This is a genomic window from Propionispira arboris (assembly GCF_900109225.1).
Lineage (GTDB): Bacteria > Bacillota > Negativicutes > Selenomonadales > Selenomonadaceae > Propionispira > Propionispira arboris.
The window spans coordinates 1-57,671 of sequence record NZ_FNZK01000014.1 but is presented as its reverse complement, the minus strand read 5'-3'; the positions used below and the strand labels follow the sequence as shown (position 1 = coordinate 57,671).

Genomic DNA, 57,671 nt, shown 5'->3' with positions numbered 1-57,671 from the left:
CGACAAAACAATAAAAATTTTTCTCGAAGCAATTGCGAACCCGCAACAAACTGCAGAGCAGCACAAGCTCGCTGCTGCGCTGATCGACCAGGCGGAAGCTCTTGGTTTATCAGGCAATTTACTCCGTTCTTACTTCATTCATCTGCTCGCTCAGGGACAAAACACAGCAGCTCAGATGACAGAAAAATCGAACGGGAAAATTGGTGAAAGCCTTCACCAGGCATTTTTTCATGACATGGAACTTTTTTATGAAATATTTCATATTTTACCAAGCACTCTATTCCATACAAACATGCTTGATAATTATATTCCAACAAAAAAAACGGATTTACCCGCTTTCAACAGCTTAAATGCAGAAATTAACCAAACAGATAACCCTACAGCACTGACAAATGCTTTTTTAAATTATTATCAAGCCTATGGTTACGGGGATATTGCAAACTATCGTGCTTTTCATTGGGACAAGGAAAAAAAGCTTATTGGCATACGGCATTTTGAAGCAATAAAGTTAACGGATCTTGTTGGATATCAACATCAGAAAGATTTATTGATTCAAAATACAGAAGCTTTTGCTGCGGGCAAACCGGCAAACAATGTATTGCTCGTCGGCGCTCGCGGCACAGGGAAATCATCCTCTGTCAAAGCTCTAGCCAATACATATTATGAAAAAGGTCTCCGGCTTATTCAAATCAGCAAAAGCCAGCTAATTGAACTGCCAAAAATCATGGAAGAGCTTCGTCAGCTTGCCAGTAAAAAATTCATTCTTTTTTTAGATGATTTATCTTTTGAACCATTTGAAATTGAATATAAATATCTAAAATCAGCTATTGAAGGTGGTGTTGAATCCAGACCTGACAACGTTCTTATTTATGCAACGTCCAACCGACGCCATATCATCAAAGAAAATTGGCAGGACCGCGATGATACCCAAGATGAATTATATCGAGCTGACAGCGTGAACGAAACAATTTCACTTTCCGATCGTTTTGGTCTTACGATACATTTTCTTTCACCAAATCAAGATGAATATCTGGCAATTATTGATCATCTTCTGCAAAAAGAAAAAATAGTTTTAGATAAAGAAGATTTAAGAATTCAAGCCTTACGCTGGGAGATGACACATTCTGGCCGCAGCGGCCGAGTTGCCCAGCAATTTGTAACGAGTTATTTAGGAAATCTTTAATCTCATTCTCTTGAAATAAAAAAAGAATCAGAAAGCACTAAAATGCTCTTCTGATTCTTTTTTATTGTTTTGTATAAAATAGTTTCATTTTCCCCGGCAGCGTGGTAATTGTTAACGGTAATCTAGGTCCAAGCTCGCCATCTAAATCACTATCTAATTGTACAGCACAATCAATTGTGATATTTTTCGCTTGCAGATAGATTACATTTTTGCGAGTTGTTATGTTTTTCCCTGCCATAAGTTCTGCTGTTAATGACATAAGATCTTGAATTTTACATTTTTTAACAAGCAATAGATCGAGCAGCCCGTCATTGACTTTTGCATTCACAGCAACATTTTTCAAGCTGCCAACTGTTCCACTGTTCAAAATTAAAAATAAAAATACTTTTTCGGAAAAAACATGCTCATCGGCATGAATTGTCATGGGAAAAGCTCTAAAGTGAGGAAGTTCGCCCAGACCACGCAAATAATATGCCATTTTCCCTAAGGCATTTTTAAGCCGGCGGTCTACTTCATGTGCAACACAAGTTAGCATTCCGGCACTCGCTACATTAATGAAATAACCAGTGCCTATCTTCCCGATATCAATCGGAATTGTCTCCCCACTGGCAATGGTATCAATGTAGGCATCTAAATCAACATCAATTCCCAAAAAAGAAGCAAAGTCATTTGATGTGCCACTGGCAATAATGCCAATTGGCAAATCAATTCCTTCATGAATCATAATATTGATAATTTCATGCAAAGTTCCATCACCGCCAGCAATAATCACACCATCGACTTCAATATTACGGATAAAATGACCAAATGGCTGCAAATTTTCTTTCTGCGTTCGATACGGAATTACGATACAATCACGCTGCAGGAATTTTGCAATCATATCATCTAGTTTATACTTAAATGTTGCATCACCGGAAATTGGATTATAAACTAAAATCAGTTTTTTCATCTCGCTACCTACCTTTACAACTATGCTTTAAAAACACCAATACGGCGCAAGAGTTTTATACCGCAATTTCCAATGACTGGTATTCGCTCCATATCCGTCTCATTGATACCACCCATCAGAAACAAAACGACTAAATATACAATGCAGCCAATAAAAACTGCACTAAATGTTGCCAGCGCATTCGCTGCTGTATAAACCAAAATATAATGATATGAAAAATAAACCGCTCCTGCCATAACACCAGCTGAAGCAATGGTCTTCAACACTTGTTTAAGTTCCATTTTATAGCCAATATACTTATACAGAAAATATAAATTAAGGATTGCCGCCAGACCAATGTCAGCAACCGTTGCCCATGCTGCTCCCATAATACCAAGTGATGGCTGTGCCGTAAGAACCCAATTTAAGATTACTTTTACAACAGCCGCTAAAACCATATTGATCATTGGTATCGAAGTATGCCCCAGCCCCTGCAAAACACCAGTTGTAACTTGGTGTATCCCTAGCAGAACAATGCTAAATGAAGATACCCAAACAGCTGGCCCGGCCCCTGGTGCATTATAAATAATTGAGGAAATCGGCACATCGAGCATAAGGACAATGATAAAAGCTGGAAAACAAATAAAATTAGAGATACGTAAAGCTGCGGCAGTTTGATTAAACGACCGCACCGTATCCTTCAAAGCTTTTGCTTCGGCAATGGCCGGAACAATACTGACCGCTAAGGATGCCGTAAGAATTGTCGCCAAATTAACGAGCGGTACTGCCATTCCTGTTAAATAGCCAAAAAGTTCTGTAGCTTCATTTACATTATATCCTGCAATTTCCAGTCTTGCCGGAACAATCAGCAAATCAAGATTTGATACAATTGGCAGCATAACACTGGCTGCCGAAACTGGCAGAGCCAATGCAAAAATTCTTTTTATAATTGTAAAACTAGATATTCTTTTAACATCCACATTTACAGGTTCTAAATGCTGTCCATAATCACGAATAATATCACGTTCCAGTTTCCAGTGATAATATACCAAAACAATAACACCGGTTATTGCACCAGCACAAGCACCTAAGCTCGCACCAGCTGCAGCATATTCAAGCCCCCAAGGCAAAAATAAATTGGCAAATAAAATCATGGTGACAACACGAAAAATTTGTTCAACAATCTGCGATACTGCGGTCGGCGTCATGCGCTGCCAGCCTTGCAGATACCCCCGTGAACTTGCTAAAAGTGTAACAAAAAAAATCGCCGGAGCCAAAGCTACTACGGAGTAGTACGCCCGAGAATCACGAATAAAATGCCAATCGATAAGCCATTGCGCTCCGAAATAGGTCAGTACACTAAAAAATAAACCTGTAAAAAGCATGAGACCCATCGATACGCGAAAAATTCGTCGAGCTCCTAATATATCTTTGAGTGCTACCCGCTCTGCTGTTATAATCGAAATTGCGACTGGTACACCGGCTGTCGAGACACTAAGTGCTAATAAATAAATGGGAAAAGCCATCTGATACAAACCAATGCCTTCGCCGCCAAGTACACGGGACACAAAAATCCAGTTTAAAGACCCGATTACTTTAACAACAATCCCGGCTATCGTGAGAATAAAAGTTCCTTTAAGGAAAGACTCACCTTTATTTTCTTTTTTCTCTTTTACCTTTTTCTGACTAATAATTGTATAACACCTACCTTAAAGAAAACTTTCACTTTCCTTTTTACCCTTAAAGTATATATAATATAGCTATAGGAATAAATCAAACGCCTGAACATTCTATTGCTTTGACAACTAAAAAATTATATCATTTCTCTGACAAGTATTCCAGTACTAATTTATCAAGAAGGTGACCTCCGTGAAAAACAATCTTTTAGGATTCAACGTCAACATTGGTCTAACTAAACCAGAAAACATCATCAACCGCGACGCAGACTGCCCGTTTTGTGATCGTGAAAGCCTCACCGATGTCATTGATTGTTCTGGTGAAATGCTGCTCATCCAAAATAAGTACAAAGTTTTACAAGACTCTGATCAAACTGTATTGATTGAAAGCAGTACCTGCGAAACCGATATTCCTGAATATACCAAAGAACACATGCACGATTTGATCCATTTTGGTGTAAAACATTGGTTTAACATGATTGATTCGCATAAATACAAGTCTGTATTATTTTTCAAAAATCACGGTCCCTTATCGGGTGGCACAATCCGCCATCCGCATATGCAGATTGTGGGATTAAAATCCATGGATGATCAGCTGATGTTTGATCCACGTGAATTCTCTGGTATTACCATTGATAAACACGCTGGTGTTGAATTTAACATTTCAACCTATCCGCGCATTGGTTTTTCCGAATTCAATGTCGTGCCGGATACCAATGACAAATTGGATCAAATTGCTGATTACATACAAATTGCCGTAGATTACCTCATGAACCATTTCACAAAACGCTGTAAAAGTTACAATTTATTCTTTTATCTTGTTGATGGACTTATTCGTGTGAAAATCATGCCGCGTTTTGCTACATCCCCATTATTCATCGGCTATAACATCCATTTTCGTCCTAATAATTTAGAGATCATTGTCAACGAGCTGCAAATGATTTACTTTAAAAAATAGCAGAGGGTTTTTAAACCCTCTGTTTTTATTTATGCTTCTTTTTTGTCAGGTGGTACATGGAACAGGTCTACATCTGGATTGTTATCAACAATCCACCCTAAAGCCCATTCATTATTGACCAATAATACCGGACGCTGCTTCATATCATAAACAAACATACCACGATCCGTGCCACGCAAAGATTCCGGTGTAACTTCGCTGCCATCTTTGTTAACCAGCCAGCGAGCGACTTCATAATGCTGCATCTGCATGAGAATATCCACACCATATTCATTTTTTAAACGATATTCTAAAACCTCAAATTGCAAATTACCAACCGTACCAACAATATACGATTCCATGCCTGCACCAGCTTGTTGAAAGAGCTGCACGGCACCTTCCTGCGTAAGCTGCGTAATCCCTTTGACAAACTGTTTGCGTTTCATTGTATCTTTCGCTTGGACACGGGCAAATTTTTCCGGTGGAAAAACTGGAAAATCAGCAAAATCAAATTTATGTCCAGCATCACATAAGGTATCCCCGATACCAAATACACCTGGATCAAAAAGTCCTACAATATCACCCGGATAGGCCACGTCAATAATCTGACGTTCCTGCGCTAAAAACTGCTGCGGCTGGGAAAGTTTTATCATCTTATTTGTTTTATGATGATAAACCGACATACCACGTTCAAATTTACCGGAACAAATACGAATAAAAGCCAAACGATCCCGATGAGCCGGATTCATATTTGCCTGAATCTTAAAAACAAATGCCGAGAAATTTTCATTGTCCGGTAAAATCAAACCAGCCGATGAATTTCTTGGTGCTGGTGGCGGTGCCAGTTTTAAATATTCTTCCAGAAAGTTTTGTACCCCAAAATTCGTCATAGCACTACCAAAAAACATTGGTGTAAGCTCACCGTGCGCAATTTTATCAAGATCAAAAGCTTCGCCGGCTGTATCCAAAAGTTCAATATCTTCTGCCAAAGCCTGCTGCGCCGTTACACCTAAAAGTTCTGCTATTTGCGGATCTGTAATGTCTCCGGTAACAGAAGTACGCTCTTTTTGTCCATGCGTTGCATCTTCATCAAAAAGTTCGATTTGTCTTTTCTGCCGATCATATACACCTTTATATTTGCCGTCAATCCCAATCGGCCAATTCATCGGATAAGAACGAATCCCCAATACCGATTCAATTTCTTCCATCAATTCCAGCGGTTCCTTACCATAACGATCCAATTTATTAACAAATGTAAAAATAGGAATATTACGTTGTTTACAAACCTTAAAAAGTTTTTTCGTCTGGGCTTCGACCCCTTTTGCTACGTCAATAATCATGACAGCACTGTCGACTGCCATCAAAGTCCGATACGTATCTTCACTAAAGTCCTGATGCCCCGGTGTATCTAAAATATTAATACGGCAGCCATCATAATCAAACTGCAATACACTCGATGTAACAGAGATACCACGCTGTTTTTCAATTTCCATCCAATCCGATACAGCATGACGCTGCGTTTTACGAGATTTTATGGATCCGGCAAGATGGATTGCACCCCCGTATAATAGGAGTTTTTCTGTTAAGGTTGTTTTACCAGCATCCGGATGCGAAATAATCGCAAACGTGCGGCGTTTTTGGATTTCATTGTTGAATTCTTCTACTGACATTACATCCTCCAAACTAAAAGTACGCATGCTGAGCAACTCAGCCATGATTCTATCTTTAACTTACTTAGTCACACATTTCGCAGAAAACTGCACTTTTTCTATTGTATCATATTTACTGCAAAAATGCCTAAATTATCTTAGTAAAATACATAAAAAAATCAGGAAAGCCATGCGGCATCCCTGATTTTTTTTATGAAAGCGATTGAAGAAAATTCTTTAGTATCTGGCGACCATCTGGTGTCAATATGGATTCCGGATGAAATTGCACTCCTTCAATTGGATACATTTTATGTTTTATACCCATAATCATCCCATCGGCAAGTTCCGACGTAATTTCCAGACATTCCGGTAACGTATCCCGCTCAACAATTAGCGAATGATAACGACCAATTTGCATATTTTGGGGTAAATCTTTATACATGTCAAAACCGCTATGAATCAAAGTTGAGACCTTGCCATGAATTGGCTGTGGTGCCCGCGTAACCGCCGCCCCAAATACTTCCCCAATTGCTTGATGACCCAAGCATATACCAAAAATCGGTTTTTTCCCAGCAAAATACTGAATTGCCGCTTTGCTAATGCCCGCTTCATCGGGAGTCCCCGGTCCTGGTGAAATAACAATTGCTTCATAGTTCTTTGACTCGATTTCTGCGATACTGATTTTATCATTTCGAACAACATCAACATCCGCGCCGAGCTCGGCGAGCATCTGGTAAACGTTATACGTAAAAGAATCATAATTGTCAATCAATAAAATCATCATCTTCAACCTCCTCAATGGTTTGAAACATAGCCTTGGCCTTTTGCAAAATTTCCTTATATTCTTTTTCGGCAATGGAGTCAGCAACGATACCAGCCCCGGCCTGAACAATAGCTTCATCGCCCTCAATACGGATGGTGCGAATCGTAATGCACATATCCATATTGCCATTAAAATCAATATAGCCGACAGTTCCGCCATAGGCATTTCTTTCGACTGTTTCAAGTTCATTAATAATTTCCATCGCTCTGATTTTTGGTGCCCCGCTTAATGTCCCCGCCGGGAAACATGCCCCCAGTACATCCATTGAATGACTACCCTGTTTCACCTGACCACACACTTCAGAGACCATATGCATGACATGGGAAAATTTTTCAACTTCCATAAGTTTTGTAACTTTCACCGTTCCCGGCTTACTAATCCTGCCTATATCATTTCGCGCTAAGTCCACCAGCATTGCATGTTCGGCACACTCTTTGGTATCACACCGAAGTTCTGCAGCCAGTGCCGCATCTGTTTGTGCATCGATACCACGCGGACGAGCACCAGCAATCGGATACGTAAAAACTTGATCGCCACTTATTTTTACCAGCATTTCCGGTGAAGACCCTACCAGTTTTATCTCACCAAAATTCAGATAAAACATATAAGGGGATGGATTGATCTGACGAAGCCGACGATAAAAATGAAAGGCTGGTTTTGTTATATTACAACGAAACTGTTCCGATAACACGATCTGAAAAATATCACCGGCGGCAATATGTTCTTTAGCAATCCGGATCTTCTCTAAAAACACTTGATCTACCTTGCCAAAATCTTGTAAAAAATCAATTTTTTTATGATCTTTTACAGTATTTTTTTTGACGGAATGATCGTTGACCGCTGCTTTTAATGTATTTTTTACGGATTCCATCTTACAAATTCCTTCATTATATATAAATGCCGCATCATCATTTTCATTAACTTCTGCTAAATAAACCAGTTTAGCTGTATTTTTAAGGTGATCCATAATAACCAGAACACGGCAAATCATAAACTGCCCCAAAAGTTTAGCCTCATCAATATTAAGACCACGAACTCGATCAAACGTTCCAACGGATTCATAATTCAAATAGCCGATTGCTCCACCATTTAAAAGCGGCAATAAAATATTATCAGCCGCTGTATTAAATTTTTCTAAATAAGTCTTCATTGCTTGAACCGGATTTCCGGTCACAATAATTTCTTTTTTATTTTCTAACACCCGCGTATGATTCTTATACGTCTTCACCTGCGCAAATGGCTCAGCACCAATAAAAGAAAATCGACCAAATTTCTGTGCCGCGGCTACACTCTCAAGAATAAAGCCCTGATCATCTCCAACAAGCTTATAATAAATTGATACTGGCGTATCAAGATCCGTTGATATCTCAGCGGTGATGGCAATCACATTTGCAGTTTTCGTGGACTCAATAAATTCTTCCAAACTTGGTGATATATGCATTTAGACGCCCCCTTTATCAAGTGCTTGACGAATACTTTGGATCAGCTCACCTGCACCTGCCACATTTTTCTCTAAAATCAGTTTTACAACAGCACTGCCGACAATAACATGATCTGCATATTCACTCGCTTCCAGAGCTGCGGCTGGTGTGCCGATACCAAAGCCAACTGCAAGTGGAACTATAGTTTCCTTCTTTACTAGCTGCACGACATCATTGATTGGCTTATAATCAATTTTTCGAACTCCCGTAACGCCATTAACGGAGACGCAATAGATAAATCCATTCGCACTGGTGCAAATCTCTTGAATCCGGGTCTGAATTGTATTTGGTGTTACAAATTCAATCAAATGAAATGCATTGTCTTTACAGATTTGTGCTATATCCGCTGACTCCTCATGTGGCATATCGGGAATGATCATACCATCGAGTCCTGCAGCTTTAAATTCCTGAATAAATTTTTCAACACCAAAATTAAGCATCGTATTGATATAGCCCATACCGATCAACGGAATCTGCGTAAAACTACGAATTGTTTTTACCATATCCAATACTTTTTTTGTCGTTGCACCATTCTGAATGGCTATTGTTGCTGCTTTTTGAATAACTGGCCCATCTGCGATTGGATCTGAAAAAGCGATCCCCAGTTCAATTACATCAGCTCCTGCTTGCTCTGCTGCTTTGACTGCTGCGATCGTTGTGGCAAAATCAGGTGCTCCGGCCGTAATATAGATAAACAACCCTTTTTTCCCTTTTGCTTTCAAGGTTTGTAATGTATCATCTAAACGTGTCATTTAAATTTCCTCCCCTAATACATTTGCTACCATCTGAACATCTTTATCGCCACGACCTGATAAACAGATAACTACCGTTTGATCCGCTGTCGTTATTGGCATCAAAGTTTCCAGATAAGCCAACGCATGTGAACTTTCAATTGCCGGAATAATACCTTCTGTTTTAGCTAGCAGTTTAAAAGCATTCAGTGCCTGTACATCACTTACCGATACATATTGAACGATACCTGCATCTTTAAAATAGGAATGTTCCGGTCCAACTCCAGGATAATCCAAACCCGCTGAAATCGAATATGCTTCAATAACCTGCCCATCATCATCTTGTAGCAAATAACTGTAAGCCCCATGGAGGACACCCGGTCGTCCCAACGTCAACGATTTGGCATGCTCACCATCGACATCACTTCGGCCAGCCGCTTCCACACCGATTTTTACAGTAGCTTTTTCATCTTTAAAATCATAAAAAGTCCCCATAGCATTGCTGCCGCCGCCAACACAAGCCAACAAATAATCTACTTTTCCATCAACCGTTTCTTTGATCTGTTCTTTAATTTCTTTACCAATCACGGATTGAAAATCACGTACCACCGTTGGATAAGGATGTGGACCAACAACAGAACCAATGATGTAATGCGTATCCGTAATATTGGCTGCCCAATATCGAATTGCTTCACTGGTTGCATCTTTGAGCGTACCGGTTCCGCTTGTGACTGGAATTACTTTACTCCCTAAAAGGCGCATCCGAAACACGTTAAGCTTTTGCCGTTCCATATCCAGTTCACCCATAAATACATGACATTCGAGTCCAAACAAAGCAGCTACCGTAGCACAAGCTACACCATGCTGCCCAGCTCCTGTTTCAGCAACAATACGTTTTTTCCCCATACGCATAGCCAGTAAAGCCTGTCCTAATGCATTGTTTATCTTATGAGCCCCTGTATGCAGTAAATCCTCCCGTTTTAAATAAATTTTTGCCTTACCATAATGTTTTGTCAAACGATCCGCATAATAGAGCATCGTTGGACGACCGGCATAGTCTTTAAGATAACGATGAAACTCGGCTTGAAACTCGGGATCTGTTTTATATTTATCATAGGCTGCCTGCAATTCCATAAGAACTGGCATCACGGTCTCCGGTACATACTGTCCGCCATAAGCGCCAAAACGGCCAACTTTTTCTACTGTCATAATATATTCCCCCTATTATTTATCATGCTGTTTCTCTTTTTTCCTTTGAAGTCAAAACATCTCGGCAAGCTAATTCTTGAGTTTTCTCTGCAATACTTTCCGCTCTAACCAGGCTCTCGCCAACGAGAACGCCTCTTATACCAACCGCTTTTAACCGATTCATGTCCTCTGCTCCATGAATACCGCTTTCACTAATTAAAACCCTTGCTGGATCACAATACTGCATTAAATCAATTGTATTTTGAATATCCGTTGTAAAATTCTTCAAGTTTCGATTATTAATACCAATAAGTTCAGCCGGCGTAGCTTGGGCAGCTTTGATATCTGCTTCATCATGTACTTCAACTAATGCATCGAGCCCCAGACTCCAGGCCGTATAAACATATTCCTTAAGCTGCGCTGGCGTCAAAATTCTGGCAATCAGCAACACGCCATCCGCACCAAGTTGACGAGCCTGATAAATCTGATACTCATCAATGATGAAGTCTTTCCGCAATACAGGCAGAGTAACGACTGCTTTTACTTTGGCAATATCTTCATTCTTTCCTAAAAAATGAGGATCTGTATGCACCGAAAGGACCGTCGCACCATTTTCAGCATAAATTTTAGCCAAATCCACGACCGAATAATCGCTGCACAGCCTGCCTTTTGCCGGTGATTGCAATTTACATTCAGCAATTAAGCTCCAGTCCTTTTGACGCATCGCCCGTGATAAAAGAAAATGACCTGGTGTAATCTGCTGTTTCAGTTCATGCAGTGATACATTCTGTTTCTCTGCCTCGACAATTTCTTTTTTCTTGGCAACAATTTCATCTAATATATCAGCCATCAAACCATCCTCCGTTCCACTTTTTTTGCCTCTTTCACAAAGGCTTCAATTTTTAAAATTGATTTTATACCGTTTTCCTCAACACCACCCGATACATCCAAACCATAGGGGTTTAATTTATCTACCGCTTCTTGTATATTTTCACAAGTCAGTCCACCCGCTAATAAAAAAGGTTTTTCGATTTTATTTAATAAGCTTCTGGCCTTTTCCCAGTCAAATTTTTTTCCAGTACCGCCAGACAGCCCTTTTTCCCAGCTATCAATTAAAATGAGTTCAACTGGATAGACATTCACCAGATCCGCTGAAAATGTATCTGAAAATGGAAATGCTTTAATGACTGGTCGATTGATAAATCTACAATAATCCGGTGACTCACTGCCATGGAGCTGAACATAGTCCAAATCGCAGCGCGCAGCGATTGCATTGACCACTGCAATTTCTTCATTGACAAATACACCAACTTTCTTTATGGACTGAACTCGCTGGCTTATCTTTGCCGCAGCTGCCGGATCAATAGAACGGCGGCTGGGGGCAAAAACGAACCCCATCATTTCCGCTCCACATTTCTCTACAGTAAGCGCCATAGCCAAATTCTGTATGCCGCATATCTTAACGATCATCCGATTGCACGAACTCCTTCATTACTTATTTCAATCAATTCAGTAAGCTTTGCCAAAGCAGCCCCCGAATCAATCGTTGTTTTTGCCAGTTCTAACCCAGCTGCAAGTGAAACAGCCTGATTGGCTATATAAAGACCTGCGGCAGCATTGATTAAAACGATATCACGTTTTGCTCCCTGCTCGCCTTGTAATATAGATAATAAAATAGCAGCATTTTCCTTTGGCAAACCGCCCTGATATTCATAAATCGTGCCGCTGCTAAAACCATACACCTGCGGATCGATATAATACGTCGTCACCTTGCCATTTTTTAATTCACTAACTTTCGTTTTTTCGTGTGTCGATATTTCATCCATACCTTCACCACTATGAATTACCATCGCCTGTTTCACACCAACATGCTTTAACACTTCAGCAATCTTTTCAGTTAAGGCGGCATCATAAACACCCACAAGCTGATAATCTAAATGAGCCGGATTTATAATAGGTCCCAATAAATTAAATACAGTCCGAAACCCCAGTTCTTTACGAGCTTTCGCAACATATGCCATGGCCTTATTCAGTGCCGGCGCAAATAAAAAACCAATGCCGATCTGCTCTATTTCATCACTGACTTTTTGAGCTGGCTGATCGATGCTTACCCCCAAAGCTGCAAGTACATCCGCACTACCGCAAGAACTTGATACACTTCGATTACCATGTTTGGCTACAGTAACACCTGCCCCGGCAAGAACAAATGCTACGGCAGTAGATACATTAAAGGTATTTTTTGTATCGCCGCCAGTCCCGCAATTACAAATTACTGGTTTTGTATGCTGCACTTGATCTGCATGTACAATAAGCGTTTTGGCAAAACCAGCGATCTCATCAATCGCCTCGCCCTTCATCTTTAGTGCTGTCAAAAAAGATCCAATCTGCGCATCACCAGCCTCGCCACTCATGATAACTTCCATCGCTGCTGCAGCTTGTTCTTTAGACAAATCTTTCCCCGCAATCACCTGATTCAAATACGGTTTCAACATAAAAGACCACTCCACCTTCTATTTAAATTTACAATATTTATCAGTAAAAAAATAAACCATTCCGCACCCTCACATACGTATTCATATGTAAGGGGCGAAATGGTTTTCGCTGTACCACCCTGATTCAAAATACTGTTTTATTGCCAGGAAATAAAAAAATCCACTCCACCCCTCTAAGGGACGAAATGGTTTCGTCTGCCACCCTACGTAAAAACAGCATTCTCTCTGTTCAAGTACGAGACCAAAAGTCCGATACCCTAGCCCAATAACGGTGGCAACCGTTCCAGCCTACTCACTACCACTAGTTTTCGGTGGACACTCACAGGACCATTCAATATACGCTTCAGATCGACCATTACACCTCCGGTTTCCCGGCCGCCGACTCGCTGGACAAAAGTATGTATATTTACTATTTCCTGTTCAATGTTTTACACTCAATTTGAAATTAATACTATAATAACGTACATTCTCTAATCTGTCAACACTATTTTTCAGAAAAAATTGTAAAGCTGTAAAGAAGGCACATGGCTGATTTTTCAATTCAGCCATGTGCCTTCTTTTACTTAACGGCAATCATCCGATTAATTGCACTAAATAAAGCCTTTACCGATGCCGTAATAATATCGGTATCCATACCAGCACCCCATATCACTTTTCCATCGTCTCCTGTTATGCTGATATAAGCCATGGCTCTTGATGTTGAACCGATCTCAAGAGCATGTTCACTATAGGTCAAATGCGAATATTGTATGCCAAGATAGCCCTGTACGGCGTTGCTTACTGCATCAAGACGTCCATTACCGACCGCTTCACAAACTACCTCTTTACGATCTACTTCAAGATGAACGGCTCCTTTTCGTGAACCATCCGGTTCTTTTTTTAAAATAAAGTCAATCAGTTTTATCTTAGTCTCAACATTTACATATTCATCACGGAAAATACTGTACAAATCATCTGGCAGCAATTCTTGGTGTTTATGATCCGATACACTTTTCACACGATAACTGAAGTTCTCCCGCATTTTCTTTGGCATATCAAGACCATATTTTTGTTCCATCAGATAGCCAACGCCCCCTTTGCCGGATTGGCTGTTGATACGGATCACATCACCATCATATTCACGACCAACATCATTGGGATCAATCAAAAGATAAGGTACTGTCCAATGCTTGCTATCTTCTGTTTTACGCCAATTCATCCCTTTCGCGATCGCATCCTGATGCGATCCCGAAAACGCAGCAAATACAAGTTCACCTGAATAAGGCTGGCGGGCATAAACCTGCATTCTAGTCACCCGTTCATATAGTTCAATCAGCTCTGGCATATTGGAAAAATCAAGTTTCGGATCTACGCCCAGCGCAAACATATTCATCGCAATGGTGATGATGTCCGCATTGCCGGTTCGTTCACCGTTGCCAAATAAAGTCCCTTCAATCCGATCTGCCCCCGCCAATAATCCCATTTCTGAATCCGCTACACCACAGCCGCGATCATTATGCGGATGCAGCGAAATCACCACGCTGTCTCTGCACTTCATATTCTGTGACATATACGCGATTTGTGCCGCATATACATGCGGCATCGACATTGCAACAGTAACCGGCAGATTCATAATCACTTTTTTATCCGGTGTTGGCTGCCATACATCAATCACCGCATTGCAGACTTCTAAGGCAAATTCAATTTCAGTTCCCGTAAAGCTCTCTGGTGAATATTCAAACTGATAATCAGCCCCTGCTTTTTCAGTAAGCGTTTTTAAAAGTTTAGCACCTTCCACAGCAATTTGTTTGATTTCAGTTTTTGATTTTTTAAATACCTGTTCACGCTGCGCGACAGATGTCGAATTATAAACATGAACAATCGCTTTTTTTACACCAGCTAAAGCCTCAAAGGTTTTGTTGATAATATGTTCTCTGGCCTGCGTTAACACCTGAATCGTTACATCCTCTGGAATCAAATCCTCTTCCACCAATTTACGCAAAAAATCATATTCCGTTTCTGAGGCAGCTGGAAAACCAACTTCAATTTCTTTAAAACCGATTTTAACCAACATTTTAAAGAATTCAACTTTTTCATCCAGACTCATTGGAATGATTAACGCCTGATTGCCATCTCGCAAATCAACACTGCACCAAATTGGTGCTTTTTCTACATACTCTTTTTGTGCCCAACTCATATCTACCTTCGGTGGCATAAAATAACCTTTTTGGTATTTGCTATAATTTTTCATATTAAAATTCCCTTCCCATCGTGTTTTAGACAACAAAAAAGCCCCTCATCTCTATTAAGAGACGAAAGACTATGCTTACGTGTTACCACTCTAATTCATACTCAAATCAAGTATGCACTCTAACAGATACGGACTCTTACAAGCCTTATATCCTCCTATTGTAACGGACAGGCCCCGTCTCAACTTACTTTTTTCATTTCAGCGAGCTACTTCAAGGTGAGTTCGAATTCATTTCCGCCCTGTTTTACACCAAACAACAGGTCTCTGCAGCTTTCCATGAATTTTACTATTCCTCTGCAACGTATGTGTCATATATCTTCTACAGAATAACACACCGTAACAATATTGACAAGTATTTTTTGTTTTTAATCAATACTGTAAACACATTAATTAAAAATAAGCAGATTCATATACAAAAATATATAAATCTGCTTATTTTTATATAAGTTGCATTAAATATTTTAAACAGCCTGGACACAACTTATTATAGAAACTTATTTACTTTTTGCTTCGCGCGCCGCTCTAGCTGCTTTTGCATCTAACATCTGCTGCTTTTTTTTCGCCTTATGTTCTTCATAACGGCGTTTACCTTCTTCAAATGCATTTTTGGTTTCTTCCGTATCTAAGACCAAAGGCGGCACTGATCTGGGTTTTGCATTGCGATCAAGCGCAACCATTGTAAAATATGCCGATAAAGCACGTTGTGGTTTACCTTCATGTTCAAGATCTTCTACCTCTACATTAACAGCTACTTCCATCGAACTATGTCCAACAAAAACAATCTGCGCCGTACATACAACAAGATCGCCAATCAAAATTGGCAAATGAAATTCAAGTTCGTCGACCCGTGCCGTCACTACATTCGATCTTGAATATCTTCTTGCCGCAGCATAAGCCGACGAATCCATCATTTTCATGATTTCTCCACCATGAACATTGCCCGCCACATTTGCCTGGCTTGGCATCATAACTTCACTAATAATAATTTTATTGTTTAAACTTTGACTCGTCATTGTTTGTCCTCCTAATTTCAAATCGTATCATCAATTCATTTTATCATATGAATAACCTATACATGCTGTTATTTATTGTATTGTACCATGTTTTTTTTCAGCTTAACAATATCTTTTTACATAGCTTAATATCAAATATATTAATGACACCTATCTAGTTTGAAAAGAATTTAACCTATTTTCTTAAAATATTTAAGTAACTTAGTTTTTATTTATTTTGTAAATATTGTAAAATTGACTAACTTTAATTGATTTTGACCGATTTTAATACAGTAAATAATTTCTTAAATGCAAAGAAATCGCACATACTTATTCTTTTTTAAATTTTATAAAGTCAATCATCCTAAGCACAAAACAGAGTAAACCTCTTACATTAATGATTGTTTGATTATTTCATCAATTTTCTTATTTTTAATGAATTTTTATTCATTGGTATTTTTTCTGATAATTTCAACAAAAATCACTAAACAGCCTTTCTTTCTTTAAAAGTGTATTATTTTCGATAAATATGTATTATATTACTATAACTAAGCCTATAATCCGTCTCTACTGTATTATTAAAAGACATCAGTGTATTTTTTTATTTTTATTTTTTATGACGTTTTCTTTAACTTCACTACTGTAAGCGAAAGGATATTGAATATTATGTGTATATTTATCGTATACTCAATACACTGTCTTGGCACAGCACTTGCATTTTATTGTATGTATAAGTTTTGTTTTTTTATTTCATCGGCAAGGCAATTCGTCATTATCAATCAAACTCGTTCAAAATTATGCCGATAAAAATTTTTGACAAGCTTCAACGTTAATCTAAAGGAGTCGATTTAATATGGAAATCAGTTTTGCAAGAATCGATGATCGCCTGATCCACGGTCAAGTCGCCACAGTTTGGACAAAAGTATCCGGCTGCAACAGGATCATGTGTTGCAGTGACGAAGTCGCCAAGGATACTATGCGCAAACAACTCTTATTACAAGTAGCACCGCCAGGTGTCAAAGCCTATGTCGTTCCTGTCGACAAAGCTGTCGAAGCCTATAATAACCCTAAATATGACAGTTTTAAAACGCTTTTTCTCTTCACGAATCCAACAGATGCATTAAGGGCTTTAGAAGGCGGTATCCCTTTCAAATCGATTAATTTAGGCGGCATGTGTTTTAAAGAAGGTACCACTCTAATCTCCAGTGCCGTTGCCGTTGGTCCAGAAGATGTAAAAGCTCTGGTAAAATTACATGAGCTTGGCATTGAACTCGATCTGCGCAAACTTGCCAACGAATCAAAAGGCGATGTAATGGCCGCCCTAAAAGGAAAAGGTCTTATTTAATTACATTTTAAATTTTTAATATAAAGGAGATCATAATCTATGACAACTATACAATTGATTTTATTAGTCATCGTTGCAGGAATTTCCGGCATGGGAAGTGTTTTAGATGAAGCTCAATTCCATCGTCCACTCATATCTTGCACATTAGTCGGATTAGTTTTAGGTGATATAACAACTGGTATTATTTTAGGTGGTACTCTGGAAATGTTAGCTCTTGGCTGGATGAATGTCGGTGCCGCAATGGCTCCTGATGCAGCATTAGCTAGTGTCATATCAGCAATTCTTGTCATTATTGGTCATCAATCAATTGGTGCCGGTATTGCTGTTGCCATCCCACTCGCAGCAGCAGGTCAGGTATTAACCATTTTTGTTCGAACCATTACGGTGTTTTTCCAACATCTTGCTGATAAATACGCAGCTGAAGGCAGTACCCGCGGTATCGAAATGTGCCATTTTCTTGGACTATTACTGCAAGGTATCCGCGTTGCTGTACCGGCTGCACTCGTTGGTATGGTAGCAGGAACGGATACAGTCAATGCACTTTTGGCATCGATTCCTGAAGTAATCACGCGTGGATTGCAAGTATCTGGTGGTTTTATCGTTGTAGTCGGATATGCAATGGTTATCAATATGATGAATGCTAAATCGTTGATGCCATTTTTCTTTTTAGGTTTCTTATTAGCCGTTTTTACAAATATCAATTTAATCGGCTTTGGCGCTGTTGGTTTAATATGTGCTTATTTCCATGTAAAATCACTGGCACGTGAACTAAATGCCAGTGCCGCTGGTGGATCAGGAAATTCGATCGACAATATCGACGACTCAGATTTAATGTAATTATTTAAGGAGGATCTATCATGGCTGAAAAAAAATTAACTAAAAGTGATTTAGTTTCTATATTTATTCGTTCTAACTTTCTCTTAGGGTCTTTCAACTTTGAAAGAATGCAGGCCATCGGATTTTGTGTTTCGATGATTCCTGCCTTAAAAAAACTATATCAAGGCGAAGAATTAAAATCTGCCTTAAAACGTCATCTTGAATTTTTCAATACCCAGCCATTTCTCGCCACCCCCATTATGGGAATTATCGCTGCGATGGAAGAGCAAAAAGCAAATGGTGCCGACATTAGCGAAGGCGCTATTAGCGGGGTTAAAATCGGTTTAATCGGACCGCTTGCTGGTGTTGGTGATCCTATTTTTTGGGGTACACTTCGTCCCGTACTCGCAGCGCTCGGAGCTGGTATTGCACTTACAGGGAGTCTGCTCGGGCCACTCGTTTTCTTTATCGCTTTTAACGTAATCCGTTTAGCCACAAATTGGTATGGCGTTATGTATGGTTATTCCAAAGGCACACAGCTCGTTACAGATATGGGTGGTAATAAACTTAGATATTTAACGGAAGGTTCTTCTGTTTTGGGTCTACTTGTTATGGGTGCGCTTGTTGCTAAATGGACCACCGTAAATATGCCATTCGTTCTATCTACCTATACTGCCAGCGATGGTAAACAAGTTATAACTACTATTCAAACAGTACTTGATAGTTTGATGCCTAGTATCGTTCCTCTTTTGATGACATTCATCTGCATGTATCTCCTCAAAAGAGGAATGAATCCACTTGTCATTATCTTAGGTTTGTTTGTAATTGGTATTGCTGGCTACGCAGTAGGCTTATTTGCTTAACTCCTCTCTATAAAAAAGATAGAAGCCCTCGGCACAAAAGCTGAGGGCTTCTATCTTTTTATAAAGTATTTTCTTAAATTGTGGTAAAGGTCAACGTCCCATCACAAACAGCAATTTGGACAGTATCGCCTTCTTTGATTTCACCTTTTATGATTTCTTTACTTAAAGCCGTTTCAACCGTCTGTGACAATAATCTGCGTAATGGTCTGGCACCATAGTTCGCATCAAAGCCGCGTTCTACTAAAAATGCCAATACATCATCATTCCACTTGATATTAATGCTTACTTGACGTTCCAACCGTTTATCAAGACTTCCCAGTAAAATTGCAGCAATGGATTTTACCTGATTTCTTGCCAAGCCTTTAAAAACAATGATATCATCCACACGATTTAAAAATTCGGGACGGAAGTAATCTTTTACGATATCACGAACCGCTTTTTCTGCTTCGGCAAAGTTTTCCTGATTCAAAATTTCGTGAGAACCAAGATTTGATGTCATTATGATTACAGTATTTTTGAAATTGACAACTCGTCCCTTGCCATCCGTCAAACGACCATCATCCAAAATTTGCAGCAAGACATTAAAGACATCCTGATGGGCTTTTTCGACTTCATCGAGTAAAATAACGCTATATGGACGTCGTCTCACCGCTTCTGTAAGTTGTCCGCCTTCATCATAGCCAACATAGCCCGGAGGCGCACCAATCAATCTGGCAACCGAATGTTTTTCCATATATTCACTCATATCAAGACGAATGATATTACGTTCATCATCAAACAAAGCTTCCGCCAGAGTTTTAGCAAGTTCTGTCTTACCAACCCCCGTCGGTCCTAAAAAAATAAAGGAACCAATCGGCCGATTCGGATCTTTGATACCAGCTCTGGCACGAATAATGGCTTCGCTGACCACACGCACAGCTTCATCCTGTCCAATAACACGTTCATGTAAAATATCTTCTAGATGAATTAATTTTTCGCGTTCACCAGTTAGCATCTTCGTTACAGGAATCCCGGTCCAACGACTTACTACCTTAGCAATATCTTCCTCGCCGACTTCTTCCTTCAAGAGGCGTGACCCATTGTCTTTTTCTGCCAAAACTGTTTCTTCTTCTTGAAGCTGTTTTTGCAATTTTGGCAATGTCCCATATTTCAATTCCGATAATTTATTAAGATCATAGGATCGTTCGGCCGTTTCCATTTCTTTATTGATACTTTCAATTTCTTTTTTTACCCCGCGCACGCGTAAAATCGCCTGTTTTTCCGTTTCCCACTGTGCCTTTAACGTATCTGCCTGAATCTGTAAACTATTTTTTTCTGAAACAATCTTTTCCAGCTTTTCTTTCGAAGCCGTATCCGTTTCTTTCTTTAAAGCCTGTTCTTCAATTTCCAATTGCATGATTTTCCGGCTTACTTCATCAAGCGGGCCTGGCATGGATTCAATTTCTGTTCTAAGTTTTGCAGCCGCCTCATCCACTAAATCAATAGCCTTATCTGGTAAAAAACGATCAGAAATATAACGGTCAGACAAAACAGCGGCTGAAACAAGTGCATTATCACGAATTCTTACCCCGTGATGCACTTCATACCGTTCTTTTAACCCACGTAAAATAGAAATCGTATCTTCCACCGTTGGCTGTTTCACCATAACCGGTTGAAAACGACGTTCTAAAGCAGCATCTTTTTCAATATATTTTCGATATTCATTAAGTGTTGTCGCACCAATACACCTTAGATCACCACGAGCCAGCATCGGTTTCAATATATTGCCTGCATCCATTGCGCCCTCTGCCGCTCCAGCACCTACAACGGTATGAAGTTCATCAATAAAGAGCAGAATCTGCCCTTCTGATTTTGCAATTTCATTAAGTACGGCTTTTAAACGTTCTTCAAATTCACCTCTGAATTTTGATCCTGCAACCATCGACCCTAAATCCAAAGAATATAATTTTTTATTTTTAAGAGACTCCGGTACATCGCCAGCAATAATCCTTCGTGCCAGCCCCTCAACAATTGCAGTTTTACCAACACCTGGTTCACCAATTAACACTGGATTGTTTTTAGTCCGCCGTGACAATATTTCAATGGTCCGCCGAATTTCTTCATCACGACCGATGACGGGATCTAATTTCCCCTGACGTGCCGCTTCCGTAAGATCACGTCCATATTTTTCTAAGGATTTATAGCCTTCTTCAGGATTATCACTGGTAACATTTTGTTTTCGATTTGTTTTAATAATCGCCTTGATTTTACTCCGGCTCAAACCAAATTCACGACAAATATCGACAACCTGACTATCACCATCATCAACAATCGCCAATAAGATATGTTCCGTACTAACGTAATCATCTTTCATTTCTTCGGCAAGTTTTTCAGCTTTTCCCAAAACCCGAACCATAGCTGTATTCATGCTAAGCCGATCTTGTCCTTTGACACTTGGAATTTTCTTTAAAGCTTGCTCCAAGCGAGTTTTCATCATAACCAAATCCGTATTGCATTCCTGAAAAATCGTATTCAATAACCCTTCCGGCTCTTTCGCAAGCGCTAATAAAAAATGTGCTGTCGTTATTTCTTGATGATAATGCAGAGCTGCGGCTTGCTGAGCTGTTTGCATTGCCGCCATAACCTTTTGTGTATATTTTTCTTCCCCCATCATAATTCCCCCCTGCGATCTATTTCTTTTTGCTCTCATAAAATTACCTGGATGTCTAGTATCCTCTTTGATTCTCATTATACAGCAAAAGGTCAAAAAGTCAAACTTTTTTTGACCTTTTGACTAATGATGATAAAAGAATGAAAGCGCTTAACATTTCACGTTACTATACGATATAATTAAGTAAGCTTTATTTCCTGATTTTGTAACATCACCTAAAATTAAATTTATGAGGAGTGAACTTTTTGCAAATGAAAAATGTACGAACAAAATTTCTTATTATTTTGTTACCATTATTTATTCTGAGTTTCATCATTTTATCATCTATTAGTTATTATCTAGCGCATACTGCTCTTTTAAATGATGCTGATAAAATCGCCCGCAGCCTCGGTGATCAAATTGCTGCCGATATCAAAAACGAGATGTCTGAACCAATAATTCGCCTGGATGATCTCGCCAAAAATCAGTACCTCATTCACGGGGATGATGCCACTCGTCAAGTTCTATTAACAACACCAAAAGCCACCACAAGTAATGTGGCTCAATATTTTTATACAGATATTAATGGTCAGGCCATTCGTGATGATGGCAAACATTTGAATCGTGGTGACCGTGATTATATCAAAATACCAAAACAAACACAAAAACCTTATATTGCGGCACCATTTTTAGGCGAATCGACAGGAAAGCTCATGACGATGATGACTCGCCCTGTTTTTGAAAATGGAACTCTGGTTGGTTTCGTCATGGCCTCGCTAAATCTTGACAGTCTTTCCAAACTGGTGGAAAAGGTTTCCTTTTTTGATACTGGTTATGCTTATTTAGCGGATAGTTCCGGCATTGTCATCGGCTACAGCCAACGGCCAGAATATGTTGGCAAACTGGATCTAACAAAAAAAGATATTGAAGGCGGTGGTCAACTGGATGATCGCCTGTGTGCCGGTTTCAAAAAAGCTATGGAGACAAATCAGCAAACATCCATTGATTACCAAAATACAAATGGTATTGAAAATATAGCTGTCATTACTCCTATCGAACTAGATGGTCGTACTTGGGCCGTTATTTCAGCAGCACCGCGTTCTGAAGTAGAGGGCGCTGCTGATCACCTCTTCAAAATTATGACCATTGTCTCTTTGCTAGCTATTGTGTTGGCTGTCTTTGTCATATTTTATTTTGCCAAATGCATCGCTGCACCAATTGAGGCCATTCGCGATGAATGTAATATTTTAAATTCCGGTGATCTCAGGCAAAATGATTTAACGATCAACAGCCATGATGAAATCGGCCAGCTCGCACAAGGGTTTAATACAATGCGCCAAACACTACGAGCACTACTGAAAAAAGTACAATCACAAACAGAACAAGTCGCAGCTTCGAGTCAAGAATTAACCGCCAGTGCCCACCAATCTTCAGAAGCTGCAAATCAAGTTGCTATCTCTATCACTGACATCGCAGCCGGCGTGGAAACACAGTCGTCCTCTTCAAAAAAAATTCGAGGTATATCAGAAAACATTTCAACAAATACCGATGCCTTAACGCAAAAAACGCAAAAAATAGCAGATAATGCTAAAACAACAACTTTGCAGGCTGAAACGGGACGAAATTCAATTGCAAAAGTCGTTGAGCAAATGCAGCAAATTACCCTTGGCACAAAAACAATTGAAACCGCCATCGAGGATCTTGCCAAAGGTTCAGATGAAATTGGCAACATCGTTGAACTCATTTCCAATATAGCCGGTCAAACCAACTTACTCGCTCTCAATGCAGCGATTGAGGCAGCTCGAGCTGGTGATGCCGGACATGGATTTGCGGTTGTCGCTGAAGAAGTACGAAAATTAGCAGAAGAATCGGAACGGTCTTCTAAACAAATTGCTGAACTTGTTAAGAAAAACCAATTTGGCATGAGTCAAGCAGTTGAAGCCAGTCGTGATGGCTCAAAAAATGTGCAGCTTGGTATTGATACTGTAAAATCTGCGGATGAAGTCTTTAAAAGTATTGTTATTGCCATTGAAACGCTGTCACATGAAATTATTGATGTTTCAAAGGCTATTGAAACCATGGCTGCAGGCAATGCAACCATGCTCTCATCCATTCAAGATATCGATCAAATCAGCACGAAAAATTCAGATGATGCACAATCTGTTTCCGCTGCAACAGAAGAACAATCTGCCTCGATGCAGGAAATTGCTTCCGCCAGCCAAAACCTCGCCACCCTCGCTAGTGATTTACAATCCGAAGTATCGAAATTCAAAGTATAATTTTCAATTACGAAACACAGAAGTCCCCGGTTCTTTGAACCAGGGACTTCTGTGTTTCGTAAATATATTCTACACTATTTCATTGTCATCTACTTTCTGCAAAAAAGCTTCGATTCGGTCCAGCCCGATTTTAATATTTTCTAATTTAATAGCGTAAGAAAGTCGAATATACCCCGTCACACCAAATCCAGTACAAGGAACCACTGCAACATTTACTTTTTCAAGCATTGCTTTTGCAAATACATCTGCATTAAGAATCGTAATACCATCTATACTCTTGCCTATAAGTTGTGAAATATTCACCATAAGGTAAAAAGCTCCATTTGGAACAATACAAGATAAATACTGGATTGATTGGATTCTCTCAACAATATAGTTTCGTCTGCTGACAAACTGTGTAATCATTTCATGAATTAGCGATTGATCGCCACTAATAGCAGCTTCCGCGGCTTTTTGAGCAATTGAATTGGGATTTGCTGTTTCATGACTTTGAATATTCGACATAATTTTTGCTACCGCAGTATTTGATGCAGTATAACCGATACGCCAACCTGTCATAGCATATGTTTTTGATACCCCATTCACTAAAATGGTATTATTTTTAATTTTTTCATTAAGTGAAGCAATGCTAACATGTGTATAATCTTCATAGAGGAATTTTTCATAGATTTCATCGGATATAATAAATAAATCATGTTCAATCGCCAATGTCGCAATTTTTTCCAAATCAGCTCTTTCATAAACCTGACCGCTGGGATTATTTGGGCTGTTGATCAATATGGCTTTTGTTTTGTCTGTAATCTGTGCTTGAATCTGTTTTACATGCATTTTAAAATTATTTTTTGCATCCATATTGACAATTACAGGAATAGCTCCGGCTAATTTTATAATTTCCGGATAACTGACCCAATAAGGCGAAAATAAAATGATTTCATCACCAGGGTTACAGATCGCTTGGAATGCATTAAGCAACGAATGTTTTGCACCATTACTTACCACTATATTGGCTGGTACATACTCCAAATCGTTATCTTTCTTGAGTTTGTTACAAATCACCTGTTTTAATTCCAAAGTGCCTGAGGCCGGAGTATATTTGGTAAATCCACTTTGAATGGCTTCAATAGCTGCTTTTTTTATATAATCTGGTGTATCAAAATCGGGTTCCCCTGCACCAAAACTTACTACATCAATACCTTGCTTTTTCATTTTTTTCGCCAATGTATCAATTTCTAAAGTCGGTGATGGCTTAATTCCTAATCCTTTTTTTGATAAAATCATAATTCAATCAATCCTCACAAATTTTTATTATTAAAATAGTACATAGTATAACTATACAATATTTTGATTATTTTTCCTATTAGTTCACCGTTATAGAAAATATAGTATTTCAGAATGAAACAAATGTTGTTTTGTATCGGATATAAAAAAATATATATCAGCAAATTGTTGGCACTTTTCTCTTTATCTGATACACAAAATAAAATAGACCCTATAGGCGACACGTTTCAGTGTCTGTCCTATAAGATCTATTTCCCGTTTGTCTAGTTCTGTTGTTTTTATTTTTTCAATTCAACGATAAAAGCAGCCCCTTCACCAATTTTACTTTCAATATAAAGTTCTCCATCATGCAGATTTACAATATCACGGGCAATGGCTAACCCTAGTCCATTCCCGCCTGAATCCCTTGACCGGGCTCGATCGACACGATAAAATCGATCGAAAACTTTATGTTGATCCGTCAAAGAAATACCAATCCCTGTATCTCGAACCATAATACGAATTTTATTTTTTTCAAATTCCCCATCAACTTTTACGGTAACAACACCATTACCGGGAGTATATTTCAGTGCGTTATCAATCAAGATAATCAAAAGCTGCTTAATTCGCTGTATATCGGCACGAATGATAACAGATTCCTGTTTTACAAAAAACAAGTTAATATGTTTTTCGTCTGCGAGTGGCTGCATTTTACGAACGATTTCATGTATGGCTTCTATCAAATCAAATTTTTCAGTCACCAGCTTAAAGGTTTGATTTTCACTACGAGCAACCAAAAGCAAATCACTTACTAATTTTGTCATCTTTTTAACTTCATCACGCATATCTACAATCACCTGTTGTAAAAAAGGAGAAGCAATTGATGCATCATTTCCTAGAACATCTACGGATGCCATCACCACACTAAGTGGTGTCCTTAATTCATGTGAGGCATCTGCCGCAAACTGCCGTTGCCGTTCATAGGCCTCCTTTAAAGGTATAATAGCTTTCCCCGCCATAATGTGTCCGGCAAAATTTGCCACAATAAATGCTAAAAGCGAGAGCAATCCCAAAATCAAAGTTGCTTTACGTAATCCATTGTATACAGATGCAACATCTTTTCCTACATAAACCATGCCTCTGTTTTCACCATCAATAACAATCGGTTTGGCCGCCATCAACACTTTATATTCATATTTAAAATTATGCGTATTAGTAAATTCCATGATCTGATTATCAGGAACATTCCACTTTTGAATCGCTTCCAAAATAAGCGGTTCAAGAACCGGTACTGCACGGGAATAATTGATCAGTTTCCCATGATTATCAAAAGCATAAAAATAGAGATTCCCATTACTGGCTTTGTAGTCTTCACTATCATCTTCTAAAGAGCCATGACGCTGCAACAAAATAATTTCTTCATTTAAAACATCTTCCGTCGTATCTAAAACCTCACGTTCCTGTTCGGAAGTAATAGACCATTCCATACTCTCATGCATTCCAAACACTAAGAGAAGTAGAAAGAAAAACATCATAAGTGAATAAAACATAGTCAATCTTCGTCTGGTTTGACCAAACATATTCAAAGACATATCCCCCTAAACTTCCAGTTTATACCCCACACCACGAATCGTATGAATCATCGTTTTATCTTCACCCAGATCCAGTTTTTTACGTAAAAGCTTAACATATGAATCAATATTATTGGAGCTGACCTCGGATTCCAATCCCCAAATCCGATCCAAAATAACATCTCGCGGCACAACCAGTCCCAGATTTTGAGCCAACAAATCAAAAATCTGAAATTCTCGCGGTGATAGTTGGATTTCTTGTTCATTTTTACTAAGCACCTTAGCTGTTCTATTCAACGTAAATTGACCAATTCGCAAAATTTCCTGCTGAATTTTCTGATTGGTACGACGCCCAAGAGCTCGCAGTCTCGCCAGTAATTCCTCAAATTCAAACGGTTTCACCAAATAATCATCTGCACCCGCATCCAGACCAGCTACCCGATCTTCTACCGCATCTCGCGCTGTTAAAATTAAAATTGCTTTTTCGTAACCAGCCACACGCAGACGCCGACAAACACTGATACCACTTTCAGTCGGCATCATCCAGTCTAAAATTAAAATGTCATATTCATCATAAACTGCATATTCATAAGCCATATCACCGCTGACAACCCACTCTACAGTAATTTTATTTTGTTCCAGCATATATTTGATCAAATTACCTAATCTTTTATCATCCTCTGCCAATAAAACACGCATCTACACCAAACTCCTTCGCTTGATAAACTTCTACTTCATAAATTATACCGCATATTTCACTTTAGATACTATACTTTTTCAATTTAGCTGTAACATGCCGCGAAGGTAAACAAAAGTATATGCATAGTATATATACGGATCTTGAAAATCCGCTGAAAAATTGATTCATTAACTTTTTTCCGGTAAATTTCCAATAGCATATTTACCTTAAGCCAAAATTTTGCTATAGTTAGCATAAAATCCATTATATCGTGAGGTTATATAAGATGATGAATTGCAGTGGTTTTCCGCCCTCTGTCAATCATGATTCAACAATTTTAATTCTCGGCTCTATGCCTGGGGTTCGATCACTTGCTATGCAACAATATTATGCCCATAAGCAAAATCGTTTTTGGCCGCTTCTATCAGTGATCCTTGCACAAGAGCCGCAGGTTAGCTACAAAGATTCTTTAGCCATGCTGCTAAGGAATCATATTGCCCTTTGGGATTCACTGGATCTTTGCCAACGTGATGGCAGCCTTGATACAGCGATAAAAGAAGAAATACCCAATGATTTTCCCACTTTTTTCAAAGAATATCCACAAATTCACAAGGTGTGTTTTAATGGTGCAGCAGCCTGCCGACTCTTTAAAAAACACTACAAAACCTTATTGGATGATTTGCATATCAAAACCATGACGTTACCATCTACCAGCCCCGCAAATGCACGCTGGACTTTAGAAAAGCTCCTGCCTGTCTGGCAGCAAGCACTGCTTAAATAAAAAAACGAGCCCCCATTAAAAATGAGGGCTCGTTTTTCAATTAAGCAGATTGTTCAGCAAAAAACAGTTTTATATCTTCTTCTACTGTACCAATACCAGCAATGCCAAAATTTTTAACCAAAACATCCACAACAGTCGGCGATAAGAATGCCGGAAGTGTTGGCCCAAGATGAATATTTTTTACCCCTAAGGATAAGAGTGCCAATAGTACAATAACTGCCTTTTGTTCATACCAAGCAATATTATAAATGATTGGCAAATCATTTATATCATCAAGACCAAAAACTTCTTTCAATTTCAGCGCAATCAATGCCAAAGAATATGAATCATTACATTGTCCAGCATCTAACACACGGGGTATTCCGCCAATATCACCTAACTCCAATTTATTATATCTGTATTTTGCACACCCGGCCGTCAGGATAACTGTATCCTGTGGCAAAGCTTTAGCAAATTCAGCGTAATAATCTCTTGATTTCATCCGACCATCGCAACCAGCCATTACTACAAATTTTTTGATTGCACCGGACTTTACAGCTGCAACTACTTTATCAGCCAAAGCAATGACTTGATTGTACGCAAATCCACCAACAATCGAACCAGTTTCGATTTGTTTTGGTGCTGCGCAGCCTTTCGCCTGCTTTATGATCGCCGAAAAATCTTTTGCCTCACCAATCCCACCAGCAATATGTGTGCAGCCAGGAAATCCAGCGGCTCCTGTTGTATAAATACGATCTTTATAACTGTCTTTAGGTGGAACAATGCAGTTCGTTGTCATGAGAATCGGTCCGTTAAAACTTTCAAATTCTTCTTTTTGTTTCCACCATGCATTACCATAATTCCCGACAAAATGTTTATACTTTTTAAAAGCTGGATAATAATGTGCCGGCAGCATTTCAGAATGTGTATAAACATCCACACCTTGATTTTCGGTCTGTTGCAATAACATTTCAAGATCTTTTAAATCATGCCCTGATATTAAAATGCCTGGCTTATCACCAACACCAATATCAACTTTCGTAATTTCCGGATCGCCATAAGTAGTCGTATTTGCTTCATTTAACACTGCCATACCCGCAACGCCAAATTTACCCGTTTCCATCGTCAAGGCAATGAGTTCATCTACCGATAAACGATCATCATGAATTTTAGTAAGTGCTTCTTGTAAAAATATATCAATTTCTTCCTTTTCAAAACCAAGGACATTCGCATGTTTCAGATAAGCCGCAATTCCTTTTAAGCCATAAACAATTAACTCACGCAGACTGCGAATATCTTCATTCGTTGTGGCTAAAACACCAACTGTTTTTGCTTTTTCAGCCATTTCCTCATGACTGTTGCTCTGCCAAGTAGCCGCATCTGACAAATTGTGTATTTCACTCAACTGAGCTGCCAAATTTTTATTGAGAGCCATCGTTTCTTTTACGCATGCAGAAATCACAGCATCATCAAAATTTGCATTCGTAATGGTTGTAAACAAATTTGAAGACACAACATGATTTACAGCAGCATCCACTACTTTACCTTCCTGCCTTAAAGCCATTGTCACCTCCGAAAGCCCAATCGTTACATAACGCAGCAAATCCTGAATATTAGAAACTTCCGCTTTTTTCCCGCATACACCAATTTTAGTACAGCCTGAGCACCCTGCCGTTTCTTGACATTGATAACAAAACATAGCATTTTCCATTTGTCATACCTCCAAATATATTTTTTATTTTACACGGATCTGCGTAGGCAAATCAGTGGGAATACCTATTGCGTATCCAAGTCATACTATGATTGTAATGGATTCTGTTGGATAAATATGTTGCTATTGCAACACATTTATCTTTTATTTATCAAAAGAGTGCAGCTATATTAAGTTTCGTAACTATTCTATATGGCAATCGTCATTCCTATATCCCACTTCTGGCAGACTGATAGACTAGATGTAATTTCTTTAATGCATATATATCTTACCATATTTAATATAATATGAGCTAAAATGTTTGAATAATCAGTTTTTATAACAAAAAAGAACACAGAGACCATAACAATATAATTATTACAACCTCTGTGTCTATTTTATAAATATGACCTGTTAAATTTAAATATGATTATCGACAATTGCATCACGGCCTTCTTCGCCTGTACGAATCTTCACCGCATTTTCTACTTTATAAACAAAAATCTTTCCATCACCAATATGACCCGTGCAGCAAACCTGTTTTACTACTTCAATAACACTAGCTGGCGGAACTTCACACACGACAATCTCAACTTTCACCTTCGGATGCAGCGTAACCTCTACAGCGGTTCCACGATATACCTCTTTATGACCTTTGGATAATCCGCAACCATAGACATTGCTCACCGTCATCCCTGTAACTTCAATCTTATTTAAAGCTTCTTTCAAATCTTCCAGTTTTTCTGGACGAGTAATGATTTCAATTTTATGAATCGTACACATATTATTTTCCTCCTCTAATTACCCTGCTCGATTTATTTTTATGATATAAAGCCTGTAAGCATCTATCATAATGAAAAAGAAACTTATTTAAGCCATATGAAAATCATACGTACAACTTAAATAAGCTTCTTTGCTTACCTGATTCATTTACTACTTATTTTATTTTTCAATATATCACTGATTGCATAAATTTACAATACTTTATCACATGAATATTGTATTTTTTTGTATTTTGAGGCAGCCGTTTAATCCAGTACCCCCAAAAGTGCCAGCATAATACCGCCAGAAATCGCTGTCCCAAACACGCCCGCTAAATTTGGTCCCATGGCATGCATAATCAAGAAATTCGCTCGATTTTCTTGCAAACCAACCATATGAGAAACACGTGCCGCAATCGGCACTGAAGCAATACCAGCTGAACCAATCAGCGGATTAATTTTACCACCACTGATTTTATTCATAATCCTTGCGCCGATAACCCCCGATGCTGTACCAAAAGCAAAAGCAAGCAGTCCGAGTAAAATAATGACCAATGTCTTGAAGTTCAAAAAGGTATCGGCCTGCATCGTAGAACCAATTGCTACCGTCAAAATCAAGGTAACGATATTGAGCAATGTATTGGCAGCGGTTTCTGCCAAACGATCCACAACCAAACATTCTTTCAATAAATTGCCCAGCATCAGCATAGTAATAAGCGGTGCCACCGGTGGTAAAAACAAGTTAACAATAATAGCGATTACAATAGGAAAAACAATCTTTTCCAGTCTGGAAACATATCTTGGTTGTTCCATGATAATATTCCGCTCTTCTTTCGTTGTAAGAAAGCGCATAATTGGCGGCTGTATCAATGGCATAAGTGCCATATAAGAATACGCTGCCACCGAAATCTGCGGCAATAAATGCGGTGCTAATTTCATCGTGACATAAATGGCCATAGGACCGTCTGCACCGCCGATAATTCCAATGGCTCCGGCTTCCGCTAACGTAAATCCTAGTAATTTCGCACCAATCAGTGCTACAAAAATCCCTAAATGTGCCGCTGCACCTAAGATAACCAAGCTTGGATTTGCAATCATCGGACCAAAATCTGTCATAGCTCCAATTCCTAAAAAAATCAAAGGAGGAAGTATAAGAAGTTCTACACCTTGATATGCGTAATAAAATAATCCGCCCGGTTTTACTAAATCCGATCCCGGAACATTTGCAACAATACAAGCCAAACCTATCCCTACCAATAGAAATGGTTCATATTTTTTTACAATTCCTAAAAATAGTAAAATACCGCCCACGATAATCATTACGATATTGCCCCACCAAATTTGCATTAAACCAGTCTGCTGAACTAAATCAGACAACAATCCCATTAACTGCTCATACATGTTTATTCCTCCAAACTAGTTTTCTGATATCCTTGGATAATCAATATTTATCCTCTTTAATTTCACCCAAATGATTTAACCAGGGAAACAGGGCTAATACCCCGCCTATAGCGGCAATAAAAATGAAACTCAGGAAAAAATCAATTACACTTAATGCAATAGCGCCTTGCAGCGTATCTGGTAAATTCATTATTTTAACCCCCTTATACTAATTTACGATTCGTTAAAAATCTTGTCCGCTGCCGAGCTTTTTTTAGCAACGCTTCCTGATTCACAACAATCCGCTTATGAATCCCATGACCTACCTCACCTTGTTCATCCCATGCTTTTATTTGCAAAACCACTTCATGATCTTCGATTTCAATAATTGTTACTTTGATGGTGATTGTCATGCCTAAACTCGTTGTTGCTGTATGCGTAAATTCAGTTGAATATCCTATACTGATAAACCCCTCTGGCAAATATTGATCGATGGTTTCTACAGAAGCTTTAATTGCCATTCCCACACAAGCCGGCGTTGCTAATAATTCATTTAATTCTTTTGTATAGTTACTAGCCGTATCTGATTTTTGCACCACTTGGCGAATCATCGCATTTTGTCCTACTGAAAGTATATCTCTTAAATCAAACATCTAATATTCCCCTCTCCGCATTTTATTTTCATTTACAAATAATCTGAAAATTGTTTTATTTTTATTTTATACCTAATTCACAAAAAAAGGAAATACAAAAAAGTAATCTATTTCATTCCTTTTTGCTATCCTTGTTAATGTTTCAATACATTTACCTGGAAATCAGGTAATCCGCTAAGGCAAAATACAGCAATAGTATTAAAATTCAAATTTGAAGAATAAAAATTTACAAATAAAAAATTTTTATTATTTGACATTGCTGTTCCAGCTTAATAAAATGTAGATAGAACCAGTTACTGATCACACGACAGCTAAAAATTGGGGGATTACATAAATGGATAAAAATTTGAAGGCCGCAAAAAAAGTACTGACGGATTTCCTTGATTCATGTTATGTTAATCGAAATACAACTAAAATTCTTCAACTACTCGCTACAAATGCCTATATATATAAACCCGATTTACCAACCCATTTTATTACAAAAGCTGATTTTATAGTCTACTTGGAAAATGAAGCCGAACAAAATACAATAGCACCTTCTTATCGAATCCATACATTTCATGCCAAGCTAACCCCCAACCAATCCGTTGACCTTATAGTTTCGATTATTTTAGTGAATCAAAATGAACCAGATACAGGCTGCTGCCCCTATCAAAAATGGAATATAACCGCAACCTTGCGATTGCATGACAACAGCTATTTGATTGATGTGATTCATTTTTCTCTCGCGACAACTCAACAATCTAAAAAAGATAAGTTGGCATTTATCAAAGCACAGAGTCTTTTAAAACTTGTTCAAGCACGTTATCGCATTATTTTGGAATGCACCGAAGATATCATTTTTGAATATAATATTCCTCATGATGTATTAACGTTAAATTATAATATCGATACCCCTGAAGGGAAAAAAAATAAAAAAGTGCAAATAAACTCATATTCTACCTCACTTTACAAAAAAAGTTCAATCCACCCGGCTGATCTCGAAAAAATCGATAAAGTCTTGATGGATAAACTTTCCCCTGACAATTTGACACTACGCCTGAAAGGCCCCCCAAAAACGATATATCGCTGGTTTGAATTAAGAGGAACCTGGATTTATAATGACATGCAAAAGCCATTTTGTTATACAGGGCTTTTACACAATATTCATAAACAAAAACTGCAGATTGATGCCTTAACCTATAAGTCAGAACGGGATGGGCTTACTGGACTGTACAATCGTCAGGCGGCCGAATATTTGATTATGTCTACCTTAAAAAAAGACAGCCAGCAGCAACATGCTTTTATTATTATTGATATTGATTATTTCAAACAAGTCAACGATGTCTTGGGACATCAGTTTGGTGATTCCGTATTAGTCAGCCTCGCAAAAAAACTGAGTATGACATTTCGGTATGACGATATCATTGGACGCTTTGGCGGGGATGAATTCGTAGTCTTCATGCGCGATATCCCATCCGATGAGATGCCCCTGGAAAGATCACAGCACTTAGGTAAGCTGTTTCGACGAAAATTTATTGAAGCCTTTAATCAAAAATTTTCTTGCAGCATTGGTATCGCTATTTATAAGAAAGATGGACAAACCTTTGAAGAACTTTATCATGCTGCTGATGTTGCTTTATATGAGGCTAAGAATCACGGCCGCAATCGTTGTTATATGTACTCGCGTGAATTCGAGTAAGATTCAGACTTTGATACTCAAACTATAATATATGGTCTAATAAAATTTTTATACAAAATAAAAAGAGCAGCTTGAAAATCCCAACAGATTTCAAGGCTGCTCTTTTGCACTTTATAAAGGTTCTTATTTTTTTACATGAAGTAAATTATTGTAATTTGACAAAATTACTTTAAATAATTCAGTATCCGCCTGAATATTGGTATAATGGGTAATTGCTTTCTCAATGCCATTTTGTTTAACAAAGTCCTGAACTTCAATGGCCTGATCATCATCCAGATTGACGAATAAAAATGCGGCAGCAATGGCTTTCGCAAGATGCTTATATTCATAGCCATAGGCTTCGGCTTGTTTAGCCGGACCTACAAGGCGATCCTGTTCCGCAAGTTTACGAATAGGTGCACGGCCCACACGAAGCACTTCATCTTTAAGCGCAGGGAATGTAAAACGCTTAATGTTTTTATCAATAAAATATTGTAAATCTGCTTCTTTAAAACCAAATTTTTTCACAAGAACCTTAGCTGCTTCTTTCATCGTACCGACAGCTTCTTCTAAAATCACCGGATTTGCCAAAGCTTCTTGCACAGTTGCACAGCCATAAAGCTGACCAAGATAAGCAGACGCCGCATGACCGCTGTTTACCATATACAATTTTCTTTCTAAATACATATCAAGATTATCTGCATAATCTGCCCCTTTGATTGGCTCTGCTGACGGATCAACCAACTTATTTTTTTCAATGACAAGTTCAAACGCTTCGTCAATTTCCGGCACGCTTACACCATCTTTAATTGAATGCAGTGCAATTCGGTCCACCGAAACGTTGGCAAAACCGCCAATTTTCGTCATTTCATCTTCTGTCATGCCTTCTGTACAATTTAATAAAGCTTTTTTCAAGATATTCGTAGCAAAAAATGCATTTTCGCACGCCATGATATTCACTCTGCTTTTACCGGCAGCTAAACGCGCCTTTAGTCCACGCGCCATTGTATTGGCAATTTTAGGCAGATTGTCTGCCCAAACTGAAGTGGTAATAATATCCGCTTCCACAATTGCCGCAATAATTTCTTTTTCCTGTGTAATCGGTGAATAAGCCTTTACCTTATCGATCGTTTTCTTTTCGTAATTTCGATTAATAATATAAAGATCATACGTATGCGTAGCGTTTATACGATCAACAATTTCCTGACCAACTTCAACAAACGTAATCTCAAATCCAGAATCATGGAGCAATTCGCCAATAAAGCCTCTCCCGATATTACCTGCACCAAAATGTACTGCTTTCATAAATATATGCCCCCTAATTTTTTAACAATAATATGCTTATTGTATCATAGCACCAGAGCTTGCAAAATATAGTACCATTTTACAAGCTCCGGCGATTTTTATTCCTATTTATGCATTCGTATTGGTAAATAACTTGTAAATCAGATCTTTATCTTTCGTTGTATAGAGTTCTTTTACTTTAGACTCATATTCATCAAGCGCTGTAGCAATATTTGCCAAAATCGCCAAATGTTCATTATCTTTACCAGCAATCCCAACAATCAAATAGGCAGTTTCTTCACCAAAGTCAATGCCGTCAGGGAACTGAAGCACAACCAAGCCCGATTTTTTAATCGCATTTTTTGCCGATGATACACCATGCGGGATAGCAATACCACGACCAATATAGGTGCTGATGTCTTGTTCACGTTCAATCATAGCTTCCACATAAGGTTCTTCTGCATAGCCGCTATCAACAAGCATACGCCCCGCCATGCGGATTGCTTCTGCCTTTGTAACACTCGTAAGTCCAACTTTGATATTATTTTTCGTCAATAAATTTTGATCTTGAATCACTGTATCAGACGTATTATTTACGTCTGCTGCTATTTTTTCAAGACCGGCCAGTCTTGCAGAAATAATATCATAGACTTGATTTTGAATGAAATCTTTTACAAATATATGTTCTGCCTGCGGTACTTTCGCCTGCACTCGCGCCGACAGTTTTTCATGCGTAACGACAATTTGTGCATCAGCTGGAATATCTTCAATCGCACAATTTGTAATCGAAACATGTGTATAGCCAGCTTTCTTTAGTTTGTTTTTTAAAGCACTGGCCCCCATTGCACTTGATCCCATCCCGGCATCACAAGCATAAATGATTTTTTTCAAAGCACTGCCAGCCACAACTGTACCTGAAGTATTTTTATTACCTTTTAATTCACTTACAGCACCTTTTGCAGCTTCAAGTTCACTATCATCCATTTGATTCGCCGAGCGTTTTACAAAAACAGATGCTACAAGGAAAGATACAACCGTAGAAACGACTACACCAGCAATATTGGCAAAATAAACACCTTTTGGCGTAAGTGCCAAGATTGCAAAAATACTGCCTGGAGCCGGAGTTGCAACAAGACCGCCGCCAAGAAGAACAAATGTGAAGACACCACTCATGCCACCAGCGATAACTGCAAGCAACAGAATTGGATTCATCAATACATACGGGAAGTAAATTTCATGGATACCACCGAGGAAATGAATGATAATAGCACCAGGAGCTGAATCTTTTGCCATCCCTTTCGCAAATACCCAATAAGCAAGTAACAGACCAAGACCCGGACCCGGGTTTGGTTCAAGCAAGAAGAAAATAGATTTACCTGTTTCCTGTGCCTGCTGAATTCCAATTGGACTCAAGATACCATGATTCATCGCATTATTCAAAAATAAAATCTTACCTGGTTCAATAAACAAAGAAGCGATTGGCAGCATACCAGCTGTGACGATGATATCAACACCAGATCGTATAACGCTGTTTAAGGCCAGCACAACCGGACCAACGCCAGTATAGGCAATAATCGCTAAAATACCACCGATAATACCAGCCGAAAAATTATTGACTAGCATTTCAAAACCAACTGGAACAGATCCTTCAACAATCTGATCAAATTTCTTAATGACCCAGCCAGCCAGCGGCCCCATAATCATCGCACCAATAAACATTGGGATATCTGCCCCAATGATGACACCGCTTGTTGCAATTGCACCAAGTACCCCGCCGCGTGTCCCAGCAACTGCTTTACCACCAGTATAACCAATCAAAAGTGGCAATAAAAATGTAATCATCGGACCAACTAATTTAGCCAGACCTTCATTTGGCAGCCAGCCAGTCGGGATGAATAATGCCGTAATAAGCCCCCAAGCAATGAAAGCTCCGATATTCGGCATAACCATGCCGCTTAAGAAACGACCGAATTTTTGGATTTTGACCTGGATGTTTCCATTCGAAGTATTTTCGTTCATGTCTAACCCTCCAATAATATTTTATATTTTTTTTGATAAAATTCTTTAAATATTTTTACTAACTCAAGATAAATAAGTTTTTGATCGCCTTCATGCAATAACTCAATCAGACCCCAGCGTTCGAGTAAAATCGTTGATATATAACCAATCGTTTCCAGACTGTATTTATGCGCATTTTGAGGTGCCAGCATGACAATCGCTGTTTTAATTTGTTCTATTTTCGTTTCGAATTCAGTTTGGACTTCATATTGATTTAAATGAATAATACCAAATGTTAAATGCGAAATAGCTGCACTGCGACAATGCAATAAAATCATCTTATTGCCGCGAATTACCGTGCCACCATATTCTTCACGATTCAACAAAGCAGCCATTATATCTTTTTGTTTTGCCGCATCACGGTCAACCAGCTTGCCAATATTTTCACAAAGTTCCATAATCGTCGATGCTTCTTTGTCCTCAGCAAAAAAGAAAGAATCCAAAAGATCAACAATCGCCCGACTGTATTCATTAAGTTGCATTAAATGGGTTTTAAAATCATATGGAGCCGGCATCTTTGCTGCCTGTTTTAAAATAGTTTCCCCTAAAACGACAATCTGCTTATTGATTTTTTCTTTGTCCACTTCATTGAGTAGTGAATTAACAACAACAACTGGCAGCATACAATTTGGTATAGGAACCGTTGAAACAACAAATTCCGCTTGTACTTGATTGATGTATAGATTGTTCACATGAAGTGCTGAAATCACATCAACGACTTTAAGATTAGCGTATTCTTTTTGAATCCGACTCGCTAACATGCGCGATGTTCCCATTCCCGTGGGGCAAGCAATAAGGATTCGGTGTTCAATCTTAGAAAGTTGATCACTATCTTCAATTGCTGCCCCCAAATGCATAGCAATATAAGCAAGCTCAGATTCAGGCAAAACCAGATCCAGTTCATGCTCTAAATCTTTCACACATTTACGGCTGATTTCTAAAAGTTCTGGATAATGTTTCTGCATATCTTCCAGCAGGGGATTGCGAATATCCATTTTCATTTTCAGCCGACTGATCGAAGGTCCTAAATGATTCACAAGACCAACTAAAAGCTTTTCATTTTGAAGCAAGGCTTTCCCTGTTTCCTGCTGGGCGATCCGCATCATGGATTTTGCCAACTTCACCAAGTGAAAATTATCCACAACATTCATGGATGCACCGTGACTGCTGTACCGGTTCCGAGCCCCTAATAAATGCATCGTAATATAGCCAATTTCCGTATCGGGTACAGCAATAGCAAACAAGTCAGCAATTTTTTCACTGATTTTTCTTGCGACAGAAAATTCTTTTTTTTCTTGTAATTCATTGAGGAAGTCTTTATTTATTTCTATTTTTTCACTTTTTCTAAGTCGTTGTACAGCTAAAGCCAAATGGACAATCAAGCCAACAAAAGCATTATCCGACAATTGATACTTCATTTGCGTTTCAACATCGCGAACCGCTTTTTCAAGCTTGTGTATGACATTAACATCGACAAGATCCAGTAGATAATTCTGCGTTTCTTTTAAGGAAGCCGTTTTAACTGCTGGATTTTCAACTAGATTATCATGGACAAGATCTAAAAGCTGATCTTCTTTGATATTCTCATAAATATAATGGACAATGGCCTTCCGAATATCATTTTCTTCACCTTCAACGTAAACACCCAGCCCCGGCTTACGAACCAGTACCAAGGCATGTTCGATAAACCAAGGTTCTAATTTATCAAGATCATTGCTAATGGTTCCTTCGGTTACTTTTAAAATAGAAGCAAACTCAAATAATTTAACAGGTGCTTGATTTTGTAATAATTTACTAATAATAACAGTTTGTCTTTCAAGCGGTGAATAAGTATGTTCATCCCTGGATTCATCCAAAAGCTGCAGCACTTGTGTACAAGCAGTCATATTCCCATGAACACCGATACCCGCACCTGTTTTTTTATCGAGTTCAAGACCATACCGTTTTAGTACCGTTTCGACTTCAGGCAGTTCACGTACAATTGTCTTGGCACTTACATCCAGTTCTTTCGCAATCGCGGCAATCGTTATATAGGATGTTTCCTGACAGACTTTAGCTAAAATTGCTTTTGCTCTTGAACTTATTTTCATATTTATGTTTCAGCCTCCTATGATCACTTAGAAGCCCGATCAAGCAATTCGATTTTGCTTGCTGCGAATCCTTAATTAAGTTAAACTCATTATAATTTATCTATTTAGCAAACACAATCAAAAGACATTTTGTTTCGACCATAACGATTATGGACAAAATTAAAGAGGTGCGGAATCCGCACCTCTAAAGGGTTAATCTCTTGATGAAAATTTATCTTTTAAAATAACGTCATGCGAACCGCCCTCAACAATACTAGTTGATGACACCAACGTAAGTTTCGCATCCCGTCTAAAGTTTGGCAGCGTGAGTGCGCCGCAATTGCACATCGTCGAACGAAGTTTGCTGAGTGTAATATTAATATTATCTTTCAGCGATCCGGCATAAGGTACATAAGAATCAACACCCTCTTCGAAAGAAAGTTTCTTATCTCCCCCTAAATCATAACGCTGCCAATTTCTAGCTCGATTGGAACCTTCACCCCAATACTCTTTGAGATACGTTCCATTGATTCGTACTTTATCGGTAGGACTTTCATCGAAACGCGAAAAATAGCGACCAAGCATCATGAAATCAGCTCCCATAGCAAGTGCTAAGGTCATATGAAAATCATGAACGATCCCACCATCCGAACAAACAGGGATATAAACTCCGGTTTCTTCATAATATTCATCACGGGCCTTTATAACATCAATCAATGCCGTAGCCTGTCCACGGCCAATGCCTTTGGTTTCACGCGTAATACAAATAGACCCGCCGCCAATACCAACCTTGATAAAATCAGCTCCGGCTTCTGCCAAAAATCTAAAACCAGCCCGATCGACAACATTGCCAGCACCCACTTTAACATCTTCGCCAAATGTTTCATGAATGTATTGCAGCGTAGTTCTCTGCCATTCTGAGAAGCCTTCCGATGAATCAATACATAGTACATCCGCTCCTGCTCTTAAAAGCGCTGGAACGCGTTCTGCATAGTCACGCGTATTGATTCCGGCTCCAACAATATAGCGTTTTTTATCATCAATAATTTCTAATTCATTTTCTTTATTATCTGTATAATCTTTTCTAAAAACCATATAGCGCAAACGCTGATTTTTATCAATTAAAGGAAGCATATTAAGTTTATGTTTCCAAATCAAATCATTGGCTTCTGGCAAAGTCGTGTGTGCATCCGCATGAACCAATTTTGAAAAAGGTGTCATAAAGACTTCTGCCTTTGTATCTTCTGTCATTCGTGTAACACGATAATCACGGCTGGTTACGATACCAAGAAGTTTTCCGGTCGGCGTACCATCCTCAGTAACTGCCATGGTGGAATGACCAGTAGAATCTTTCAGTGCCAAAATTTCAGCCAGTGTCGTCGTTGGCTTAATATTCGAATCACTGTTTACAAAACCAGATTTATAAGTTTTAACACGAGCAACCATCGCCGCTTCCTCTGCAATGGACTGTGAACCATAAATAAAGGAAACACCGCCCTCTTTGGCCAATGCAATCGCCATCTTATCGTCGGAAACTGCCTGCATAATAGCAGAGGTCATTGGAATATTCATTGTGATTTTAGGTTTTTCACCTTTTTTGAATTTTACCAACGGTGTTGCCAATGAAACATTCGCTGGAACGCAGTCTGCCGAAGAATAACCCGGAACCAGTAAATATTCACCAAACGTATGAGATGCTTCACTAAAATAAAATGCCAAATTAACCCCTTCTTTTCTTTCAAAATTCTGTAGTTGCAACAAGAAATTTCTTTTACTGCTAAAAGCAAACTTCTATAGATATTGTTATATATGATAGTACGTTTTGAATATGTTTGTCAACTAAAATTATATAAATTTTATCAAAAACGAGAAAATTTAAAATAAAAACCTGATCGAATTACAGACCAGGTTTTACTTTTTACTCCGTACATACAGATCATATCTTTGTTTTGATCGTTCAAAGGTCAAGGCCCATTCATTCAGAAACTCTTCTACTGATTTTTTGCCAATCATAACTGCTTGAATCCCCTGATCCCCAGTCTGATCCAGCATAGATCGATAATCCGGTAAATACATTGGCGGTTGATAAAATTTTAAATTTGGGTTTGAAAACATCCGCAAAGCTAACTGCATATGCGGTAATTCCTGCGCCCATGGTTCTTGTAATGAATCCATATGCGTTGGAATTTGCCCAATACTTTTATTCCAATAGCTTTGACTTTTTTGCGAACACAAAAAGCTTATGAACAGCCAGGCTTCTTTTGGATGTTTGCTTGTATTAAAAATAGAATACCCGTCAATATTGCCGCCCTCTTGAATAAAATCACCATTCGTGGCTTTCGGCAGAGGCAGCGGTGCATATTCCTCCGGTTTTAAAAATTTTTGATGTTGTGAATATGATCCAATATTATGCTGCACCATAGCCACACTTCCAGTATCAAAGGCAGCGATCATTTCGCGATAACCATTTGTCACATCGCTGATTGGTGTAAATTTTTGATAAAGTGCTAAATATTTTTTTACAAACTCAACATGTTTTGGATCATTGATGCGGCACTTCCCGTTTTCATCAAAAAAATCCGTAAAGCCGGAATAAGCAAACATCATCCGCAATAATTGTATTGATGCGCCGTTACCGCCACGAATCGAAAAGCCATAACGCTGCTGGTCTTTATCCGTCAATTTTTCTACTGCAGAGAAAAACTCATCCCAAGTATCGGGAACTTTGACTTGCTTTTTCGCAAACCAATCCGGGCGATACCATAAGATCTCCATGCTCATCGTATTTGGCAGCTGATATAATTTTTTATCCAGTACCATCTCACGATTCGATTCAATAATCGCCGGTGATAGTCTGTCTTTTTCATCCCATTGTGCAAATAAAGGGTCCAAGTCCAGTAAAACTTTTTGTGACGTAAAGTCCGCCAGCCAGCTCGTTTGGACACCGCATACATCCGGAAGATCATTCGATGCAATTGCGCTATCGATTTTTTGTTTAGCAGTCTGTTTCGGCAAGCCAACATACTCAATATGGATTGTCGGATTTTGTTCTTCAAACTCTTGAATTAATTTTTTGTAATAAGGGGTTCGATCCGGACCAGCATTTTCATCCCAAAAAACAACATTCACTTTTTCTACTGCTTTAAACGGCTGTTTCATCACTGTATCATCTCTTGCGAAATGAAACGCCGTTGCCATGATACCAAACAATACACCTGCAAATAATAAACTCCAGAAAACTTTATTAAACATAGTGATTGCCGCTCCTTCGCACGATACTATAAAGTACACGCACTATTTTGACTTTTTAAAAAATTCGACAAAATCGAATCCATAACTTAGCTATATCCATCAGACCATCAAAAATCCGCTGCAAAAAACTGCAGCGGATTTTATGGGCGTAAAAACGGTTTCACATATTGCTCTATTGAAAAGATGAACAATATGTTGATTCGAAATATTTCCGTTACTGCTCTATCTGCCTATTAATGTACCATATTTTGTATGAAATGTACAGACAAATACTACACAATAAAGGATAACAATTCAAACTACGCCTGTTGGGTTTTAGCGATTGCTTGCTCTGTTTTAAGCGATAATTTCTTTTTTCTTTTCATGATAAAGCAGATCATTGTGACCAAAACAATTTTCATATTTCCAGCCAGTCAAATCCTCAACGGCTGCTTTTGTTTCTGGTGTTACATCAGCCATGCTGCCACCGTCTTTAATTCTATGAACTTCATCAACAAGAAGCTTATGCGTTTCTTTTGTGAGTTTGAGATTACGAGAAATAAACCAGATCACCACGCAGAGAACAATTGGAACCACAATCGTCATAACAAGGATACCGTCAATCGCACTTGCCGTTTGAGCACCAGCACCTTTTTCAAAACCAAAGTAAGCAAGACCAACACCAAGCAAAAAGCCTTCTGCTGCAGATGCTACTTTAGATAGAAGACCATTTACTCCCGTGAAGATGCCTTCGCGTCTTTCCATTGTTACAGCTTCGTCAATATCTGCCATGAACGGAAGCTGAAAGACAGGAATATAATCTGCGCCAGCTTTACCAACATTGTTGACAATTGCCAAAATAGTAAGCCATACGATAACCATGTTTTCTTCCATACCGATCTTCCCCTGGAAGAGAATAAAGTAGCCAACCAAAGACACCGTTACAATAACACCAACAACCTTAAATGCAGCAGGGCCACCATATTTATAGCATAGTGCAATAAATACGGCTAGGGCGATAAAGGAAATCAGCGTTGCAAAACTTGTAATAACGGACGTTGCACTCTTTGACAGCATCAGTGCATAAATTACATAGTACGTAAATACACCGGCTGCAAGATTTTTATAAATACCAATTAAAAGCATCATACCTGAATGGATACGAAATGCCCTGATTTTCATACTAGCAAAGATATCATTGATCATCTTAATAAGAACATGATGGATACTCCCCATCTTTTCAGCATAAACGATATCTTCAGGAGCTCTTTCAAATGTAAGAAAGTACACAGCAACGAGTGAAAGAGCTGTAATGAATGCATAGGACAAGCCAGTATAGAAATAAGCATCCACCGAGCCTTCACCAAAATACTGAAAAAAAGCTGCGGGGAAAAGAAGTGCTATCGTGCTGGCAAATGTACCGCAGTACTGTTTTGCCGACACAAGCTTCGTTTTTTCAGAAGCGATTTGTGTCATTTCAGCAGGAAGTGTTGGTCCCGGAACGATTACCATTGTAAAGACCATTTCATAGAGTATATTGGCAATTAAATAGAATGTGAACGTCTGACCCGAAAGCCAGAGTAGCGGATACGTGATGAGAACACCAGGAATCCCCAGCATAATAAAGAAATGCCGTCTGCCGAATTTTTTGCCAAGCCGTGTCCGGCCAAAGTTATCACTGATATAACCCATGACTGGATTTCCCACTGCATCAAGAAGGCGGGCAATTGTAAAGATCAGACCTGCCTGTATCGGGCTGATACCACAAGCGGCTGTATAAAACAACATTAAGAATGCCGATGACAATGCCTGCGTACCACCGCCAAGAAAGTTCAAACAAGCATAACCGACTACGTTCCACCATGTGACTTTTCTCGTTTTCATATTTTTCTCTCCCCTAAAATTTTATAATATATAAGTTGTATTAAATATTGTATATGGCAATCGTCAGAAATTGGGTATAGGGTTGAGTGGCGTTACCTAAGAAGCAAACGATGCCCTATACCCAATTCCTGGCAGACTGATAGACTGAATGTAATTTTTTTAATGCGTTCTCTACATTCTACGATTGCATTTTTGCCGTTAGAGTATTTCTCGTTCTGCCGCGGCCAAAACAAATGGTCCTAAACCTTTCGGTTCATTGCTGACAATGGGTTCACTCATATAATAGGCGAAGGTTCCATCCCGTTTTTCTTTGCCGCCTAACCCAGCTACCGAGCAAACTTTATTCAAATTAATCAGCCCTGCTTTCGTTTCTAAAATGAATTCCTTGACTAACCCGTCATAGGAAGCCTCTGCTGTTTCTTTTAAACCAATTGGTAAATAACCGAGTCTCACACCTTTAAGCAGTGCATACACCATCATCGAAGAGCCGGATGATTCAAGATAATTTCCCGGACGGTCGCCTTCATCAAGAATCTGGTACCACACGTGAGATTTTTTATCTTGCACTTTCAAAAGTGCCTGAATACAATCATTAAAGATTTGAATTAACTGACTGCGATGTTCATTATCTTCAGGGAAAAGTTCCAGCGTATCAGCAAGAGCCATAACATACCAGCCCATTGCTCTGCCCCAAAAATGTGGTGACAACCCCGTGTTTTTATCAGCCCATTCTTGCTGTTTCATTTCATCCCAAGCATGATATAAAAGTCCTGTTTTTGCATCCTTCAGATTTTTTTCAGCAATGATAAACTGTTTGGCAATGTCATCAAAAGCCGCACGATCATCAAAGGCTTTACTATAAGCCGCATAAAAAGCAGCTCCCATGTAAAGTCCATCTAACCAAATCTGATGTGGATACATTTCTTTATGCCAGAAAACACCTTCACTCGTCCGTGGATGTCTATCAATTTGTTTTCTAAGATTTTGCAAGGCTGCTTTATATTTTTTTTCACCGGTTTCTTGATACAAAGTTATTAAGATTTTGCCGTTATTTAAATGATCAATATTATATTCGTCTAAGCGATAGCCAGTGATTGTACCATCATCCTGAATAAAATGATCCATTGTTTTTATAATGAAATTTAAATACTTTTCCTCACCACATTGCTGCCATACTTTGGCAATGCCATCGAGTGTCAACCCATATTCATAGCCCCAATGATCTGTTAAATTTGTATTTCTTGCTATAATTGAATCTGCCATCCACTTTGCATAATTTTTCATTTTGCCACCTCATAACCTTTTCATAAATAATCTAATTTAATAGCCTGCTTCATCCGCTATGATAATAATTTTGATACGTCCTTCAAACTTAATTCCATTATGGATAATCGTTGTAAAGTTACATATCCTTTTCTTGCAATCACAATCTACACAATACCCAGTCTCCACACAAGGTGTTTCATGTTTAATCCGCTTCGAATTCATCGGTGCAATCTCTCTGATCCGTTTAAAAGCATCTTCCAAATTCTCAACAATTTTATTAACCCCGGCAACAATAATGACATTTTTCGGACCAAAAATCATCGGCGCAACACGATTGCCCGTGCAATCCGTATTGACAAGCTCACCCTGTTTCGTAATTGCATTCGTTCCAGTCAACAAAAAATCAGCAGTAAGTGATTTACGATGAATTTCTACAATATCAGGATCAAAAGGAAGATTTTGATACCGATCAAAAAAAGCATAATTCCCATTTCTTAAAACGTCTACAATCCCCATATCACTTAAAGTAGTTGAACCACCAAGAGCCACACTAGCTCCATCATCAATCATCGATACTAATTTTTCTTTTGCTTCGGCAAGATTTAATACATACGAAGCTTGAAAATGTTTTTTATTTAAAACAGCAACGATTGTTTTGGCTTTACAGATGTTTTTCCATTGTTTAATTGTCTCCATCTATAAACCACCTCCTTTCTTTCAAAATAGAATTCCATACTTATTTTTCAGCTTCTATTTTCTTCTTTTTATCATTTTTGATTGGTTTCGTTTCTTCGAAAACAATATTTTCAAAACTTGCATTTTTTAAATAATTCAACTGCATCGGTTTGGTGTTTTTAAAGAGTAAATTTGAGAAAATCAAATTTTCATGGAATGCATTTTCCAGTCCCTGCACTTCAATGGCGGCTCCGCCAGCTCCATCAATCGTACAATTTTCAATTCTGATGTTTTTGAATTGACCTGGTGTCTTCGCCTTTGGATATTCTACAACCGCATTCGGATCAGAATATCCAGACGTAAAGATAAAGGCCTGCAATCTGATATTTTTCATGGCATTATCACGGAAAATGATATTTCTGGCACCACCGCCAATTTGAGGTGCTGTCTTAGCTCGAAAACCAATGTCTGTATTTTCAATTACATTATCTTCCGCCAAAATATTTTCAATCCAGGCTGCCGTATGACTGCCAGTTACAACTGCGCCATGTCCATGGTTGAAATAATTATTGAAGATCCAGATGTTTTTCGTTGAAGGATCTTTTTGCCCTAAGCTGCCAAGCCCTGCGGCAAAGTTAACACAGTCATCGCCTGTATCAAAATAATTATTGATTACAGTCAAGCCATTGCCATGCGTAAACTCAATTCCATCACCATTATTGCAGTCAAACGTACGGAACGTAACATCGTTAATGGTTACATCATCACACTTAACATTCACTAAGGTATGATTTGCCGGATTGATCACGTGAATGCCGCCATAATAAACCTGTTTTACACCACGTAATAGAATCAAACTTGACCGTCTTGGATACGAAGATTTAAACGTTTGTCCATCTTTCATTAAAGCTTCTACCTGTGCTTTGGCCAAAATTCCGATATTCAGCACATGATTCGGATCCATTACACCAGCCTTATCTGTTTTATTTTTTGCATATAAATAAGCTGTTTGATCTGCATTCTTTTTCCAGCCATTTCCATCGATTGTTCCTTCACCAACAATACGAATTTTTTCAACAACGGGTTCTTTGCTCGTTGGTCCGGCATTGATTAAAGCGAAAAATCGTTCGTCGCTAGAATATGGGTAAAGTTTATAATGATACGTATAGTCTTGCGCATTTTCAGAGCCAAGTAACGTTGCCCCTTTGGTCACTTCCAATGTCATATTACTTTTAAGCCAAATCCCGCCCGTTTTAAACACCCCAGCCGGAACCAGCACTTTCGCCCCGGGTGTACAAGCATCAATTGTTTTTTGAATAGCCTTGGTATTCAGCGTTGTACCATCACCAACAGCCCCATACGACTCAATATTAAATATGGTCGGAACAGCTGTCGTTTTTTGTTTCACTATATTACTGTCGGCTGATTCAGTCCCTTTTGCATCGACAGCACGCACCGTAAATTTATATTCCGTAGCAGGTTTCAGCCCTGTCACAATATAGGAATGTTTCAGTATTGCCTGCGCTTTTGCATTTTCCGTATAAAATTTATCTATACTTGGCTTCGCTGCCGAGCTCTTATCCGATTGGACATTACCTAGCAGCTTATTATTCATATATATGTGATAATCCACAATAGCAGTTTGGTCTTCCGTTTTTTCCCAAACCAAAATAATGCTCTGCTCATCAACAGCTAAGGCCGGAACCTTTAAATTTTGTGGTACTGCAAGGCTTGCAGCAAATGTCACGGAACTCATTAATAGCCCTAATACCATAATCAATACGATTTGTCTGACATATTTTTTCATTCCTAATTCGCTCCTTCACGATCTTTTCAACTTGCCTCAAGCAATTGCTTAGAAGAAAAATTCAACTTGCGAACGCAACCATTTTTCGCTCGTTTTATCGGTTCCCGTCAAATCCTTACTCTGCAGCCAGCGAGTTGTCCAAAGGATATTTTTGGTTGGAACATATTTATAGATAAACTGCCAGCCTTGACGTCCAACTTTGTTATCCTTAATATCAAAGGTTGATTTGATATACGCTTGATCTTCCAAATGGACATAATCGATTTCCGTCGACCAGGAATGCGCTATTTTTTTATCTGCTGTACGATATGCCAAAGAGAAATTATAGGCTGTATTTTGATCATCTCGATCTGACTTTGCATAATCTGCTCCAAAATTCAGATTTTTCGCAATATCATGATCAAAGGCAAGTTCCCAAATATTCGTATCTTCATAACTGGCAACTGCATTCCCTTTTGGATCTTTATAGTTTTTGTTATCGGCCATTGTATGCCATAGACCCGCATAAAGATTTGTTTTTTCATCCAGTGGATAGGTTACATCCAATTGAACGTAATTGATGCCAACATTTTTTGGATTTATATAGCTTTCATTAATCCCGCGATCATCTTTGCTTACCGTTTCGCCAGTTGTATTACGTGTTGTCGAGTTATAATCCGGTTTACCATACGTTACATTGACTTTGGCCTTATTACCAAAGCTATAAACGGCACCTGTATAATATTCATTCATGACCATCCCATTGATGGCTCCGGCTTTATCACGCCCAACTTTTAATGTACCGTTACCAACTGGACCATAGATGTAGAGTCGTGACATATCAAACTGCCCGTTTGTATTTTCCTGACCACCGCGATCCTGTCCGTCACGATCGCGTGCGCCTAAGAAACGAACCAGTCCATTCCAACCGCCGCCAATCGGTGTAGTCCCTGTCAATTCATAATAATAGGATGAGTCTTTGACACCTGTACCCGTCGTGTCACCTTTGGCATTGTTATGATCTGTTTTATGATCGTAACGCACTCTGATATTTCCGTTCCATTTAAGACCATCTGTTTTGGGCGCAGCCGGAGCCGCAACGACTGGTGCGGGCGGTGTACCCCCTGGTATCCGAACATGCATATCCGTTAATTCATCTTTAAATTCCATTTCCATCTGCGTAATCTGTGTTTGCATTGCCGAATCGGCTTTTTTTACATTTGACATTGCTTTGGCTGTCATAACTGCCATTTCATAACGAGTCAGCGGGCGATCTTTATTAAAATCTCCATCTTTATACCCATCAATTAAACCATCATGAACGAGCTCCGCTACTGTTTGATAAGACCAATGCTGCATGGGAACGGTAGCAAATGGATTATCCGTTGCTGCAAATACAGCACTTTCCATCCCAAAAGCAATACAGAATGCTAAACTCATCGCCAATTTCTTTTTCATTTTTTCTATCCCCTTATATTCTTATTTTCCTTAATCACAAATTTTTAAATTAGTTTAATAGGCACAAACAATTCGCAGAATAGTCCACAACACTGCGTATGTATAAAAACGAACACCACCCAAAATCATAGTATTTTCTGGCCTATTTTTGCCAGCAGTTAAAAATGAATCCAGTTTTGTATTACGATAACGTAAACCGGTTAACCTTTAGATAAAAAAAATAAGTACATGTATAATCACCGATCCCTATCCAGGAAAAATTAACATTTTTTCTCTCCTCCCGCCCAAAATTGTATTGAACACTGTATGACGCATGCTGCAACTCTAGGATTTTTAATATATATCATCACCAGCATTTATTTCATTATAGTTCTACGTATGTTTTTAAGGAATTCAAAATATTAAGATAACTCTGCACTTTCTTTAGATATTGTAGTTTAATTTGAAATATTGTGATAATTGTTAATAGTTCCTCTTACTATGATAACAAAAATTTATGATATGATACAAAAACAGGTTGTAAAGCATAAATTGCTTTACAACCTGTTTTTAAACTCAATGGGAGAAAGACCGGTATGTTTCTTGAAACATACACTAAAATATTCTGGTGTATTATAGCCGACCATATCCGCTACTTCATAACATTTCATATCTTGGTTACGCAAAAGCTCCATTGCTTTTTGCATACGCACCTGCAATAAAAAATCAGAAAAGGTAATTTTTTTTTTCTTGTTTGAATAATGTACTTAAATAAACTGGATTAATATGGATATGACTAGCCACATCCTGCAAGGAAAGTCCCTGCTTTACATAATGTTTTTCCATATATTTCACAGCCTCACCAATGACTCCGCCTCGATGGCTTTCCCGTTTACCAGCCATAAATTCAGCCAAATCACCAACCACCGAACGAATGAGGTTGAAAATTTCACGAATTGTCTGCATTTCGTTAATCCGGATATAGTACAAAGACATGTTTTTGCGCTGCACATGTTCCCAATCGGATGCCCATTCCGCACTGCCGCGAAACAGAGAGATGACGAGCCACACCGATAAAAGACGAACATGATAGAGTGACATTTGCTTTTCCTGAATCATCACATGTTCTAAATCATCAATGGCCATGAATGCATCCTGCGCTAACCCGAGCTTTACATCGTGAACAAGTTCATTCACCTTATCTTCCGTCTGCAAACTCACAGCCTGCTGGGAAGACAGTTTAATATCAGATAAAGAATATATCTTATCTTTACCAATAAAATGCCGAAAATCAAGGAGCGACCGTGCTTCTTGGTAAGATAACCGCAAACCCAAGATTCCTTGATGGACACCACCCAAAACAATGGTTACGGTCGTTTTTAAATATCTATGTACCATCTTTTGTATTTGTTCCACTAAGTAGCGACCATTTTCCTCTGCCAATTGCACTGTCTCATTACTAGAATACAGCAGCACCAGTTCGTCCTGGTCGAGTTCAACCACACCTCCGGTTCGCTGGCTGTGCGTGACTTCTTCGCACATATTTACCACACAAAACTTGAAAGCTTTCTGCCGTTCGATAAAATCTGCCATTTCCATAGAATCTTGATGATATTCATCAATCTTAATTAAAAAAGCAATAAACGTCTGTCCCGTTAAATCGATGCCTAATGACATTGCATCCTGCCGAAGCTCTGTTTCCTCGCCATTTCCATCCATTAATTTTTTTAAAAATTCACGACGGAAAAATGGATTGGCGGCATTTATTTTTTGCTGCACACGATTTTCAGCATCCCATTCACTCGCCGCATTTCGTACTTTTTCTAATAAATTTTCCTTGTCGACCGGTTTTAACAAATAATCAAAAACATGCGCTTTTACAGCTTGCTGCGCATAACTAAAATCCGTATACCCCGTCAAAAGTATCAATTTAATGAGTGGATACCGTTCCTTAACAATTTGCGCCAATTCCAAACCATCCATAAACGGCATCTTAATATCCGATATCACAATGGTCGGATATTCTGTTTCAATCAAATTTAATCCTTGCTCGCCATCAGCCGCTTCACCAACAAGCTGAAAACCATACTGTTCCCAGGGAATAATTTTTGCCAGCCCACGGCGAATAATGCGATCATCATCAATAATCAAAATCCTATGCATTTTACGTATCCTCCAATCTTTCCATAGGAATCATAACCGTCATCACAGTCCCTATATTTAACTCACTGTCTATTTTAAGACCAGCATTGGTTCCATAATAAAGCTGTATTCTTTCATGTACACTACGAACACCCAAACCCATTTTAATGCGCCCTAATGTTTTATCTGTCAGCCCGGCCCGTACTTCTGCCAATCGTTCTGGTGTCATACCCAAGCCATTATCCTCTACCTCAAAATACAAGAAGCCATCCTTGGTATACCCAGTAACCTTAATCCAGCCAATACCGCGTTTCTGTTTAATACCATGATAAATGGCATTTTCCACCAAAGGCTGCAACGTTAATTTGACAATGCTATAAGGAAAAAGCTTCGAATCTACATTAATTTCATAAGAAAAAACATCACCATAACGCATCTCTTGAATAAATAAATAATTGCGAATATGCGATAGCTCTTCTTCAACCGTAATAATTTCTTTGCCGCAACTGATACTACTGCGAAAGAAATTCGCCAAAGCCGTTACCATAGCACTTGCATCTTTAGTTAACCCCATATCGCATAATCCTTGAATCGAATAAAGTGTATTATATAAAAAATGCGGATGAATCTGTGTCTGCATCACCGAAAATTCTAACTGTCGTTTACTTTCCTGTTCCGCTTTAATCTGCTCCAGCAAAACTTTAACCCGCTGCACCAAATCCTGAACCCCTTGATCCAGTACACCAATTTCATTAATGGAATGGATACTCGAAACAAATTCAAGATTATCACCTTTTATGCTCTTCATATGATCCGCTAATAAAGAAATCGGTTTTGTAATATAACCAGCCAGTATATTCGTCAACCCCACCGCAATAAGAATCAACAAAATAATAATGAATACTGTAATATATTTGATATATTTCACATTATCCAGTATCTCAGCCTGCGTAAAAACAGCCGCTAATTTCCACTGATTACTGGGAATCGTCTCATAAATAGCTACCAGATTTTCTCCTTGCGTATTTTTAAATTCAATTCTTCCGGATTTTTCTTTCGTTTGCTGCAAATTTTGAATTACATCCGGCGTCATTTGATAAGCACTGTCCGTTTTTTTGAAAGTCAAGATTCCCTCCTTATTGATTAATACTAAATAACCACTTTTACTTAGTAAGGAGCGACTAAAAACTTTTTCAAAAAAATCATGCCGGAAACTAAATAAAATAATTCCATTGATCTTTGCATTGCCACGGCCAAAAAGTTTGAAAAGGCTTACATTTTCTTCTCGATTTGCATCTGACGGATTCGAATTGCGCCAATATATATCATAAGGATTGTCTTTATATTGATCCCGATATTGTTTATAGCTAAAAGGGGTTACAATATTTGGATCATCACCACGGAAAAAAATAAACTTATTATTATGAAAGTTAAGATAAATCGAATCAATCATCGTCCCATTCAGTGATCGAATCGTATTAACATGAGACTGCACTCGTATGTAATCCTCCGGGCTGATATCCTTAGGGTCCTTATTGATCACAGACAACACATCCGGATCATTGGAAAGTTCTATCAGCTGTTGCAGGACATCAGCAAAGCGGTTATCCAGATAATTTCCTGTTTGAAAAACAATCGTCTGCACATTACTATATGCATTGTCCTCAATTTGCTGCGCTGCCAGCCAATATGAAATCGTACCTGTCATAAAGATAAATAAAATAATAATCGGTATGTAAAAACTCAGAATTGTTGATTTCAACGAATATAACATTTTCTGTGCAACCTTAGCATGCAGCCAATTCGTCAAATTTTTAAATTTATTCAAGCTGCACCTCATTTCAGAAAAACAAAACCATCTCTACCTATTATATGCATAGAGATGGTTTTATTCAATCTTTTTATACAACCATGATTCGACTCCCTGCGACTTTTTTAGCCGCTAAAAGAATCTAAAAAACTTGCATTTAGATATACTGAATGTATTTCGCATAATCCTTAAAAATCAAATGCGTTGGCGAAGTACCCTCTTCGATCTCAGGGATACGAGACTGCGCTTTATAAAAGCGGTTATCGACCCGATCATCATTACCACACCAACCAATCAAATAATCATATACATTTTTCGCATTTTCAACCTACCTTTTTCTAGAAAACCATGGGGATGTTTTTTGTCGTCTTTTTCTATATATTTACATTTTTTACAGCGTAAAAATAGACGGCTGAAACCATATTAGTTAGCGGTTCAGTCGCCTTATAAAAATCTAACGATGTGATAAACATCTCAATTGCCGTGCATTTTCTTACAAAAATCAAACAGTTCCATACTTCAAGCGTTACAAGAGTTCTTGATGTCGACATAAAATCAACAAAACTTACATTTTATATTTATTTAAAAAATTAATTTTACACAATTATAAATCTTTTGTCCTATGTTTTCAAGTGAGCACAAGAAAAAAATACCATTTAACCTTTTTCACGAATAATATTATATAACAAAGGTTGCATATATTAAAACACTAGCGCCTTATTATTTACTTATAAATTACAATCAGAATTCATTAATGTTGGTGCATTTTTATCCCCTTCCGAAAGAATGGGGTTTAAAATATTAAACGCGATATTAAGGTCACGATCTGCATATGTGACCGTTCGTGATAACGCTGCATCAAAATAATTATCAATTTGCATCACAACTTGAGTCTCATCCTCTAAAGATAGAAAAGCGTGTCCAAAGCCTGCGGGGATATATATTTGCTTTCGGTTTTGAGCCGATAATTCGACAGAAACCCACTTTTTATAAGTAGCTGAATTTCGTCTTAAATCTACTGCAAAGTCAAACCCACGTCCTTTAATACAGAATAACAGTTTGTTTTGCACTCTGGGATGATTTTGAAAATGAATTCCATATAATGTTCCTTTTTTTGAAGGACAATTTAAAATTTCTTCAACAAATTCCGTATAAATGCCAACTTCTTCTAATTGTCTTTTGGAAAAAAGTCGATAACCAATCCCCCTATTGTCTTCTTTTGTATCATAATTTAAAACACATACTTCTTTTAAATCCAAATGTGTCAAATGTATCATACTGCCCCGCCTCCTTTTCTGAATTACAAATTTGCGAAACTACCACCTGTATCAACAATCATAAATTTACATGCATTTCCCCACAACGCAAAAATAGACGGCTGGAGCTATACTATCTAGCCATTCAGTCGCCTTATAAAAATCTTACGATATAGTAAATTTTGTTTATTCCAACGGATTTTATCTATTTGCCAAACATCTTCCATTTCGTCACTTCTTTTCGTATCGATTGCCGTGCATTTTCTTACAAAAACCGAACAGTCCCATACTTCAAGCGTTACAAGAATTCTTGATGTCGACATAAAAATCAGCAAAACTTACATTTTTAAATGTATTCAAAAATATTCAACTACCGTATAATTTAAAAGCTTTCATCTCGTGATTGCAAGATAAAAATAACCTGCTTTTTCTCGAACCAAATTTTTTTTCTTTTTTATCCAACGAGCGCTAATGCCATAAAATTATTCATCATATGCATCATAATACACGGCCATAAGGAATTTGATTTTCGAAACAACCACCCCTGTAAGAGTGAAAAGCCAAAAATAAACGTGCTCAGCTGTGACCAAGCGACCACAGTATGTGCAATTTTATCGGCATTCATATACCAAATAGGAAAATGAATACTTACGAACAAGAAGCTCACGAACAAATTTGCTTTCCAAAAGGAAAATCTCGCCTTTATTTTTTGCAAGAAATATCCCCGAAATAATGTTTCTTCAACTAATCCAGCCATAAATACTGTATTCAACCACTGTGTAAAAGTAAGCCACGGAGAAAATACCAGACTGGAATAAAATAGAATATGCATAAGGATATTATAGCTTGCAATAAAGCTAATACCCAATGTGCTCCATAATATGGCCGCATTTTTACTGGAATTCAGCTTTAAATATGCAAATATCGGAGTTTTTTCAGCCTTCAATATAGCAATAACTGGCAATAGCCAGACCGTTATTTTCCAAATTGGGTCAAACACATCACTGAAAATGACTCCCTTCATTTTCAACAAAGGAAAAAGAACAATTTCTGAAAACGCCCAAGTCATATAAAAGAAAACAATATGCTTTAAGAGACTGTACCGATTACTTATTTCTACAAATTTCAATTCCGATTCCTCTCTGGTCTTGTATTGTCACACCTGATATATGACTCACCGGGACTGTTTTGTTGAGTTTGCTAGACTTATACATTTCACAGTTATTAGTTTTTACATATAAATACAAAATTCCTGCAAATTGTTAAAATATTTTGCAGGAATGCCGTCGCTTCTCTATTTTCAGCTTTTATTACAACCATTTTTCGCCGTTACCAATGATACTTCGCTTCCTGTCTAATATTAAACGTCAAAAAAAGGTTATTTGTCTATTATTGTAAAAATTGAATTTACATGGTAGAGGCGAGCCGTGGCCCTACACCCCCACCTTTTTAACTATGTCAAAGTCATCGATTGATCATTGTTCCATAACATGGCATCAATGGCAGCACGAATATCCACTACTAAAGAACACTGGCTTATTTTCTCGCTTTGTTTTTTCAAATGCTTCATCGCACCAAGGATACCAATCTACTGGATTATAGGCATGTTGGAGAAGATACGGGCTCTTTTCCTTTATCAAACGATTAGGCTTTTTGTCCACGAAATCACCCCTATGTATTAGTTACATTACATGGCACGTTCATGATTATTATATACAAAAAAGTATCAGCAGTACGCCAATACTTTTATTAAAAAATTTACCCCCTTAGAGGCTTTTCTGTTTATGGCATAATGAAATAGGACAAAGTTGCAAATAAAAATCCCCACTTATGCAAAACAGAATTCCTCAAAAATGCAAAAAGCCATTGCGAACAAGAACCAAATAACCTACCCTTATTAGGTGACAAAACACTAACGGGGGAGGACTGGAGGATGCTCACAATGACCCAAATTGATTATATCAGAAAAGCGTTCTTTGAGGAAGGTCTCAATATTTCACAAATTGCAAAAACCTTTTCTTGTGATCGCAAAACGGTGCGCAAGTATTTGGCAATCGAAGATTTCAATCAACCATTCCCTAAAGCAAAACGCGTAACCGAACAACCAAAATTGGATTCTT

The 57,671-nt window shown here is 38.4% G+C and carries 47 protein-coding genes, 1 pseudogene and 1 other annotated feature (1 of these 49 running past the window's edge); of the genes and pseudogenes, 9 read left to right on the top strand and 39 right to left on the bottom strand.

Going from position 1 to position 57,671, the window contains the following annotated elements:
• Nucleotides 1-1,183 carry the 3' portion of an ATP-binding protein gene (locus BMY14_RS13510; protein ID WP_091832806.1) on the top strand. Its footprint begins 50 nt before the window's first position, so the window shows 1,183 of its 1,233 coding nt (coding positions 51-1,233); its start codon lies beyond the left edge, outside the window; the stop codon is at nucleotides 1,181-1,183.
• Nucleotides 1,184-1,244: 61 nt separating this feature from the next.
• On the opposite strand, the gene BMY14_RS13505 is transcribed toward BMY14_RS13510, so the two are convergent.
• Nucleotides 1,245-2,132, bottom strand: a complete 888-nt coding sequence (locus tag BMY14_RS13505; RefSeq protein WP_091832803.1) for a YegS/Rv2252/BmrU family lipid kinase — start codon at nucleotides 2,130-2,132, stop codon at nucleotides 1,245-1,247.
• A 20-nt stretch (nucleotides 2,133-2,152) separates the two neighbouring features.
• Nucleotides 2,153-3,805 (bottom strand): putative polysaccharide biosynthesis protein, encoded by a 1,653-nt coding sequence (locus BMY14_RS13500; protein WP_091832800.1) that lies wholly within the window; start codon nucleotides 3,803-3,805, stop codon nucleotides 2,153-2,155.
• A gap of 175 nt (nucleotides 3,806-3,980) precedes the next feature.
• On the opposite strand from BMY14_RS13500, the gene BMY14_RS13495 reads away from it, so the two are divergent.
• The gene (locus BMY14_RS13495) at nucleotides 3,981-4,745 is read left to right on the top strand and encodes a DUF4931 domain-containing protein (protein ID WP_091832797.1); all 765 of its coding nucleotides are present in this window, start codon (nucleotides 3,981-3,983) and stop codon (nucleotides 4,743-4,745) included.
• Nucleotides 4,746-4,774: 29 nt separating this feature from the next.
• Here the strand turns inward: BMY14_RS13495 and BMY14_RS13490 are convergent, their stop codons facing one another.
• From BMY14_RS13490 to BMY14_RS13445, 10 genes are all read right to left on the bottom strand, one after another.
• Nucleotides 4,775-6,394 (bottom strand): peptide chain release factor 3, encoded by a 1,620-nt coding sequence (locus BMY14_RS13490; protein WP_091832794.1) that lies wholly within the window; start codon nucleotides 6,392-6,394, stop codon nucleotides 4,775-4,777.
• A 190-nt stretch (nucleotides 6,395-6,584) separates the two neighbouring features.
• Nucleotides 6,585-7,154, bottom strand: coding sequence for an anthranilate synthase component II (locus BMY14_RS13485; protein ID WP_091832963.1), 570 nt, complete (start codon nucleotides 7,152-7,154; stop codon nucleotides 6,585-6,587).
• Nucleotides 7,138-8,637 carry an anthranilate synthase component I gene (gene trpE, locus BMY14_RS13480; RefSeq protein WP_091832791.1) on the bottom strand — a complete coding sequence of 500 codons (1,500 nt, stop codon included), beginning with the start codon at nucleotides 8,635-8,637 and terminating at the stop codon, nucleotides 7,138-7,140. The genes BMY14_RS13485 and trpE overlap by 17 nt, the downstream gene beginning before the upstream one ends.
• On the bottom strand, nucleotides 8,638-9,429 hold the full coding sequence (trpA, locus tag BMY14_RS13475; protein WP_091832788.1) for a tryptophan synthase subunit alpha: 792 nt from the start codon (nucleotides 9,427-9,429) through the stop codon (nucleotides 8,638-8,640). It abuts the gene before it with no gap.
• Nucleotides 9,430-10,617 carry a tryptophan synthase subunit beta gene (trpB, locus tag BMY14_RS13470; protein WP_091832785.1) on the bottom strand — a complete coding sequence of 396 codons (1,188 nt, stop codon included), beginning with the start codon at nucleotides 10,615-10,617 and terminating at the stop codon, nucleotides 9,430-9,432.
• A 22-nt stretch (nucleotides 10,618-10,639) separates the two neighbouring features.
• Nucleotides 10,640-11,446: an indole-3-glycerol phosphate synthase TrpC gene (gene trpC / locus BMY14_RS13465; RefSeq protein ID WP_091832782.1), complete on the bottom strand. Its 807-nt coding sequence runs from the start codon at nucleotides 11,444-11,446 to the stop codon at nucleotides 10,640-10,642.
• Complete coding sequence (locus BMY14_RS13460; RefSeq protein WP_091832779.1) at nucleotides 11,446-12,066, bottom strand: phosphoribosylanthranilate isomerase; 621 nt, start codon at nucleotides 12,064-12,066, stop codon at nucleotides 11,446-11,448. The genes trpC and BMY14_RS13460 overlap by 1 nt, the downstream gene beginning before the upstream one ends.
• Entirely contained in the window at nucleotides 12,063-13,088 is a 1,026-nt protein-coding gene (gene trpD / locus BMY14_RS13455) for an anthranilate phosphoribosyltransferase (RefSeq protein WP_091832776.1), read from the bottom strand. The genes BMY14_RS13460 and trpD overlap by 4 nt, the downstream gene beginning before the upstream one ends.
• 559 nt (nucleotides 13,089-13,647) lie before the next feature.
• Nucleotides 13,648-15,318 (bottom strand): 2-isopropylmalate synthase, encoded by a 1,671-nt coding sequence (locus BMY14_RS13450; protein WP_091832960.1) that lies wholly within the window; start codon nucleotides 15,316-15,318, stop codon nucleotides 13,648-13,650.
• Between the two features lie 54 nt (nucleotides 15,319-15,372).
• Nucleotides 15,373-15,627 (bottom strand) — a binding site (T-box leader).
• 185 nt (nucleotides 15,628-15,812) lie between these two features.
• The gene (locus BMY14_RS13445; protein WP_019555261.1) at nucleotides 15,813-16,331 is read right to left on the bottom strand and encodes an acyl-CoA thioesterase; all 519 of its coding nucleotides are present in this window, start codon (nucleotides 16,329-16,331) and stop codon (nucleotides 15,813-15,815) included.
• 832 nt (nucleotides 16,332-17,163) lie between these two features.
• Here BMY14_RS13445 and BMY14_RS13440 point away from each other — a divergent pair.
• From BMY14_RS13440 to manZ, 3 genes are read left to right on the top strand one after another with little or no spacing between them, the layout of a single operon-like run.
• A complete protein-coding gene (locus BMY14_RS13440; protein WP_091832773.1) occupies nucleotides 17,164-17,655 on the top strand; it encodes a PTS sugar transporter subunit IIB in 492 nt (163 codons plus the stop codon).
• 39 nt (nucleotides 17,656-17,694) lie between these two features.
• A complete protein-coding gene (locus BMY14_RS13435; RefSeq protein ID WP_091832770.1) occupies nucleotides 17,695-18,492 on the top strand; it encodes a PTS mannose/fructose/sorbose transporter subunit IIC in 798 nt (265 codons plus the stop codon).
• Between the two features lie 20 nt (nucleotides 18,493-18,512).
• Complete coding sequence (gene manZ, locus BMY14_RS13430; protein ID WP_091832768.1) at nucleotides 18,513-19,334, top strand: PTS mannose transporter subunit IID; 822 nt, start codon at nucleotides 18,513-18,515, stop codon at nucleotides 19,332-19,334.
• Nucleotides 19,335-19,407: 73 nt separating this feature from the next.
• Here the strand turns inward: manZ and clpB are convergent, their stop codons facing one another.
• Nucleotides 19,408-21,984, bottom strand: coding sequence for an ATP-dependent chaperone ClpB (gene clpB / locus BMY14_RS13425; protein WP_091832766.1), 2,577 nt, complete (start codon nucleotides 21,982-21,984; stop codon nucleotides 19,408-19,410).
• Nucleotides 21,985-22,235: 251 nt separating this feature from the next.
• Between clpB and BMY14_RS13420 the strand changes: the two genes are divergently transcribed.
• Complete coding sequence (locus tag BMY14_RS13420) at nucleotides 22,236-24,242, top strand: methyl-accepting chemotaxis protein (RefSeq protein ID WP_245741423.1); 2,007 nt, start codon at nucleotides 22,236-22,238, stop codon at nucleotides 24,240-24,242.
• Nucleotides 24,243-24,311: 69 nt separating this feature from the next.
• Here BMY14_RS13420 and BMY14_RS13415 read toward each other — a convergent pair whose 3' ends face one another.
• The 3 genes from BMY14_RS13415 to BMY14_RS13405 form a co-directional block, all read right to left on the bottom strand.
• Nucleotides 24,312-25,520: a pyridoxal phosphate-dependent aminotransferase gene (locus tag BMY14_RS13415; RefSeq protein ID WP_091832760.1), complete on the bottom strand. Its 1,209-nt coding sequence runs from the start codon at nucleotides 25,518-25,520 to the stop codon at nucleotides 24,312-24,314.
• 278 nt (nucleotides 25,521-25,798) lie between these two features.
• Nucleotides 25,799-27,079 carry a sensor histidine kinase gene (locus tag BMY14_RS13410; RefSeq protein ID WP_245741421.1) on the bottom strand — a complete coding sequence of 427 codons (1,281 nt, stop codon included), beginning with the start codon at nucleotides 27,077-27,079 and terminating at the stop codon, nucleotides 25,799-25,801.
• An 18-nt stretch (nucleotides 27,080-27,097) separates the two neighbouring features.
• Nucleotides 27,098-27,769: a response regulator transcription factor gene (locus BMY14_RS13405; RefSeq protein WP_019555269.1), complete on the bottom strand. Its 672-nt coding sequence runs from the start codon at nucleotides 27,767-27,769 to the stop codon at nucleotides 27,098-27,100.
• A gap of 266 nt (nucleotides 27,770-28,035) precedes the next feature.
• On the opposite strand from BMY14_RS13405, the gene BMY14_RS13400 reads away from it, so the two are divergent.
• Nucleotides 28,036-28,530: a DNA-deoxyinosine glycosylase gene (locus tag BMY14_RS13400; RefSeq protein WP_091832754.1), complete on the top strand. Its 495-nt coding sequence runs from the start codon at nucleotides 28,036-28,038 to the stop codon at nucleotides 28,528-28,530.
• Nucleotides 28,531-28,570: 40 nt separating this feature from the next.
• Here BMY14_RS13400 and hcp read toward each other — a convergent pair whose 3' ends face one another.
• The 5 genes from hcp to BMY14_RS13375 all read right to left on the bottom strand — a co-directional run bounded on the left by hcp (nucleotide 28,571) and on the right by BMY14_RS13375 (nucleotide 32,993).
• Entirely contained in the window at nucleotides 28,571-30,220 is a 1,650-nt protein-coding gene (gene hcp / locus BMY14_RS13395) for a hydroxylamine reductase (RefSeq protein ID WP_091832750.1), read from the bottom strand.
• A 399-nt stretch (nucleotides 30,221-30,619) separates the two neighbouring features.
• Nucleotides 30,620-30,982, bottom strand: a complete 363-nt coding sequence (locus BMY14_RS13390) for a P-II family nitrogen regulator (RefSeq protein ID WP_091832747.1) — start codon at nucleotides 30,980-30,982, stop codon at nucleotides 30,620-30,622.
• A gap of 245 nt (nucleotides 30,983-31,227) precedes the next feature.
• Nucleotides 31,228-32,361, bottom strand: coding sequence for a sodium ion-translocating decarboxylase subunit beta (locus tag BMY14_RS13385; protein ID WP_019555273.1), 1,134 nt, complete (start codon nucleotides 32,359-32,361; stop codon nucleotides 31,228-31,230).
• A gap of 40 nt (nucleotides 32,362-32,401) precedes the next feature.
• On the bottom strand, nucleotides 32,402-32,551 hold the full coding sequence (locus BMY14_RS20610) for a hypothetical protein (RefSeq protein ID WP_019555274.1): 150 nt from the start codon (nucleotides 32,549-32,551) through the stop codon (nucleotides 32,402-32,404).
• 13 nt (nucleotides 32,552-32,564) lie between these two features.
• On the bottom strand, nucleotides 32,565-32,993 hold the full coding sequence (locus BMY14_RS13375) for a thioesterase family protein (protein ID WP_091832745.1): 429 nt from the start codon (nucleotides 32,991-32,993) through the stop codon (nucleotides 32,565-32,567).
• 334 nt (nucleotides 32,994-33,327) lie between these two features.
• On the opposite strand from BMY14_RS13375, the gene BMY14_RS13370 reads away from it, so the two are divergent.
• A complete protein-coding gene (locus BMY14_RS13370) occupies nucleotides 33,328-34,674 on the top strand; it encodes a GGDEF domain-containing protein (RefSeq protein ID WP_091832742.1) in 1,347 nt (448 codons plus the stop codon).
• Between the two features lie 123 nt (nucleotides 34,675-34,797).
• On the opposite strand, the gene BMY14_RS13365 is transcribed toward BMY14_RS13370, so the two are convergent.
• From BMY14_RS13365 to BMY14_RS13290, 18 genes are all read right to left on the bottom strand, one after another.
• Complete coding sequence (locus BMY14_RS13365; RefSeq protein ID WP_091832739.1) at nucleotides 34,798-35,958, bottom strand: mannitol-1-phosphate 5-dehydrogenase; 1,161 nt, start codon at nucleotides 35,956-35,958, stop codon at nucleotides 34,798-34,800.
• Nucleotides 35,959-36,066: 108 nt separating this feature from the next.
• Nucleotides 36,067-37,956 (bottom strand): PTS mannitol transporter subunit IICBA, encoded by a 1,890-nt coding sequence (locus BMY14_RS13360; RefSeq protein WP_091832736.1) that lies wholly within the window; start codon nucleotides 37,954-37,956, stop codon nucleotides 36,067-36,069.
• A gap of 2 nt (nucleotides 37,957-37,958) precedes the next feature.
• Entirely contained in the window at nucleotides 37,959-40,085 is a 2,127-nt protein-coding gene (locus BMY14_RS13355; RefSeq protein WP_091832733.1) for a BglG family transcription antiterminator, read from the bottom strand.
• A gap of 192 nt (nucleotides 40,086-40,277) precedes the next feature.
• Nucleotides 40,278-41,783 carry an IMP dehydrogenase gene (locus BMY14_RS13350; RefSeq protein WP_091832730.1) on the bottom strand — a complete coding sequence of 502 codons (1,506 nt, stop codon included), beginning with the start codon at nucleotides 41,781-41,783 and terminating at the stop codon, nucleotides 40,278-40,280.
• A gap of 192 nt (nucleotides 41,784-41,975) precedes the next feature.
• Nucleotides 41,976-43,316 (bottom strand): ABC transporter substrate-binding protein, encoded by a 1,341-nt coding sequence (locus tag BMY14_RS13345; RefSeq protein WP_091832727.1) that lies wholly within the window; start codon nucleotides 43,314-43,316, stop codon nucleotides 41,976-41,978.
• A gap of 336 nt (nucleotides 43,317-43,652) precedes the next feature.
• Nucleotides 43,653-45,179, bottom strand: a complete 1,527-nt coding sequence (locus tag BMY14_RS13340; RefSeq protein ID WP_091832724.1) for an MFS transporter — start codon at nucleotides 45,177-45,179, stop codon at nucleotides 43,653-43,655.
• Between the two features lie 198 nt (nucleotides 45,180-45,377).
• Nucleotides 45,378-46,463: a glycoside hydrolase family 88/105 protein gene (locus BMY14_RS13335; RefSeq protein ID WP_091832721.1), complete on the bottom strand. Its 1,086-nt coding sequence runs from the start codon at nucleotides 46,461-46,463 to the stop codon at nucleotides 45,378-45,380.
• Between the two features lie 36 nt (nucleotides 46,464-46,499).
• Nucleotides 46,500-47,141 (bottom strand): lactate utilization protein, encoded by a 642-nt coding sequence (locus BMY14_RS13330; protein ID WP_091832718.1) that lies wholly within the window; start codon nucleotides 47,139-47,141, stop codon nucleotides 46,500-46,502.
• A 40-nt stretch (nucleotides 47,142-47,181) separates the two neighbouring features.
• Nucleotides 47,182-48,927 (bottom strand): glycosyl hydrolase family 28 protein, encoded by a 1,746-nt coding sequence (locus tag BMY14_RS13325; RefSeq protein ID WP_091832715.1) that lies wholly within the window; start codon nucleotides 48,925-48,927, stop codon nucleotides 47,182-47,184.
• 48 nt (nucleotides 48,928-48,975) lie between these two features.
• Nucleotides 48,976-50,364, bottom strand: a complete 1,389-nt coding sequence (locus BMY14_RS13320; RefSeq protein ID WP_091832712.1) for an S-layer homology domain-containing protein — start codon at nucleotides 50,362-50,364, stop codon at nucleotides 48,976-48,978.
• Nucleotides 50,365-50,900: 536 nt separating this feature from the next.
• Nucleotides 50,901-51,050 carry a helix-turn-helix domain-containing protein gene (locus BMY14_RS20895; RefSeq protein ID WP_245741418.1) on the bottom strand — a complete coding sequence of 50 codons (150 nt, stop codon included), beginning with the start codon at nucleotides 51,048-51,050 and terminating at the stop codon, nucleotides 50,901-50,903.
• A 19-nt stretch (nucleotides 51,051-51,069) separates the two neighbouring features.
• Nucleotides 51,070-52,506 carry a response regulator gene (locus tag BMY14_RS13315; RefSeq protein ID WP_245741417.1) on the bottom strand — a complete coding sequence of 479 codons (1,437 nt, stop codon included), beginning with the start codon at nucleotides 52,504-52,506 and terminating at the stop codon, nucleotides 51,070-51,072.
• 1 nt (nucleotide 52,507) lies between these two features.
• Nucleotides 52,508-54,313 (bottom strand): sensor histidine kinase, encoded by a 1,806-nt coding sequence (locus BMY14_RS13310; protein ID WP_091832709.1) that lies wholly within the window; start codon nucleotides 54,311-54,313, stop codon nucleotides 52,508-52,510.
• Nucleotides 54,314-54,452: 139 nt separating this feature from the next.
• Nucleotides 54,453-54,593, bottom strand: coding sequence for a D-lyxose/D-mannose family sugar isomerase (locus BMY14_RS13305; RefSeq protein ID WP_245741416.1), 141 nt, complete (start codon nucleotides 54,591-54,593; stop codon nucleotides 54,453-54,455).
• A gap of 430 nt (nucleotides 54,594-55,023) precedes the next feature.
• A complete protein-coding gene (locus BMY14_RS13300) occupies nucleotides 55,024-55,572 on the bottom strand; it encodes a dTDP-4-dehydrorhamnose 3,5-epimerase family protein (RefSeq protein WP_091832706.1) in 549 nt (182 codons plus the stop codon).
• Nucleotides 55,573-55,688: 116 nt separating this feature from the next.
• The gene (locus tag BMY14_RS20605) at nucleotides 55,689-55,874 is read right to left on the bottom strand and encodes a hypothetical protein (protein ID WP_177177598.1); all 186 of its coding nucleotides are present in this window, start codon (nucleotides 55,872-55,874) and stop codon (nucleotides 55,689-55,691) included.
• A gap of 131 nt (nucleotides 55,875-56,005) precedes the next feature.
• Nucleotides 56,006-56,575: a CPBP family intramembrane glutamic endopeptidase gene (locus BMY14_RS13295; RefSeq protein ID WP_177177597.1), complete on the bottom strand. Its 570-nt coding sequence runs from the start codon at nucleotides 56,573-56,575 to the stop codon at nucleotides 56,006-56,008.
• A 472-nt stretch (nucleotides 56,576-57,047) separates the two neighbouring features.
• Nucleotides 57,048-57,212 (bottom strand): DUF255 domain-containing protein, encoded by a 165-nt coding sequence (locus BMY14_RS13290; protein WP_218144907.1) that lies wholly within the window; start codon nucleotides 57,210-57,212, stop codon nucleotides 57,048-57,050.
• A gap of 272 nt (nucleotides 57,213-57,484) precedes the next feature.
• Here BMY14_RS13290 and BMY14_RS13285 point away from each other — a divergent pair.
• Nucleotides 57,485-57,671: pseudogene (locus tag BMY14_RS13285) on the top strand (IS21 family transposase); the annotation flags it as partial.

Bases quoted from the DNA above. Each gene is read 5' to 3' on its own strand.
- BMY14_RS13505 (WP_091832803.1), bottom strand. From the start codon at position 2,132: ATGAAAAAACTGATTTTAGTTTATAATCCAATTTCCGGTGATGCAACA.
- BMY14_RS13490 (WP_091832794.1), bottom strand. From the start codon at position 6,394: ATGTCAGTAGAAGAATTCAACAATGAAATCCAAAAACGCCGCACGTTT.
- BMY14_RS13485 (WP_091832963.1), bottom strand. From the start codon at position 7,154: ATGATTTTATTGATTGACAATTATGATTCTTTTACGTATAACGTTTAC.
- trpE (WP_091832791.1), bottom strand. From the start codon at position 8,637: ATGCATATATCACCAAGTTTGGAAGAATTTATTGAGTCCACGAAAACT.
- trpA (WP_091832788.1), bottom strand. From the start codon at position 9,429: ATGACACGTTTAGATGATACATTACAAACCTTGAAAGCAAAAGGGAAA.
- trpB (WP_091832785.1), bottom strand. From the start codon at position 10,617: ATGACAGTAGAAAAAGTTGGCCGTTTTGGCGCTTATGGCGGACAGTAT.
- trpC (WP_091832782.1), bottom strand. From the start codon at position 11,446: ATGGCTGATATATTAGATGAAATTGTTGCCAAGAAAAAAGAAATTGTC.
- BMY14_RS13460 (WP_091832779.1), bottom strand. From the start codon at position 12,066: ATGATCGTTAAGATATGCGGCATACAGAATTTGGCTATGGCGCTTACT.
- trpD (WP_091832776.1), bottom strand. From the start codon at position 13,088: ATGTTGAAACCGTATTTGAATCAGGTGATTGCGGGGAAAGATTTGTCT.
- BMY14_RS13450 (WP_091832960.1), bottom strand. From the start codon at position 15,318: ATGAAAAATTATAGCAAATACCAAAAAGGTTATTTTATGCCACCGAAG.
- BMY14_RS13445 (WP_019555261.1), bottom strand. From the start codon at position 16,331: ATGACGAGTCAAAGTTTAAACAATAAAATTATTATTAGTGAAGTTATG.
- BMY14_RS13440 (WP_091832773.1), top strand. From the start codon at position 17,164: ATGGAAATCAGTTTTGCAAGAATCGATGATCGCCTGATCCACGGTCAA.
- BMY14_RS13435 (WP_091832770.1), top strand. From the start codon at position 17,695: ATGACAACTATACAATTGATTTTATTAGTCATCGTTGCAGGAATTTCC.
- manZ (WP_091832768.1), top strand. From the start codon at position 18,513: ATGGCTGAAAAAAAATTAACTAAAAGTGATTTAGTTTCTATATTTATT.
- clpB (WP_091832766.1), bottom strand. From the start codon at position 21,984: ATGGGGGAAGAAAAATATACACAAAAGGTTATGGCGGCAATGCAAACA.
- BMY14_RS13420 (WP_245741423.1), top strand. From the start codon at position 22,236: ATGAAAAATGTACGAACAAAATTTCTTATTATTTTGTTACCATTATTT.
- BMY14_RS13415 (WP_091832760.1), bottom strand. From the start codon at position 25,520: ATGATTTTATCAAAAAAAGGATTAGGAATTAAGCCATCACCGACTTTA.
- BMY14_RS13410 (WP_245741421.1), bottom strand. From the start codon at position 27,079: ATGTTTGGTCAAACCAGACGAAGATTGACTATGTTTTATTCACTTATG.
- BMY14_RS13405 (WP_019555269.1), bottom strand. From the start codon at position 27,769: ATGCGTGTTTTATTGGCAGAGGATGATAAAAGATTAGGTAATTTGATC.
- BMY14_RS13400 (WP_091832754.1), top strand. From the start codon at position 28,036: ATGATGAATTGCAGTGGTTTTCCGCCCTCTGTCAATCATGATTCAACA.
- hcp (WP_091832750.1), bottom strand. From the start codon at position 30,220: ATGGAAAATGCTATGTTTTGTTATCAATGTCAAGAAACGGCAGGGTGC.
- BMY14_RS13390 (WP_091832747.1), bottom strand. From the start codon at position 30,982: ATGTGTACGATTCATAAAATTGAAATCATTACTCGTCCAGAAAAACTG.
- BMY14_RS13385 (WP_019555273.1), bottom strand. From the start codon at position 32,361: ATGTATGAGCAGTTAATGGGATTGTTGTCTGATTTAGTTCAGCAGACT.
- BMY14_RS20610 (WP_019555274.1), bottom strand. From the start codon at position 32,551: ATGAATTTACCAGATACGCTGCAAGGCGCTATTGCATTAAGTGTAATT.
- BMY14_RS13375 (WP_091832745.1), bottom strand. From the start codon at position 32,993: ATGTTTGATTTAAGAGATATACTTTCAGTAGGACAAAATGCGATGATT.
- BMY14_RS13370 (WP_091832742.1), top strand. From the start codon at position 33,328: ATGGATAAAAATTTGAAGGCCGCAAAAAAAGTACTGACGGATTTCCTT.
- BMY14_RS13365 (WP_091832739.1), bottom strand. From the start codon at position 35,958: ATGAAAGCAGTACATTTTGGTGCAGGTAATATCGGGAGAGGCTTTATT.
- BMY14_RS13360 (WP_091832736.1), bottom strand. From the start codon at position 37,956: ATGAACGAAAATACTTCGAATGGAAACATCCAGGTCAAAATCCAAAAA.
- BMY14_RS13355 (WP_091832733.1), bottom strand. From the start codon at position 40,085: ATGAAAATAAGTTCAAGAGCAAAAGCAATTTTAGCTAAAGTCTGTCAG.
- BMY14_RS13345 (WP_091832727.1), bottom strand. From the start codon at position 43,316: ATGTTTAATAAAGTTTTCTGGAGTTTATTATTTGCAGGTGTATTGTTT.
- BMY14_RS13340 (WP_091832724.1), bottom strand. From the start codon at position 45,179: ATGAAAACGAGAAAAGTCACATGGTGGAACGTAGTCGGTTATGCTTGT.
- BMY14_RS13335 (WP_091832721.1), bottom strand. From the start codon at position 46,463: ATGAAAAATTATGCAAAGTGGATGGCAGATTCAATTATAGCAAGAAAT.
- BMY14_RS13330 (WP_091832718.1), bottom strand. From the start codon at position 47,141: ATGGAGACAATTAAACAATGGAAAAACATCTGTAAAGCCAAAACAATC.
- BMY14_RS13325 (WP_091832715.1), bottom strand. From the start codon at position 48,927: ATGAAAAAATATGTCAGACAAATCGTATTGATTATGGTATTAGGGCTA.
- BMY14_RS13320 (WP_091832712.1), bottom strand. From the start codon at position 50,364: ATGAAAAAGAAATTGGCGATGAGTTTAGCATTCTGTATTGCTTTTGGG.
- BMY14_RS20895 (WP_245741418.1), bottom strand. From the start codon at position 51,050: ATGCAAAAAGCAATGGAGCTTTTGCGTAACCAAGATATGAAATGTTAT.
- BMY14_RS13315 (WP_245741417.1), bottom strand. From the start codon at position 52,506: ATGCATAGGATTTTGATTATTGATGATGATCGCATTATTCGCCGTGGG.
- BMY14_RS13300 (WP_091832706.1), bottom strand. From the start codon at position 55,572: ATGATACATTTGACACATTTGGATTTAAAAGAAGTATGTGTTTTAAAT.
- BMY14_RS20605 (WP_177177598.1), bottom strand. From the start codon at position 55,874: ATGTCGACATCAAGAATTCTTGTAACGCTTGAAGTATGGGACTGTTCG.
- BMY14_RS13295 (WP_177177597.1), bottom strand. From the start codon at position 56,575: ATGAAGGGAGTCATTTTCAGTGATGTGTTTGACCCAATTTGGAAAATA.